Genomic DNA, 57,671 nt, shown 5'->3' with positions numbered 1-57,671 from the left:
TTAGAAATGCTTATTGGCTCGAACTTCCAATTTCTTCTTTCTGCATATTTTTGATACATACGAAATAACATTGCTGCAAATAATGCTGCTTCTTCTCCTCCTGTACCTGCTCTGATTTCCAATATTGCATTTCTTAAGTCATCTTCATCTTTAGGCAATAATGCTAACTTTAGTTTTGCTTTTACTTTTGGTAATAATACCTTGTGCTTTTCGAAAAATTCTTCTTTTGCTAACTCTTTTATATCACCTTCGCTGTTTTTATCTTTCATTATTTCCTCTAAGTCTGAAATTTCCTCTTTCAGCGTGTTATATTCATCAATTATCTTGATTATTGGCCTGAGCTCAGAGTATTCCTTTGAAAGGGTAATGAATTCTTTTTGACTTAAATTGGTAGGATTTTCTAAGTTCCTTTCTATATCACTAAATTTTTTCTTTAAGTCTTGTAAATTATTCTCTATATTCATATAGCACAGATCTAGTATTTTAACTAAGTAATATATACTGAAATAAAAAATTTCTTATATCAAGCAATAACACTATAATATATCTACTACCTCTACTTGAATATAATGGCAAGACAGATAACATCAAGCTGCAATTTCATATTTGGAGCTTCGGACATGAAATCATTACCAGATGAGTCGGCTCCAGAGATTGCGTTTGCTGGTAGATCAAATGTAGGAAAATCCAGTCTGATCAACTTACTGATAAACAGCAAAAAAGCTGCCAGAGTTTCCTCTAAACCTGGATGTACTAGACAAATAAATTTTTACTCTATGTACAATGATAAATTCAGACTTGTTGACCTACCAGGGTATGGTTATTCTCATGCAGGTAAGGAGGAAATTATACAATATTTAAACTTAATTGAGTATTATCTAATTCAAAGAAAAAATCTAAGAAGAGTGTTTGTGTTGATAGATAGCAAGGTAGGATTAAAAGAAATAGACAAAGACTTCATTTATTGGTTAATATATAATAATATTAACTTTAACGTTGTGCTAACAAAAATAGATAAAGTGAGTCAAAAAAGCCTAGATGCCGTTCTAGAAGATACTCAAAAATGGATTAATAATGAGAATGTGTCAATTCATCAAATAAGCATCCGTGTTAAGCATAAAATAATCAAGGTAAGAGATGAGTTTTTCAAGTTTACAAGATAAAAAAATGAAAAGTAGTGAATTTTTAAAGGGTGAAGTATCATTTGAACAAAAAGCAGAAATATTACTTGAAGTGCTGTCTAGCATACCTAGCTTTGTGGGTGAAACTTTTGTCATTAAATGTGGCAGCGTAACGATCTCAGATGAAACACTATTCTATACTTTTGTGCATAATGTTGTCTTATTAAAGCAGCTTGGTATAAATCCGGTGATAGTTCATGACGGAGAATATGAAATTAACTCAGTGTTAAAAATGCTGGGTATGGACAGTAAGTTTGTGAATGGTATCAGACTTACAGACAAAGACACTATGAAAATCATTGAAATGGCACTGTGTGGTTCAGTTAATAAAAAAATTGTTCAGCATATAAATTCTGCTGGTGGTTCAGCTATTGGATTATGTGGAAAAGACGGCAACTTAATAAAAGCTGAAAAGATAAGCGCTACGCTTAAGGAAGACAGATCAAATAACATCGAAAAAATACTAGACATGGGATTCATCGGTAGGCCCACTGAAATCAATCCTGATATATTATTTTTTATTGAAGAATCAGATTTTATACCAGTTATTGCACCTATCGGTCATGGAAAAAATGGGGAAACATATCATATTGATGCCGATAGCACTGCAAGCACAATTGCAATTGCAGTTTCTGCATCTAAAATGATAACCTTTAGCGATACAGGTGAAGAAATAGATAAAATTGGTGGCAGGAGGATATCTGTTAAAAATTTAAATGCATCGATTGATTGTGGCAAAATTCAAGGAGAAAAATTTATTGGAAGGCTTATGGCATATACTAAAATGGTAGAGGAATGTGCTGGAGTTGTTCACATAGTTGATGGTAGAATACCTAACATTATGCTTGATTTATTTACTGAGTATAATTCAAGCATATCAATTGTGAGTGATTTATAACTAGGCTGCTCACAACTACACGAATAGACTTCTTGCATAACCATATGACGAACTTTTCTTGGGAATAGAAACGAAAAAACTTACTTTACAAACTCCGCCAGCCCCCTTATCATAACACTGAAGCTATTTATTTATCTTCGCAATCTCTGCAGTAGATTAATGACAAAAAAACTTAATGTATTTGGCGTAAATCATGCTTAATTTTTTGCACTATGTGCACCTCATGTCTTTATAAAACTTTAGGTTTCTGCCTATACAAGCCGAAACGCGCTTATAAAGCGTTTAAGACAGTAAAAGACGTCAAATAGACAAGGGAGAATTTGAATACTAGCTACCCTGGGGTTTCTTTGCCTTTTTTTTTATTTGATAAATTTCTTAAATATTTATGGCTAAAGTAATTTAGGCCTACCGACAACCGTCATCCCGCTGCTTGTTAGCGGGATCTAGAGATCAACTATGTTTTTTTTAAAATTTTTTATTTGTGTAATTTTGCAACTTCATACGGGCAATACGAGAAATGCTTTTCTCTAATTTTATGTTTTTTGCAACATTGTTGGCGGAGTAATAAGAAAAGCTCTGCAGAACTTTTGGCCCGATATCAATTCGGCTATTGATTTTGTTTTTCAGCACTCGGGAAAACCTTACTTGGGTTAGCTATAGACCCCAAGTGTCAGCTACTTGAACAACATCACTTTGCTTAAAAATTGCAACGTTTGTACACGGTATGACGTTAGCTATTGTGCTACACCTTTCCCCTTTCCCCTGAAACTAAAATCTATATACTTAACTTTAGAAACTTCAAAATACGATGCGATCTAATATTAGAGAGTTATTTTGCTATATAAAGCCTAATCTATCTTATTTCATCATAGCTTTTATTGCAGTTTTATTTTCAGCCTTAACGATCCTCCTCTTTGGCAGAGGCTTAAGCAACATAATTGATTCTGGCACAGAGCACGATTTTACTACCAAACTATTAGTTGCAATACTTATAGTTTTAGCCATTTCTCTCACTGCATTTACTCGGTTATATTTCATTGGCATTGGCAGCGAGAAAGTTATCGCAAGAATCAGATATGACTTATATAGCAGTATCACTGACTTGCAACCAAGTTTCTTTGAGAACACAGGCGTACAAGATGTTATCTCAGCACTCATTACTGATACCTCTGCGCTGCAATCAATAATAAATAGCAGCCTACTCACCATATTGCGAAATTTTGTAATATTAATTGGCAGTGTTGCCATGTTATTATATACAAATCTGCACCTAACTGCGTATGCAGCCGCAATAGTACCTATACTACTCATTATTATGACCTCATTTGGAAAAAAAGTGCGTAGCTATGCACGCTTTGCCCAGGATAAATTAAGTGAGCTTGCATCACTTAGTGAGGAAAATTTTCGATCTATAGTGACTATCAAATCCTTTGTACTCGAAGAAAATGAAAAAACCCGTTTTAAGGAGTATTTAAACTCAGTATCAAAATCATACGTAAAATTAGTACTCTTGCGTGCTATTTTAGTAACTCTAGTTATCACGTGTGTGATAGGTTCACTAGTTGTTTTGCTCTTTTTTGGTATTAAAGAAGTCTTAAGCAATAATATAACTATTGGAGAACTCTCCTCATTTGTGTTTTATTCAGCGCTTGTGGCAGGAGCTATAAATAATTTGAGCGATAATATCAGTGATTTACAACGAGGTCTTGGAATAGTAGAGCGTTTATTTGAATTTAAAAATATGAAAAGCTCTATAGCAGATGCCAATGATCCTATAAAAATTTGTAGTGTTCAAAAAGGAATTTCGTTTAATGGCGTGACATTTTTTTATGAATCTCAGTCTGATAAGCCAGCGTTAAATAACGTATCATTTTCTATAAAGGCAGGTCAAGTAGTATCAATTGTTGGACCATCTGGCAGTGGTAAAAGCACCATTTTAAAACTTCTGCTCCGTTTTCATGATCCAAGCAGAGGCAGCATTACTATCGATGGGCACAATATTAAGTCAATTGCGTTAAATGACCTCAGATTGTTGTTTGGCTTAGTGCCACAAGATAACATAATATTCTCTTGCTCAATAATGGAAAATATACTATATGGCAAACCTGGTGCTGAATATGAAGAAGTGAAGCAAGCAGCTATCAGCGCTTATGCGATGGAATTTATTGATAAGCTGCCTGATAAATTTGATACATTTGTAGGAAAAAGAGGATTAAAACTTTCTGAAGGACAAAAACAACGTATTATAATAGCAAGAGCCATACTCAAAAACCCTCAGGTTTTAATACTGGATGAAGCAACCTCTGCCCTTGATTATAAAAGTGAGAACCTCGTGCAAAAAGCATTAAGCAAGTTAATGCAAAACAGAACAACGATCGTAATTACACACAGACTATCAACTGCACTTAAAACTGACAAGATTATAGTAATTAATCACGGAAAAGTAGAAGAAGTAGGGACTCATGACTCCCTAATAAGTAAAGACGGGTTGTATGCAAAACTGGCGAAGATACAGTGGAATTGAAAGAAAATTTAAATCATATCGTTAGTTGATATGCTAGATTTATAATCAAAGTTATTAAATTTTTAATCATTTTAATTTATAATAATCTCATAGTATTTTTTTAAGGATCATTATGACTTATCATTACAGTAATTTAGCAAAACTACCATGAACAGCTTCTAACTTGCAAGTACCAACTTTAACAGTGTATACGCCTTATACGCCTGCACAGGGACCTTATGCTATTAATCCATGAACAGCTTCTAACTTGCAAATACCAACTTTACCAGTGTGTACGCCTTATACGCCTGCGCAGGGAACTTATACTATTAATCCATGTCATAACCATTTTGATACGTATCATAATTACTATGATACATGCCACAATCCTTGTGATGGATTTGGTTTTTTTTTGTTAGAGGATCGTTTTTTAAACAACTCATAAACGCGTGTCTAGCTATACGCGCTTCCAAGAGCACATGGGAACCCATGTGTTTCACATTTTGCTTGAGAGGATAAGCAAGTTGTTATTCGCAGTGGCTATAGCAGTTCTACCAAAATTTATTTCAGCAACACGACTATACTTACAGTTCCTTTTTGAAATCTTTGCTCGTAGTAAAATTTCTGAACTCTAATATCTACTACTTGTATAATGGCTGGTTTGCCTCTAACTATTGTATAATAAATCTCCACCTTACTTAAGCGTATATATTGAACTGTATCACTATTAAAACCGTATTCTAAAATATATTGCAAATTAAGGATCCCAAATATGCTAATTTTAACCTCAAAATTATAAAATCATTAACTTTTTTATCCTATAATAATTCAATAGTTACTTTTTAAAGGATTTTTATGACTTACAATTTTTCTCCGTATCCACGTATGGATCCATGTATTTCTGCACGTACAGCTTGCATAACTGACCCACGTTACCACCATAACTTTGATCTACGGTACCATCATAGCTTTGACCCATGTTACCATAATCGCTTTGATCCGCGACATGATCGCTTTGACCCGCGGCATGGTGGACTCGACTTAAATATACAGCTTCCTGACTTCGATTTAAGTATACCACCTTGTCCTGCTTGTCCCCCTTGTCCTTCTTATCCACAACCTAAGCCTGAACCTAAACCTAAAGAACCCGTTGATCTTTCAAAGCTTTCAACAAGAATCGATATATTAACTGATGATATTGTTAATGCTCGTACCGAACTACCAACAGGCCTGAAGTCTAAAGAGTGTGCAGCAATTATTCAGGGCAGTGAGAATGACCTTGAGATTAAAGGTGGTAAACTCGTGGGTAATTGTTATAACAATCCTGAATGTGACGCATGTGTAAAAGCAATAAACCTCTCTATACTAGAGAAGCAATATGCTGAACCCTTTATGTCAACGCTAGAAAGCACTGTTTATGTTATATAAAAGTAATGAAATGTGTACATTGTTAGTACACATTTTCACTTTATAGTTAATTTTTTAATAACTCCATTTACTAATGGAATTATTTTATGTTAAAAAGCACCTGTTCTTATCCAAATCAAAAAAATACAAATCGTGCATGTTCATTACCACCTGATACATGTTCTGTCAGTGACATGGTGAGAGTTAATTTGTTCACAAAGCTGGATGATTGTAAAGTCAATAAGAGTAAGTTAATTCATAATAAATGTGGTAAAGATCTTAAGTGTAAGATTGACGATAAGACTATGAATGAACTGAAGAAAGGTCTTAAATGTGAGATTGATGATAAGACTAAGAATGAACTGAAGAAAGGTCTTAAGTTTGAGATTGATGATAAGACTAAGAATGAACTGAAAGAAAATATTAAGAATGAACTGAAGAAAGAGCCTGATACTAAGAATGAACTAGAGAAAGAACCTGATACTGAGAATGAGCTAAAGAAAGAACCTGAGCCTGAACCTACGACTGATAATAATGATCTTAGTTACAGCGAAGGTATGGCTTTCTCTTACCATGGTTACGGCAACGACTTAATATAAACTATAACTTTCCTAATCCAGGAAAGTAAAATAGTTAAGATAACTCTTCAACTAGCCCCACTTATTCGCTATACTGCTACAAGTCTTATAGCTTTTTGGTTAATGAACATTTTCAAACAGGTTTCCTCTCTAATTTCCAGCAAATTAAATGAGTTGAAGCAAAGGGGTTTCATAAATACAAGTGCGGCAAATTTTATTGTAGAGCCTCCAAGCAATAGAGCACATGGTGATATCTATACAAATGTTGCTATGGTGCTTGCAAAGCATGAAAAGAAGAATTCAGTCGAGATTGCAGGGATGTTAGCAAGAGAATTTAAACCTTTTGATGAAGTTGCAAAAGTGGAAATAGCAGGCCCTGGTTTCATCAACATGCACTTAAAAATAGAAGTATGGCATGGAATTTTAAAACAAATAAATGAGCTGAAAACAGAGTTTGGCACCCTAGATATAGGGAACAATCAGGCCATCAATGTTGAGTTTGTATCTGCAAATCCAACTGGTCCACTGCATATTGGTCATGCAAGAGGAGCAGTATTTGGTGACGTTCTGGCAAATTTATTGAAAAAAGTTGGTTATAAAGTTACTAAGGAATACTATATTAATGATGCTGGAGCACAGATAGATACACTAATAAAGTCAGTATATTTGCGGTATAAGGAAGCTCTGGGAGAAAAAATCAGCATCGAAAAAGGTTTATACCCAGGTGAATATTTAAAACCGATAGGGAATGGGCTGGCCAAAAAATATGGCAAGGAGCTTCTAGAAAAGCAAGATAATCAGGTGATTAGGGAATATACTTTAAGTTCTATCTTAGAATTCATAAAGGAAGACATGAACTTACTTGGGGTAAGTCATGATGTTTTTACTTCAGAGTATGAGCTACAAAAAAGTGGCAAAATTGAAGAGAGTATAAAGATATTGTCTGACAAGGGTTTGGTGTATGAAGGGTACCTGGAGAAACCAAAAGGCAAAGAAAGTGAAAATTGGACTCCCAGAAAAGAGATGTTATTTCGCTCTACAAAATTTGGTGATGACGTTGACCGTGCATTGAAGAAAGAGGACGGCAGTTGGACTTATTTTGCCTCAGATATCGCTTACCATTTTGATAAGATATCACGTGGTTTTAACAATATGATTGTAGAGCTTGGTAGTGACCACGGCGGTTATGTCGAAAGGCTCAAAGCAGTCGTCTCTGCGCTGAGTGATAATCAAGCAAAAATAGAGGTAAAACTGCATAATATTGTGAATTTTTTCGAGAATGGCAAACCTGTTAAGATGTCCAAAAGATCAGGAAACTTCCTCACAGCAAGAGATGTAGTGGAAGAAGTTGGCAGGGACATAACTCGTTTTATAATGTTAACACGCAAGAATGATATGGTCTTGGACTTTGATTTTGCTAAAGTTAAAGAACAGTCAAAAGACAACCCTATTTTTTACGTGCAATATGCTCATGCTCGTGCTCATTCGTTAATGCGTAATGCTCCAAAAGAGCTCCCAACAGCAGACCCTTCACTTTTAAAGACAGATGGGGAGCTCTTCCTCATAAAAACCTTAGCAAAGTGGCCAAATGTGATAGAAACAGCGGCAAGGCTTTGTGAGCCACACAGAATTACTTTCTACTTACTTGAAGTTGCAGAAGCGTTTCACGTTTTATGGGGGTATGGCAAGAGTGATTTAAACATGCGGTTCATACTGGAAGACAACTTAAACCTCACCGCTGCAAGAATGTTTCTCGTACAAGCCTTAGCGCACGTCATCGCTTCTGGACTTTCCATCTTTAATATAGAACCTTTGGAAGAGATGAGTTGATTTTTTTGCCATAATACATGATAATTAAAATATTATTGAAGTAGGGTTAAAATTATGACAATGAACTATGAGCAGTTGAAAAGAATGTTAAGCGCGGTTGATAAGGAGGAAGGCTTAAGTAAAGACAACGTAATTGACAAAATAAAAGAGAAATTAAAGAAATACCCAGAAGAATATAAGAAATGGGAAGAAGCTGGTTTTGATGTAGATTACCTATTTGAAATTAAAGATGATACACTAATAGCATATGATCGATTTACGTTATTGCATTTAGCTGTTTTATGTGGCTATGAAAAAATAGTAAACCTTCTAATAGAAAATGATGCAAGTGTTGATGTAGAATACAAAGGGATGACTCCTTTACATTTTGCTGTTGGAGGAGGTCATACAGAGATAGTAGAAATTCTAGTAAAAACGGGGCGAAGGTTGATGCAAAGGCTAATGTAGAAGAATTTAAAGGATATACTCCTCTACATTGTGCTGGTGAAGGAGGTCATACAAAGATAGCAAGAATTCTTATAGCAAATAGGGCAAATGTTAATGCAAAGGCTGATCATCTAGAAAAAACAAAAGGTATTACTCCTTTACATCGCGCTGCTGTAAAGGGCCATACAGAAGCAGTAAAAATTCTTATAGCAAATGGTGCAGATCCTTTATTAAAGAATAAAGATGGTAAAACTCCGAGAGATTTAGCTGAACGTGACTTTATAAAGAAGCTTCTGAAAGAAGCAGAAGAAAAACAACTGGTGCACCAAGCATTTACATAAAAGTATTTCTGCCGGTGGTGCAACCGCATTATTAGGCACTGCTGTAGCAGTGGCACTTTTTGCAACTGGAACGGTTGCAGTTGCAACAGCAGCACTAGCAGTTGGTGGTATCACATATATGATGTTAAAACCTAGTACTGAAATGGATGAAGTAGAAGAAGAACAAGGCATAACTGGGGATGAGCGGAAAGCTTGATCTGCTGGATTCCAGTGTCAGCTACTTTCATGACATCATCCTTTTTTCTGGATCCCAGTATCGGCTACTTGGATGACAGCTAGCCTGACAACCGTCATCCCGCTACGTGTTAGCGGCCGCGGCGGTATAGCTATACTTAAAAATATGGTTGAATAGTTGTTAATAATAGTGTATAATTATTAATCTTTTCTCAGTATTTTTACTATGGCTCTTTCTAAATTTCTCGATCCAAAGTTAGATTTAACATTTAAGAAAATCTTTGGCACTGAAAAAAATAAGAATATTCTTATTCACTTTTTGAACGATATTTTAGGATGTACTGAAGTCAATACTATACAAGAAGTAGAATTCTTAAGCACCATTATAGACCCTGAAATTGCTTCTGATAAACAAAGCATTGTTGATGTTCTTTGCAGGGATTCTAGTGGGAACAGGTATATAATTGAGATGCAGCTCACTTGTGATAAAGGCTTTGAAAAACGTGCACAACTTTATGCTGCTAAGGCTTACTCAAGACAAGCTGATAAATCTGGTAAATACGTTGATTTAAAGAAGATTTTCTTTATCGCGATTTCAAATTGCACCTTATTCCCTGATAAGCTTGACTATATATCTAGCCATACCATAAGAGATGAGAAAACCAATGAGCATGACTTAAAAGATTTTCAATTTATCTTCATAGAGCTGCCAAAATTTCCTAAGAGTAGAGAAGAACAACTAGAAAATGTAGTAGACCGTTGGCTATTTTTTTTCAAATATGCAGATGAAACAACGGACGAAGATATCAGAAAAATCGCGGAAAAATCACCAATAATAAAGCTAGCATATGATGAATTAGATAAGTTTCACTGGAATGAAAAAGATCTAGTGGCTTATGAAGAAAGAATAATGGATCTGCGCAAAGAAGAAGCCATTCTTGAATACAGACTTGATCTTGCTAAAGAGGAAGGTAGAAAAGAAAGGGAAATTGAAGTTGCAAAAGCAATGCTGGCTAATAATGTTGATATCAACACTATTGTCAAGTTTACTGGCCTTTCTATTAGTGAGATTGAAGAATTAAGTGGAAATCTGTGAACGGTCACGAAAAATATAAGTTTTTGCGATAAACGACATAGTGATGTATTTGTTGTTCAGCATGTCAGTGGAATATTTTCTGAAAAATTTCCATATAACTCTTTCAGATTTCATAATATCTCTTGCCACTCATCTGAACAGATACCCATTTTGGAGGGGTACCAATAATAGGTGTGAGCGGGTGACCACTAGTCCACAAGCATAACACGCTCACGAAACTTTAATGCGATAGCTTGATTTCTACTGAAAGACAGCATTATGCCAAGTGCGATGCTCGAAGAAAAAAGAGAAGAACCACCATAGCTAAGTAGTGGCAGGGTTATGCCGGTGGTGGGAAAAACACTCAATGTTACCCCTGTGTTTATTATGAATTGTGTGATGAATTGAATTGAGATACCAAGAATCACCAATAGATTGAATAATTCATTTTCTCTATATGCAACGTAAAGCAAGCGGGCGGAAATGATGCCAAATAACATCAATGTGGCTAAGCACGTAATCAAACCAAATTCTTCTGCTAAAACAGAAAACACAAAATCTGTATGACAATCAGGAAGAGAGGTTTTTACGCTACCTTCACCAGGTCCAACTCCAGTTAATTGACCTCTTTTGAATGCTTCTAATGATTTTGTGACTTGAAAGTTATCGCGTTGCGTAAAAAAGACAAAACTGTAAATCCTTTGCTTTATATGTGGGAGGCATAAGTAAGCTATTGTAGTTCCAGTTGTGGCCATTCCTATTATGCATAGAAAGTATAAAAGTGGTGTACATGCAATAAACATTTGACCAATAAAAGAATATGTTAAAAGCATGGACATACTGAAATCAGGTTGCAAAAGTAACAACACAAAAACTAACAGAAATATTATGATTGATATGTGCATTTTAAACTTCATTCCGCTGGCTAAGATACTAGCTATAACAACAGAAAAAAATGGCCTTACGAACTCAGATGGTTGAACTGAAATTTTGACAATATGTAACCATCGTTTCGCACCTTTTACCTCTATACCAAGTATTATCGCAGCTGCCACTAAAATAGTAAATAAAATGAAACCTGCGAATGAGAGGTTAAGTATAGTTCTTGTGTTGAGAAAAGAAAATGTCACCAGGGTAATTAGTGACAGGACTATATAAATTGTATGGCGCCGTATAAAATAATCTTGTGGTAAAGAAAGACGCTGCGCAATTACAGGGCTTGCTGAATAAACAAGAATGAAGCTTATAGTGAGCAAAAAAAACACTGGAAGGATGAGATAATAATCCAGCGTTCTATACCAGAATTTAATATTCATTTTGTTCCAATGTGTAATGCCACTATTCCATAGCTCATATTATGAAACTCAACATTCTTAAAGCCTACCTCTTCAATTTCCATTTTAAAATCAGCCTGAGTTGGAAACTCTCTAATGCTCTTCACTAAATATTCATAAGAACTCCTGTCTTTAGCAACTATGCTGCCAATTTTAGGAATTACTTTAAATGAATATAAGTCATAAAGTTTGGTAAATATCTCATTTTGATAGTGCATAGGGGCAAATTCTAAGCAGATAAATTTTCCATGTGGTTTTAATACCCTGTGCGCCTCACTTAAAGCCTTCTTGCGTTCAGAAACGTTTCGAATGCCAAAAGCTATTGTGCAATAGTCAAATTCGTAGTCTTCAAATGGTAAACTTTCTGCATTCGCACATACCCAATCAAAATTAATTTGGTTTGAATTTATAGCTTTATCACGTCCTCTGCTTAGCATATTTTGATTTATGTCACATACTGTAACCTTAGCACTTGGCTCTTTTCTTACTATTCTTATTGCTATATCTCCAGTTCCTCCAGCAACATCTAAAATCTTAGAGTTTTTTGTAAAATGCACACTATTTACCATCTTATCTTTCCATAATCTGTGCATTCCGAGGCTCATTATATCATTCATGGTGTCGTAGCGACTTGCCACGGAATCGAATACCTCTTTAACTAATTGTGATTTCTTCTCGATTTTTATAGTAGACATTACGTAAAGTCGCTCAACTCCTTTATAATTAGTAAAAATTAATTTGAATTAACACAAATGTCAACGACAGGCCTTGAGCCTGTTGAAATCTTCTTCAGCGTGGTATGATGACCGAGTTAGTGGGCTTGATGCAACCACTAAGAAACCTTTGGAGTAAGCAACGTATTTATAATGCTCAAATTCCTCTGGGGTAACATACCTATCAAGTTTTGCATGTTTTGGAGTTGGTTGTAGATATTGACCAATTGTAATAAAATCAACCTCAGCACTGCGCAAATCGTCCATAACCTGAAGTATTTCCTCTTTTGTTTCTCCAAGACCAACCATAAGCCCTGACTTTGTGAAAACTTTAGGATTAATCTGCTTTACCATCTTCAACAAATATAGTGAATGAAAATAGCGAGCTCGTGGTCTTATTTTTGCATACAATCTCGGCACTGTTTCAATATTGTGGTTATAGACATCAGGTGATGCAACAGCAATTGCTTCAAATGCTCCTTTCTTATTTAAAAAATCAGGAGTTAAAATCTCTATTGCTGTTTCTGAAGTTATCTTTCTAATTTCTTCTATGCACTGTATAAACTGATTTGCGCCACCATCTGGTAAATCATCACGATCAACAGAGGTAATGACAACATGTTTTAAGTTTAACTTTTTTATCGCTTTTGCTAAATTTTCTGGCTCATGAGGGTCTAGTTTATCAGGAATGCCAGTTGCAACGTTGCAAAAAGCACAAGCACGAGTACAAACAGAACCAAGAATCATCACAGTAGCATGACGTTTATTCCAACATTCACCAATATTTGGACATGCAGCTTCTTCACATACCGTATGTAAGTTATGCAGTTTAACGATGTTTAAAGTTTCATTGAATACTTGACCGGTCGGAGCTTTTGCTCTGAGCCATTGAGGTTTGCTATGCATCTGAAACGGCTAACTCTACCTCTTGCTTTACTAAAACTTTTTTCAACCTTCTTTTTATCTTCTGCGCTTTTTCACTTAGTTTAATCGTTCTTGTGTTGAGCAAAAAAGCATCTAAATCACCTTTGTAATCTATAGTTCTCAAAGTTCTTGTTGCCACACGAAATCTAAACTTTTTATTCAATATATCACTTGTCAACGTAACCTTATGTAAATTTAAAAGAAAGGTACGCTTTGTTTTACGATTCGAATGTGATACCTTATTACCAAAAGATTTTTTTCTATTTGTTAATTCACAAACTCTACTCACTTCAATATACCAAATTATTCTATGTACTTAGATTATCTTATATAGTCAAATAGTCAATACTCTCTTGCTTAATTTTTATACCATATACTGCTTTATAGCCAAAAAATATCGTAATTTTTTCTATTATAAGAGAAATCATATGCTGAATTTCTAATGCTTTACTGCCATTTGTTACTACTAGATGCAATACACCAGAATTTACATTCTGTGCATATGAGATCTTTTTCAGTTTTGTACACTCTGCTATTTCTTTCCCTACTATATTTCGCCAGTTTAAAATCAGACGTATTTCATTTTTGCTAATCTTATTTTTCATGCATTTTAATGCGTAATTTTCAATTATAGACTTTAATTTTTTTGGACCGCTACGTTTGAGCATTTTTCTGTTTTGTTTCTAGTATAACTAAATAAGTAAGGTTTACTACTACATTGGATTTCCTCAGTGCCAAATCCAAGTAGCTAACACTGGGATGACAACCTTCTAACTACTTTACAAACCTCTAGCCTCACACCATAAAAGCAGTATTTTTATGTAACAATCTACCTTAACGTAGCACTTGTTAAGTAAGTCGTTCCATTCAAAAATTTTTGTTTTGCCTCATAATTAACCTTCTAGCTGTTTTAATTGTAATTAGTTAAATTATTATTAACCTGAGTGAATTTTAAATTAGATTTAAAAAGTACAGTATTGTCTAAAATGAATGATATACGGTGTCCGAATTTTAGACTCCTTCTTTTTTGTTGTCATCCCAGTACTTGATACTGGGATCCATTTTTCTTTTTTTTCTGGATTCCAGCGTCACGCGCTAACTTTTAATAGCGATAGTTATTTCTTATTTGTTAAGATCTTTCCTCAATCCAAGCTGCTTGAATGGCTTCGAGTATTTTCTCGTTACAGCGTTTTTCATCATCATCAAATTCCTCTAAACTCAAGACCTTTTTTTTAAGCTCAGTGAATCTGATATTAATTATATTCTCATCTGGAAATTTTTCCTCTAGAGCTTCTACAATATCTTCTATATCAAGCCATTTCATACTTTTTTGTATTTATCTGCTAAGTTAAATTGGTGCCCATGGGGAGACTTGAACTCCCAAGGTCGCAAAACCCACGGATTTTAAGTCCGCTGCGTCTACCGATTCCGCCACACGGGCTTTTTTTTATCTATCTAGAGTAAAACTCTACTACTAAATTGACTTCCATGTCTGCTGAATAAGGAACCTCAGAATATTGAGGTGACCTCAAATACTTCACTGAATGCTCTTTACTATCTGTCTCTAAATAATCCGGAGCCTTGCGCTCTTGTTTTTGTTCAGCCTCTACTACTACAGGGATTTTTGCTGCCCTTTCTCTTATTTTTATTATATCACCTGGTTTCACTCGATAACTCGATATGTCGACCACCTTATCATTAACTGTAACGTGCTTATGAGATATGAGCTGCTTCGCTGCATAAATTGTTGGCACAAGACTAGAGTGGTATAAAACAGAACTGAGCCTTGATTCTAAAATACCGATAAAATTACCAGCCGTATAACCCCTTCTGTTATAAGCATCTAAAAATGTACGTCTGAGCTGCTTACTTGAAATCGCATAGTAAAACTTAAATTTCTTATGCGCAGCAAACTGCTTACCAAAGTCGGATAACTTCTTGAATCCAAGAATACCATGTTGACCTGGAGGGTATTTCCTTTTGTTTACTGGGTCTTTAGCTCTACCCCATAAATTTACACCAAGTCTACGGCTAATCCTATACTTTCTAGTGATAACAGTTGTCATATAAAAACTCTCACGATTTAACTTTAGATTATTAAGGATTTTAGCACTCAGTGTCAACTTGTTTTTGCTGATATAATCTTTTATACTTCATTTTTAAGTTTTTCTATTAACACATGAATCATTCACATTTGGAATCTATGGCAAACGCCATCCGTTTTTTATCAATTGATGCAGTACAAAAAGCAAACTCTGGACACCCAGGTATGCCACTTGGCATGGCAGATGTTGCAACTGTTTTGTTTGCTAAATATCTGAATCATAATCCTGATGATTCTAAATGGTTCAATAGAGATCGCTTTGTTTTATCAAACGGTCATGGGTCAATTTTACTATACTCAATATTATATTTGACAGGTTATACTAGCATAGATGAGCTAAAAAACTTTAGGCAAATGGGATCCAAGACCCCAGGTCATCCAGAGTTTGGCTTGACTTCCGGGGTAGAGGCAACAACAGGCCCGCTCGGTCAGGGGTTTGCCGCTGCTGTTGGCATGGCACTTGCTGAATCAATCCTTAAAAAGCAATTCAGAATCAATCACTACACTTACGTAATGCTAGGGGATGGCTGTCTTATGGAAGGAATAAGCCATGAAGCAGCATCACTTGCTGGGCATCTTAAATTGAATAAATTAATAGCCCTTTTTGATGATAATGATATCTCTATAGATGGCACTACTTGCCTTTCCTGCTCTGATGATGTAGAGAAACGCTTCTTAGCGTATGGATGGAATGTTGACAAAATTGATGGCCATGATTTTGATGCCATATCCCTTGCAATAGAGCAAGCAAAAAAGTCTGATAAACCTACAATGATCTGCTGTAAAACTATTATCGGAAAATTTTCAAGCCGTGCTGGCACATCCTCTGCTCACAGTGGTGCTTTTTCGGAGGAAGACATCAAACAGATGAGAGAGAAATTAAATTGGAATTACGAGCCATTTCATGTGCCAGAAGATGTGAAAAATGCCTGGAAGAAAACTGTTGAGAGAGCAAAACAAAATTACAATTCATTGTCATTCCAGCATGTGACCAGTGAAGAAGAAAAAGAATGGATCCCAGTGTCAAGCACTGGGATGACAGAAGAGAATGCTGGGATGACAGGATATCATGCAGAACTTCAAAGGCGACTAGATGAGCGTCTGCCAGATAACAGCAATTCGGTGTCATTCCAGTGCTTGACACTGGGATCCAGTGAAAATAAAGAACTTCAAAGACGGTTAGATAAACGTCTACCAGACAATATCGATAATGTTTTAGCTGACCTGAAGAAACAAATATGTGAGCTAATGCCAAACGAAGCTACACGTTCTTCTTTCGGCATGGTAATGGAACTTTTAACACAACATATGCCGGAATTAATCGGCGGTTCTGCTGATCTTACTGGGTCAAATTGCACTAAATATAAGCACATACAGGTAATAGATAGTAATAATTATAGTGGTTCTTATGTCCACTATGGAGTGAGAGAACACGCTATGGCAGCATGTATGAATGGTATGGCACTTCACGGCGCGATTCTTCCTTATGGTGGCACTTTTTTGGTATTTTCCGACTACTGTCGTCCTGCTATACGTCTTTCAGCGTTGATGAAGCAGCAGGTTATATATGTAATGACTCATGATTCAATTGGAGTAGGAGAAGATGGCCCAACTCACCAACCAATAGAGCATTTAGCTTCTTTGCGTGCTATACCAAATCTATATGTTTTTAGGCCAGCCGATGCAGTTGAAACTCTAGAGTGTGTTAGCATTACACTCGAAAAAAAAGAATCACCTGCACTGTTTGCGCTCTCAAGGCAAAACGTAAGTTACATGCGCAAATTCTATTCTGATATCGATCAATCTGCTAATCTATCGAAGTTTGGTGCATATATTTTGTGTGAATGTTCAAAAGAATTAAAAGTAACAATATTTGCTACGGGGTCCGAGGTTGAAATTGCAGTTGAAGCAAGGGAGAAATTGCAGGAAAAGGGTATAGGTACAAGGGTTGTTTCTATGCCATGCTGGAGGCTTTTTGATGAGCAAAGTGATGAATATAAAGCAGCGATATTAAATAATGACAGCATCAAAGTTGCAATTGAAGCTGGAAGTGAAATGGGTTGGCATAAATATATAGGTTCAAACGGTATATTTATTGGCATGAAAAGCTTTGGAGAATCAGCACCTTATAAAACACTTTATGAGCATTTTAATATCAGCGCAGATCATGTAGTAAAATGTGTGTGTGAGAAACTGATTTATATTCAGTGACCTCTTGCATTACTCTACACATCCGTGTCCGTTGCACTATAACGATCACCACTATTATCTCCTTCGTCTAATGAATCGGATCTAAGTAGAGAAACATTAGCATCGGTTTGTGATGTAGATTCATCAATTTTTTCTTTGTTAGACCCAAACAACCATGAAAAAAAAACACCAAAAAATGATGCAATTAATGAAAAAGGCTTCATAAGTATACTAAACAAACTACCAAAAAAAGAACTCGGCTGTTCTTCTGTTTGTGAAGTTGATGATCCACCCACTGAACCATCATCAGGGTTTTGTGCGTTTGTTAATAGAGCTTTTATTTCCTCGTTAATACTAAAATCGAAAGGAGTCCTGCCATCTTCATCTTTTATATTAACATTTGCCTTTGCTTTTATTAGGGCGTCTACTATTTCTTTGTTGTTATTTTCAGCAGCCCAATGTAAAGGAGTTTTCCCTTTTTCATCTGTTGCATTAACCTGTACTTTTCCTTCTTCATCCAACAGATTTTTTACATCATCAATATTACCGCTTTTAGCAGCCTGAATTAAATCATTACCTATATCTTCATTTACATTACTCATCCCACACCTCTCTTTAAAACTATATTGTTATAATAAAACCGTTAATAATCTATGACCTTTATGTTCCTGGATCACGCAAATAATGCCCGTGTTTTTCAGTACATTTGAGCAGGCTGTACATAAGAATTGCAATTGTAGAGCATATTATTGTTAATAGTAAATTTGGTAAAATGCCATAGCGAAAAAATTTTCCTACTATATATATTCCAATAGCCCCAAACATCATATTGCAGAATGAGAGGACTGCACTACCAAGCCCTATACCTTTGATCGTTTCTAAAGCAGAAGTTACGTTATTGCTGATTACTAATGCAAGCCCAATATTGGCTGGAATCCAGGCAACTTGAAGAATTAATATATTTAACTTGTCCGCGAAATAAAAATATACCAATAAACTATCGGATATTATCGGTAACACCAAACCTATTATTAGCATTTTGCTAACCCCTACTTTTGGTACATACCTTCTATTAATTAAAGTTCCAATTATGTAAAATATGACTATGATCGATATGAGGTAGCCAAAATACTGTACTTCAATGCCCATTGATTCAAATATGAACGGGTAGTTAGCAACATATGCCCAAAGCCACATGAAAGTTAATCCATGAATGGCTGAAAACCCAAGGAAACGATAATTTCTAAATATTGATATATATTGCTTGAAGATATTAGTAGTTATACTGGTTTCATTTTTATTCACAGTGAGTGTTTCTTGTAACTTAAAGTAAATAAAAATAAGCATAGCAATTGCCGCAAGTGATATAATAAAAAACAAAAATTTCCAACTATACCCATGTGAAATTATATAACCGCCCACCACTGGAGCTATTCCAGGTGAGAGTGCCACTACCAAATTTAACTTTGAAATTACTCTCGAGTATTCACTACCCGAGTACATATCCCTTATTGCTGCATACCCAACAACACCTGCAACACCAGCCCCTGCTCCTTGTATGAAGCGAATTAGTATCAAGAGCATAATACTGTCGGCTATATAACACATGACACTTGCCAAAGTAAAAATTGCCATACCAATCAGCATCATTGGACGCCTACCATAATGGTCCGATAATGGACCATAAATTAATCCAGATACTGCAAATCCAACTAGATTCAAGCTAATTGTAAGCTGCACTACACTGCCTTCTACTTTAAAATAATTGGCAATGCTTGGTAGTGCAACTGAGTATAGGTCAGTTGCCATATCGACAATTGCTACAGACAATATCATAATAAGAGAGATGATATTTTGCGAAAGAGCTGTTTTCACTTAATGATTTACTGGATTAAATATACTTGATTATAATATATTTTTTTCATTAGTATAAGTACAATGTTACATAGTAAACGATGTCATTCGAGTAGCGGACACTGGAATCTTAAGCTAAAATCATAAAAAGCGTGAATTTCAATATCTTATCTTCAATTATTCAGGTTTAAGTTTAAATACTGAGCATCAATTGTTCAGGACCTTTGCTTCCGTGTTATCCAACGAATCACCATAAGTCACTGCTTTGAGGTAAAATTTTCTCCCTGATTGCACTTCAAAAGAAATTATTGAATCATCAAGTAAGGTAAATTTCTCACCTCCTGTATGCTCATACTCTTTAGTACCTTTTTGCCCTCTAATTAGGTTGCTAAGCTTATATTTATTTTTATCTATGAGTTTAATACTCTGGAATTTCACTATCTCTTTTCCGATTAATGCTGAATTTGAAACGATAATTCCTAGCAGCTTACCAAAACGTAATACTATTACAAGCCCCTCATCGGTAGATTCCATTACATATCCGTAAGTAGACTGTTTATTTATGCTTGTGATAGGCTTATAATCCTTATCGTTGTACGAAATAAAGAGTGTTGCTCCTTTCCAATTCTTTTCCTCATTAATTAAAGTAAAGCTTGCGCTATTACCTTTAACATACGGTAAATCTGTCATTTCTATGATGGTTTTGCTGATGTGAGAAGGAGGGTATTCCTTCAGCATAAGTGACCTTGTTAAAGGAAAAGAAAGCTTATATATAGAGTGATCATAACCAACGCCAATTACTTGAATGGACATGCTTTCAAATTTTGTTTTTATAATTCTCACCGTATGCTTTTTCTCACCGTCTAAAATCGTCATTACATCACTTGGCACAAGCCACGCATATTTTATCGGCAGCTTGAAATTGTATATATTTCTCTCTTGCCACGAAGAATAAAGTAAAACCTCAGCTATATTTTGTGCCTCTCCCTCCTCCATAATGAGCGGTATTTCAACTGTTGCAGCAGTGCCTTGCTTTGGCAACTCAGCATATTTAACATCAATTGGATAGCCAAAATTGCGATTAAAATAAACGACGTTAACTTTATTGTTTAAATCCAGTTGACTAATATTAACAAGTTGCATTTGCTTTGAATTGTTACTGAAAACCGTTTCACCAATTGGCATTACAATTGTAACTCCTCTGCCCTTTTGGACAAATTTCAGTTTAGAGCCCTGTTCAACCACATCAAAAAATAGCAACTTTGCAGCATTTTAATAATTGAACGTACGGGTTGCTGGTCGTTTATCACATATCCAGACAATAACCCTTTGACGTTGCTTGTATCGAACTGATTGCTTTTTAAACCTGTTTTTTGTAACAAATCCAATAAAACATCGGAAATATTAAGCTGTAAAAGCTTTCCCTGAATCCAATGTCCTGACTGCCAGTTATGGCAGTCAGCCCACACATCACATAAATTGGGAAAGTAAGGAAATGGCCTTGCATCCCATGCCCAGAGAAACATTTTTTCTACCATTTCTGAGCCTTGCCACTTCTTTAGCGTTCCTTCAATTGCAATTTTTTGTGAAAGAAAGCTCACCTCTCCGTTTGAATATCGTGGATATTTACTCTCTATGCTGCCTTTGTCAACAAACACATTTGGCTCATTAGTGCAGCCGTTCATACTGGGAAATCCATATTCAGTAAACCATATTTTTTCATTTTTGGTTGCCATTTTGTTTTACCACCACCGGGGTTTATGTGAGTTTCACTCCACCATTTCTCTATATTTTTCCACGCATACCTGCTGTCGTTATACTTTACTTTTTCAGGCTCACTTTTTGAGTAATCATAGAAATAATCATACCCCACTCCACTGCTCCAACCACTCATTACATCTTCCGCATAATAGCCAAAAGGAGGCTCTAGACCATCAGTCAGTGGAAAATAAGCATCTATGCCAACAACGTCGATGAACTGTGAAGACCACAGTTCATCCATATTATACCAACCATCATATGAGTGGTATTCGCTCCAATCCGCAGCGTAAGTTACTGTTACTTCTTTTCCAAGATCAAGTTTTATCTGCTTTGCAAGCTTAACTAGCTCTGCCACTGCAGGGTAATTACCTTTTTCATCTCTGATTTTGGTAAGTTCAACAAATTCAGAACCAATGATAAACCTTTCCACTTTAGTTTGTTTGGCAATGCTTGCATAATGCTCTATAAATTTGTTGTACTGATTCTTAAAAAAATCACTTATATCTTGAGGAGCCCCACTCAATCTTCCTCGCCACTCTTTGTTCTTTGTATCAAGTAAGGGCATCGGATAGAGCATCACCTTGTAGCCTCTGCTGTGTAGCTCTTCTATATATCTTATTAGCGCTGAATCACTAACTGTGCCACCATATCTTGGGTTTCCATTATCGTCTTTTGAAATTAGCTGAGCATCATCTCTGGTACTACTTCCTACTTGCCAATCATCAGGTAATATTGCGGAATCATCTTGAAATTCAACTGCAGGGTATATTTTGCAATCTTTAATGTTCAGATCATTCACAAACCAATTGACTACTACCGATACCCACTCAACATTTGGTAAATCTCCCTTTAATTGATCCAAAGAAAGCACTGCATCGCTCTTTCTAGTGTGGTTGTTATGATTTACCCTTTGTGCTAGCCCATATGGGATATATTGGTTGCTGCTTATTTTCTCTTGCGCGATTTTCTTCTGTATTTTTGTATCATATACAAACTCTCCTGAGCCTGGTATTATATTGATATTCTGAATATTTTCTACTACTGAAAATCCGCTAGGCTTTAATATAGTCTGCACTTCAAATGTGAATACCGGAACGCGGTTATTATAGTCTGCTAAAGGAAAATTCTTGATGACTATGTAAGATATTCCCCTATAAGCCGGCACACCTTCGATTGACGACATAAATGGATCAGGATTTTGGTCTTCTGTACCACGGTAAAAAGTATAATCTATTTCATCAAAGCTAAGTGATGTTGTATCTGCCCAGATTCTGTTTAATTTTTCTACTTTCCCCTTGCAGATCGCAATTGCAAGCGTTGCATAGTAATTATACTCAACATTCATACCTCTTCCAATTTTGCTTTTGGTGGTTATCGCCTCTTCTTTTATTGGCTGTGACCAAATAATGTTCCCTGCAATGCGAGCAGTGCCATAGGTTGAGGTTTGAACTTGCAGATTTTTTAGTCTCGCACCATGCGTTACTTTCTGCTCAGCATCAAGGCTAAACATCGCACCATCAAGCTGCGCACCAAGAAGAGCACCGAGTTCTGAGCCGATAATCTGGCCAATTGGACCAAAAATGCTGCCTGCTTGACCAAAAATTGATGATAAAATTATTGTGGACATGATAATCCTCCTTTTGATAGATTTTTTTGAAATTGTTGAGAAAGATCCAAGTGTCACGCTACTTGGATGACACCTATAACCTTGTCATTCCAGTGCTTCCTCCTTTGTCATCCCAGTGTCTGAGCACTGGGATGACAGATACTATGATAAGAAATTCAACAGCTTACAATGAATAGTTGAAGTTTTTAATCAAGAAAAGCACATGAGTAAATCATGTAGCTATAATCATTGTAAGCAACAATGAAAAAGTGCGGAAGTAGAAATTTGGGTTGATTGTATATTAATTCTTAGTATAATTTAGCATTATTATAAAAACTGGTGGCGCTAATGAAATTTGAAATGTTGGAAGAGAATAGTAAAAGAGTCTTGTCTGGTACAAAATGGATTACTAATGTTGGTCAAAACTATCTTGCATCACTGAATAATAGCACTAAACCAACTAGTTCTGGAAAAAAATTAATCAACGCTTTTTTACTTGTTCCAATCATCGTGCCTACTGCTATAACAGCATTATCTCTTAGCTTAACTATGCTTTTTTTGAATGCTGTTAGTGCTCAAAAAGATGATTCTAAATTATCTAAAGTAATAAAGTTTATAGTTAAATCTCTAATCTGTATAGCTGCTGCTGTGGTTTTAATTCTGTGCATTGTATTAAATCTAATAATTTCACTGATACCGTTTCTTATTTTTCGAGCCATCAATAAAGACATGTTTGGTCAAAAAAACATAGAAAACGATGGAGGTCAAACAGTAAATAAAGTTGAGGCAAATAATGGCGAAGAATATAATAAGCGTGTTGAAGAAGAAGCTAATAAGTTAGGGCAACAGGATGATACGGAGCAGGATCAATTAAATACTGATTTACGTCAATCATTAACAAGAAGTGGTCAGCTACATAATCAAGCAAATATAGAGGGAATATCTCGAGTAGTAGAAGGTGTAGATGAGACTGTTATAGCAAAGCATATAAATAATGAAGGTATACAAGATGGTAAAGCAGTGATACAAGCACTTGGAAATGATCGTAGTGTAAGCATGAAAGGAATCATGATTGGAGATCTTCGTAGTCAACAAAAAGGTTTTGCTACTGGTTTCAGCTTTCAATGTAATATTCTTCCAGAAAATGGTGTAGATTTTCAATTTGGCATGAGCATGCGTACAGGAGATACTAAACAAGAAGCAAAACAAGCGCTAATGCAAAGTGAATTAGCGTGAACTTTGCTATTTGGTGATAGTGGGATATTGTCTATAGAGCAGCTTAGTAGCTCACAACAAAAGTAGTAATCACTTCACCAGCGGCAAAGTGATACCATGCTGATTCATATATTTTCCTTTCATATCATCATATGATTTTTCACACTCACTTTCGCCGCTTAAAAATACGAATTGGCATGCGCCTTCATTAGCGTAAATTTTTGCAGGAAGTGGGGTGGTGTTTGAGAATTCGAGTGTGACATGACCTTCCCATCCAGGTTCTAAGGGAGTAACGTTTACTATAATTCCACACCTTGCGTAAGTTGATTTACCAACACAAATGACCAGTACATTTCTTGGTATACGAAAATATTCCACTGTACTTGCAAGCACAAAGCTATTTGGTGGAATTATGCATACGTCTGTTTCTTTATCTATAAAACTATTCTCAGAGAAATTTTTAGGGTCTACGATGGCTGAATTAACGTTAGTAAAAATTTTAAATTTATTATCCACTCTTGCATCATACCCATAAGACGATAGTCCGAAAGATATAACACCTTTGCTGCTTTTGTGATCCACAAAAGGCTCTATCATCCCAAAATTTTCAGCTTTTTCTCTTATCCATTTATCTGGCATAACTGCCATAATTGCCCCTTAAAGTTGTGTAATACTTACAATAATATAAAATAAAATTTAAATGTAAACTGTAGCTTTTGTCATGCAATTAAAGCTTTTCAGTTTGATTTTTTATTACAATAATTAGATTTATGTTCTTAACTAAAAATAATGCTTAGAAACTTTTTCCTGATTTTTGTATTCGTATTATTCACACCGCTGTCAAATACTGATGCCAGGAAATACATCAGAATTGTTGGATCTTCAACCGTTTTTCCTTTTATCTCATTTGTAGCCGAGGAGTTCAATCGTGTATTCTCTTTTAAGACTCCAGTTGTAGAATCAATAGGAAGTGGATCAGGGTTCAAAATGTTTTGCTCAGGAATAGGGGAAGACACGCCAGACATCACCACTTCATCTCGTCCTATGAAGGAAGTAGAAAGAGAACTATGTAAAAGAAATAAAATTAATGAAGTGATAGAGATCATCATTGGCTATGATGGAATTGTCATTGCAAATTCAAATCAAAGCCATAGATTTGATTTCACAAAGAAGGACTTATTTGAAACTTTATCTGCATATTCTCAAGAAAATGATAAATTAGTAAAAAATAATAAGAAGTTTTGGTCTGATGTAAATCAAGCCTTACCAAAAACAGAAATTGAAATTTATGGTCCACATCAAAATACAGGCACATACGAAACTTTGGTTAATTCTATTATGTTCAATCAATATTCATGCATGAACTCGAGAATTTTCAAAGAGAATTATAAAGATCAGGAAGAAAGAAAGAAAGCATGTGGTAATATAAGGGATGACGGAAGGTATATAGAAGTTGGAATTAATGAAAACATAATAATACAAAAATTGAAAAGTAACAAGAACGCTTTAGGGATATTTAGTTTTAGCTTTTTAATGAGGAATCAAGATAAAATACAAGGGAGCACAATTGCAGGAATTGAGCCAACTTACGAAAATATATCATTGGGAAAATATATATTAGCAAGACCTCTATACCTTTATATAAAGAAAGAACACCTGGATACTGTTGATGGATTAAGAGAATTCATAAAAGAAATTATAGATTCGATCGGCATTGAAGATGGGTACCTATCTAGGCTTAGTCTAATCCCACTTTCAAGTGAAGATATAAAGAAAGCTTCAGCAAAGGTCTTTGAGATAATGTGATATCCAGCAAGCCACCTATGGTGGCCGCTGGGATGATATTATGCTGCTTTTTCTTTTTGTGTAAACGGTTTTTCTACACTTGGATTTTCCACTTTCTCACGAACCTTAGCAATACCAGCACCTATTAATATAACGGCTGCCAAAGCTGTTAAAGCTAATGCAACTGCAGGATACGTCAGCACATAGGCTGCAACAGCACCAGCTGCGCATAGTCTAACAACGCTTAGAGCAATCTTCCCTTTGTTTCACTCCAGAAGGTTGTATCGTTCTTTTCTGTGGTTTTGTTGTCTGCAGTAGGTTCAGTAGTGTTAGTTGCTATAGGAGCAGTAAGCAAACTTTCTTGCTTTGCTAGCTCAAGCGTTTGTTTATCTTCTTCCTCAAGAATAGGGTCATTGAGTTGTATGTCTCTTTGCCGTCTATAATCCTTAACTTCTTGAATAAAGTCTTCAAGCCATCCCTCACCAGCCATATCAGCATGCATTTTTTATCGCTCTTCAAGAAAATCTATTATATAGTTACGTCCTGTATTTTGACCTTCTCTATTAACCATGTAGTCTTCAAGCCATCCCTCACCAGCTATATTACCATACATTTCTTGTCGCTCTTCAAGAGAATCTATTATATAGTTACGTCCTGTATTTTGACCTTCTCTGTAGTCTTCAAGCCAGGAGTTACGAACATCAGGGGAAGCTTTATCCCAAAGAAGTTTAGTGATCTCTTTATATCTTTTTTAATTCTTCTTTGTCAAGATTTCTTTCATAGTCAACTATCAGAGGATAAACTAAAAGGGGATCTACGTCTCCATCATTCCAATCTACCTCTCGCTCTAAAACACTTTTTACATCTTCACCATAATTCTCTAATGCTGCTTTAACTTGATTAACATTAAGACTTTTTATTACATGTCTTAGTTCAATATTAAGACCCATTACTCTCCTGTGCTCTTCCATTTCTTGAATAACTGTTTTAAGAGCAGTTATGTCACTAAGGCCAGTTTCTCTTTGAAAGTTTTGAAAACTCTCTATTGCATTATCACACACAGAATCACGAGTTTTTTGATTAGCTTCCTCCCAAATTAGTTTAATGATCTCTACTTGAGCTTCAACTGCAATGTTAAGACGAACAATAGCAAGATCTAAATGGTATCTTTGCCACTAATCGGAGTTTCCTTGTGTCTCAAAGCTGCTTGTATATCATCATATTCATTATCGTTAAATATGTCCTGGACCGTTTTAAGGTTGTTATTGATGATTGCTCTTATTAATAAAGTTTAATTATTACACATTTACAAGTAAGTCAAGTATATTGTTAATAAAGGCCAACAAAATGCTTGACGTTAGAGTAGCTTTTATGGCTTTGTATAGCGAGGAAATAACTCTATGAAAAATCATCAACGTTTACAAATTTTACGTTCAATTGTATTTATTGTGGGAATATTCCTATTGTTATTTAGCTTAGCAATGCTTATTCCTGCTATTACTAATAAATATCTCAGCTACGAATGGAAAAATTTTCTCGCTGGATTCATAATTACCTGCACATCTGGCGTAATTTTTATTTTACTCGGTAAATTAAATGGCATGCCGGCAATTTTTGCGATTACTAGTTGCACCTGGATTGCCTTGTCTTTGTTTGCAGCTATTCCTTTCTATTTTGATAATCTGAGCTATGTTGATGCATTATTTGAAACGATATCTGGCATCACAACCACAGGGGCAACTATATTTAATGATATTGAAAAACAATCTCCAGGAATACTGCTATGGAGAGCAATGCTACACGGCATAGGGGGTTTTGGCGTAATCACTTTAGGAATTGCAGTTTTTCCTATGTTTAAGATTCTCAGCCTAAATAATTTACTTTATTCTGAATATTCAGATGCTACAAAAAGGAAGTTGCCGAACACGCGAAGCGTAGTAATTCATATTACAGCAATATATTATGGCCTAATTTTGTTATGTATATTTTCCTATTATCTGTCTGGTATGCCACTATTTGACGCAATATGTCACGGAATGTCCGCTGTATCAACTGGTGGATTTGCTAACTATAATGATTCTATAGGGCACTACAATAACCCTATGTTAGAAGTCATAACGATCATTTTTATGATTTTGGGTTCTCTGCCTTTTCTTAGCTATTTAAAAATCATAAGACGGTTAGACATTTGCTATGATGAACAGGTCTCTTACTTTGTTAAGATAGCTATTGTTTCATCTTTATTTGCTTGTTTTTGGTTGTATCAAAATGTTAATTTAGGAGTGTCATTATCATTTAGATACAGCACGTTTACCATCACCTCTTTAATTACGTCAACTGGTTATGCAATCTGTAATCATATAGATTGGAGCTTCATTTCAGTCTTAGCTTTTTTTCTAACCTTTGTTGGTGGATGTAGTGGTTCTTCAAGTGGTGGCATCAAAATCTTTCGTTTGATCATTTTTCTAAAGTCTATAGGAAATCACTTTCGCCTTTTATTAAACCCAGGTGCAGGTAATAGGGTAAAATTCAACGGAAAAACCCTGGAGAATGATGAAGTTCACTCTGTCTTTATATTTTTTGCAATTTTCATGTTAACGTTTACCATTTCATCAATAGTGATGTCTTACTTAAGCAATGCAGACTTTATAACTAGCATCAGCTCAGTCTCTGCAACGCTTACAAATTCTGGCCAGGGATTTAGTAATTTAATAGGCCCTTCAGGTAACTATTCTTCTTTCAGTAATGAAGTAAAATTATTTTTGTCGTTTTTGATGCTGCTTGGTAGACTTGAAATATTGCCAATCTATCTTTGTATAGGTAATTTATTCTTATTTAATAGAAAGAAATAGTTGGTAAAGTTGTGAAACTTGATATTGTCAACTGTTTAATAAAAAGATCGTAGCTAAACCAAGAAATATAAGAGCTGAGAGAATATCAGTTGTTGCCGATGTTAGGATTGAAGAAGAAACTGCAGGGTCAGACTTTAAACGGTGAAGCATTATAGGAATGAAAGTTCCGATGAACGTTGCAATAATTGACATCATAATCATGGAGACCACAAAAATCATCTCCACTTTGAAATTGTGAAATCTTATTGCTAATACTACGAGTGAAATGGTAGATAAAATTACCCCGTTTATAAGACCTATTAAAAATTCTTTCATCAGTACTCTTTTTGCATTTTGCTCAGTTAGATATTTTGTTGCGATTGCCCGGATGGTTAGCGTTACTGTTTGGGATCCTGCATTTCCGCTCATTGATGCAATTATCGGCATGATTATTGGCAGTACTATAAAACTTTTTATTACATCATCGAAAAAGCCAACTACTATGGAACACATTGTTGCAGCTAAGAGGTTAAACAGTAACCAAGGTAGCCTTTTAATTATAGTTTTATGTATAGGGGCATTTATATCGGCTTTAGAAGATACACCGCTTATTTTGAGTACATCCTCTTCTGTTTCTTGTTGAACAACTTTTATCACATCTTCAATTAAGATCACACCAATAATTTTACCATTCTTATTTACTACCGGAGCCGATAATAGAGAGTAATCTTTAAATATTCTTGCTACTTCCTCTTGGTCTACTCCAGTTTTAATGATTTTTATGTCATGATCTATTATCTCTTTTATTATTGTGTCTCCTGAGTGAGATATTACCTTATTTAAATTAACACTGCCTATAGGCTCTAATTTTGAGTTGATAATGAATATCTGGTGAAATCTTTCTGGTATTTTTTTATAGTTGCGCAAGAATTCCATTAGCTGATTTATCGTCCAATAATATGGAGCTATAACCATATTTTTATGTATCAACCTTCCTGCACTTTCTTCTGGGTATGATAACAATTCCTCTACTAATTTTTGAGTTGCATTGGGTAAGTAGTTAAGTATGTTTTCTATAGACTTTCTATCCAAATCTTTCACTATGGTTACTATATCTTCTACATCAAGGAGCATTAGTAACTTTGCTGTATTTTCTATTCCCAATGTTTCTATGATCTCTCTTTGTAAATCTGGCACTACATGCACTAAGGCATCACTTAACAAATGTTGATCGAGGATATTAACTAATTTTTCCCTGTGATCACTGATTGAAGTAGATAAAAAATAAGCTAACTGAACGCTATCTATCGTTTTTACAATATTACGAACATTTTCTAGCTCCTCGTTATCAAGTGACTCTATTAAGTCATCAATAGCCTTTTTGTCTAAACCATAATGAGAACTTATTTTAATATTCATTACTTTACCTTGTTTTTTAATAAATATACACACTTGATTTCCTTAAACATTAAAGTATAATGAAATTATTTTGAATTAACTATCATATGGTTAAATTTCTATTTTGTTTGCTGTTATTGTTAGTAATAGTAAGTATATTAAAATCTAAAGTATAATGAAAACTTATTCAGAAATCTTCGAATACTTTCAAGGCTTAAATAAAAGTATTTCTCTTATCAGGAGGTGTCTTTGACATAGAAAAATTAAAGTTGCGTCTTGAAGAGCTGGATTCCCAAGCGTCGAATGATAATCTGTGGCAAGACAATCAAAAGGCACAAGAAATTTTAAAAGAACGTTCTAAAATTAATAATGACGTAGAGTTGTTTTTAAAGCTGGAAAGCGATTACAACGATGCCATTAGCTTAATGAAGTCTGCTATTGATGAGAATGATGAAGAATTTTTCTCTGAAGTTGAAAGTGAATTAGCTAAGCTAGAGAAATTAATCAAACTTAAAGAGACAGAATCCTTATTTACTGGTGAAGCAGATAACAATAACTGCTTTTTAGAAATCCACTCAGGAGCTGGTGGAACAGAGAGCAATGATTGGGCTGAAATGCTGATGCGCATGTATGTAAGATGGGCAGAAATTTATCACAGCTTTAAAGTTGAAGTTGTAGAAAAATTAGAAGGAGAATCGGTTGGTATAAAGTCTGCAATGATAAAAATCGTTGGAGAAAAAGCTTATGGGTGGGCAAAAAGTGAAAGTGGAATTCACAGGCTGGTTAGAATATCGCCGTTTGATGCAAATGGTAAACGTCATACCAGTTTTGCAAGTGTAGGAGTAACTCCAGTGATAGAAGATTCAATTGATATTGCTGTGGATGAAAAGGATCTAAAGATCGACACCTACCGTGCTTCCGGAGCAGGCGGTCAGCACGTGAACAAGACTGAAAGTGCGGTACGCATTACGCATATTCCAACTGGTGTTGTAGTTCAATGCCAAAATGGTCGTTCTCAACACAGAAATAAAGATGAGGCGTTAAAATTACTTAAAGGACGTTTGTACCAAATTGAACTGGAAAAAAAAGAACAGAAAATGGCTGAAGAATATGGTAAAAAATGCGATATAGGCTGGGGCAATCAGATCAGATCGTATGTTTTGCATCCATATCAAATGGTGAAGGATTTAAGAACTGGACATGAAGTGGGTAATATAAATTCTGTTTTTGATGGTAATATAGATTGTTTCATAGTTAGTGTGCTTACTAAGCAAAATTAGGTAGGGTTGACTTTCTTGTCATAATATATGATAATTAAAATATTGTTAAAGTAGGAGTAAAGTTATGGCGATGAAATATGATCAGTGGAAAAGAATATTAAGTACAGTTAATGAAGAAGGGAATTTAAGTAAGGACAATGTAATTGAGAAAATTAGAGAGAAATTGTCACGATATTCAGATGAATATAAAGAGTGGGATGAGGCTAGTTTTAATGTAAATCACCTGTTTCACGCTCCCGATAATCCATTTCTTCGGGAGAAGGATAAGTGTACATTATTACATTTAGCTGCTCGTAATAACCTAGAAAATATAACGGAAGCTCTACTGGGAGTAGAGGGAGTTGATATTAATGCAATAGATGAACCATCTGCATGGATTCCTTTGCACTGGGCTGCTCGGTTTAACAGCGAAAAAGTAATAGATATTCTACTGAAGGCAGAAAAAATAAATGTCAGTGCAGAAAATTGCAGAAAATCTACTCCTTTGCATATAGCTGCTCACTATGGCAGTGAGAAAGCAATAGATGCTCTGTTAAAAGCAAAAGACATTGATGTTAATGTAAAAAATCAAGATGATGAGACCCCTTTACATTATGCTGCTCAATTTTGCAATGAAGGGGCAATAAGTGCTCTATTGAGAGCAAAAGACATTGACATTAATGCAATAGATAAAGATAACAAAACTCCTTTACATGTAGTTGCCTCAGATTGGGGGGGTGAAGAAGCTCTAAATATTCTAATAAAAGGAGGAGCTAATGTTAAAGCGGTAGATAAGGATGGGAATACTCCTCTACATTTGGTCGCTTCACATTATAGTGATTAAGGAATTGTAAAAGCTCTAATAGAAGAAGGGGCTGATGTTAATGCGTTAGATGAAAATGGATGTACTCCTTTACATTTGGCTGCTACTTGGAACAAATGGGTAGTAGAGATTCTCATAATAAATGGAGCAGATCCTTTATTGAAAAATAAGGATGGTAAAACTCCAATGGATCTTGACAAAAGCGGATATATAAAACAGTTTTTGGAAAAGAAGGCAATTAAAAATGGTATTATTGCCGGCTGTGCAGCTGCGGCACTCAGTACTGCAATAGCAGTGACACTTTTTGCAACCGGGACAGTTGCAGTTGAATTGATGTCCGTAATGATAGCAGTAGCTATCATTACAGCAGCGGCACTAGCAGTTGGTGGTATTACATATAGCATATTAAAACCTAGTACTAAAATGGATGAAACGAAAGAAGCGCAAAACGTAAATAGGAATGTGCTAGGAGGTGGCAAGGCGGCAGCTTGACACAGTTTGTAGTATCAAGTTAAGCTTAAAATATGATTGAATAGTTGTTAATAATAGTATATAATTATTAATCTTTTCTAAGCATTTTTACTATGGCTATTTCTAAGTTTCTCGATCCTAAGAACGACTTTGCCTTTCGGCGTATTTTTGGCTCTGTAAATAATAAGGACATTCTTATTCACTTTCTTAATGATATGCTAGGCCTTACTGGTGTTGATCAGATAGAAGATGTTTCTTTCTTAAGTCCCATTCAGGACCCTGATATTGCTTCTCAAAAGCAGAGCATTGTTGATGTTCTCTGTACTGATTCTGCTGGAACCCAGCTAATTATTGAAATGCAAGTTGTTAAAACTACAGGCTTTGAGAAACGCGCTCAATACTATGCTGCTAAAGCTTATTCAAGTCAAGCTCACAAAGGTGATCAATATCAAGATCTTAAAGGAGTTATTTTTATTGCTATCGCCGATTTTATCTTATTTCCTAACAAGCTGGCTTACAAATCTGATCACGTTACTTTTAATAATTACCTATGAACATGATCTCAAAGATTTTAGTTTCACTTTCATCGAGCTACCAAAGTTTAATAAGACAAAAGAAGATCAGCTTTCAAATATTGTTGAAAAATGGATTTATTTTTTTAAGTACGCCGATGAAACTAGCGAAGAAGATCTACAGAAAATAATAGGTAGTGATGTTATTATTGGTAGAGCTTATGATGTGTTAAATCAATATAACTGGAGTAAAGAAGAACGTTTTGCTTATGATCAAACTAAGAAACATATTGATGATTATCTGTCTTCTATTTAACAAGGAAAAATCGAAGGAAAAATTGAAGGCATCAAAATTGGTGAAGAGAAAGGTAGGAAAGAAGGTAGAGAAGAAGGAAAAATTGAAGTTGCAAAAACAATGCTAGCCAATAATATTGATGTTAACACTATTGTCAAGTGTACTGGCCTGTCCATTAGTGAGATTGAAGAATTGCAGAATTAAGTGTGAAGGTTATGGTTTCTCGTCTCCACCATGCTGTATAGAAAAAAGTCTGGATTCCAATTTGCATGACAATGTGGAGTATCTGCTTCTGTCATCCCAGTGGGATCTCTTATTCCATTTTATCAACAGTTTGTTTTGCAGTATCAAACAATTTTAATCCTATAATCCCGAATGTAACTAAAATAAAGCATATTACTTCGAATAAATTAACTGGTTCATTAAATAGGTAAACTCCAAGTACCGAAGCTCCTATAGCACCTACTCCAGTCCAAATTGCATAGCATACTCCGATAGGTATAGAACGTATAGCGAGCGAAAGTAAATACGTACTAAGAGCCATGGAGAATATGCTAATTATTGATGGTACGAGATGAGTAAATCCATAACTATACTTAAGTGTTATGACCCAGAACACTTCAATTAGTGACGATAAGAGTAAATATATCCAATTCATGCATAAATTTTTAGGTTTAAATAGAGAGCTTTAGCCCTATGGTTCCTATTACAATTAAAATGATACATAAAACTTGAGATAAATTAATATTCTCTGTGAAAGTGGTTGCACCAATTATAGTTATTCCAATTGTGCATATTCCAGAGGAAACTGCATAGCATACTCTAATAGGTAGAAAGCATGCTGCAAGAGATAAAAAGTAAATGCTAATGATCATAATTACCAATGTTGCAATCGAAGGCACAACTTTAGTAAAACTGTTACTAAACTTTAACGTTACAGCCCACAGTATCTCTAGAATACTAGACAGCAACAAATATAACCAGCACATTTTCGTAACATTTCAATCTTGTATTGTAACAGAAATTGTTAGTTAAAACTACACTAAAGTGCAATAGATCTCTCTTTCGAAATTGCTTTGAAAGCCAATATATTAAACTTAAAATAACATTCTAAAAAACTTTTCTACGAAATTCAATTCCTGTACGTCATTTGCTGCATAAAGAGGTGTAGTTTGTTGCTCAATATCTGGTATTTCTACAAAAACTTTGCCCACTTCTTGACCTTTTTTAATGGGTGCAGGTATCATATCTTTATATTCAATACGCACCTTAATTTGGTCATGCAATTTGCGGTTGTAAGTTATGGTAACATCGTTTGCAACTGTAATAGGCACTTTTTTATCTTTTCCATAGAGAACATTTACTTCCTCAACTACACTGTCTTTAGCAAATATTTTCTTAGTATTAAAATGTTTCAAGGAGTATTGTATCAGTCTTTTTGCTTCTTCTATTCGCTCTTTCTCAGTGTTTAAACCATTTACGACAGCAAAAATTCTCCTATCATTTCGTTTTGCAGATGCTACAATGCCATAACCACCAGCATTTGTATAACCGGTTTTTAAACCGTCAACCCCAATGTCGTGAAAAAGTAGAAGATTTTTATTCTTTTGTGCAATTTCGTTATATGTCAAATATTGTTCAGAAAATAAATCGTAATATTCAGGAAAATCAGTGAAAATCCTTTTTGCCAGCATTACCAAGTCTTTTGCGCTCATAAAATGATCTCCATCTGGCCACCCGCTTGAGTTGACAAAATGACTGTCATTCAGGTTCAAATTTTGTGCAACCTCATTCATTTCAGCCACAAAATTCTCTTCTGATCCTGCAATACCCTCGGCTAGTGTTATGCAGGCATCATTACCTGAGACTATTGTAATTCCTTCGAGTAATTCCCTCACCGTAACGGATTGACCTTCTTTCAAAAACATAGAAGAGCCTTTTCTTTCCCACGCTTTTCTGCTTACTCGAAATTTATCCTCCATATTTATTATTCCAGCTTTTAGATAATCGAAGGCTATATATAAAGTCATTAACTTGCTCATTGAAGATGGGGCCATTTTTTCATCGGAATTATGGTCAAAAATGAACGAGTCTGAAGCTAAATCTAAGACTATTGCTTGCTTTGCTTTGGTTCTAAACTGGTATGAGTATGAAGAAAAAGGAAGTATAAAAACTAATAGCAAAATTACCAATCTGCTTAACATATCTATAATTTTAAATTTACAGTGCACTAATTAATAGTATAATTTTACAGGGGCATTTCAATAGATCTCTTGCATAAAAATTCCTTGACAAACTCCGCCAGTCCCCTTATCATGAAACTGAAGCTATTGTATTTGCTTTCGCCAATCTGCAGATTAAGAGGTAAGGATTACTTAATGTATCGGCGTCTTATGTTCAATTTTTTGCAGTATATAGATACTGTATGTCTTTACAAAACTTCATCTACATCTAGATTTTTATCTAAATAAGCTGAGCGCGCTTACAAAGCGTTACAAGACATCAAAAAATGCCAATACTCGACAAAGATAGTAAAGGACTAGCTAACTCGGGGTTTCTTTGCCTTTTTTTCTGCTTGGTAAATTTCTTAATATTTATAGCAACATGAACTGGGCAGGAAGGTGTCATCCCAGTGCCCAGACACTGGGATCTAGCTAAGTTAGTGAGTGTAAAAGTAGCCAACCTTACGTTAAAACACAACGTTCTTGATGAGATTGCATAAAAACTGGATTCCTTACATCATAGAGGCACTGCCATTATAGAGTGAACCAGTGTCTGGGCACTGGGATGACATTATAGAGGCACTGGGATGACAAAAAAAGGAGCTACTCGGATGATATTATAGGAGCACTGGGATGACATTATAGGAGCACTGGAATGATACTATTATAGAGTGAAATGAGATCCCAGTGTCAGCTACTCGGATGACATTATAGGAGCACTGGGATGACATTATAGAGGCACTGGGATGACACCCTGACAACCGTCATCCCGCTACTTGTTAGCGGGATCTAGAGATACCGAGGCGGTATGACGTAGAGCTCGCGTCAACTACTTTGATGACACCATTTACTGTCTTCAAAAATGAATGTTCTTACAATTATGCGCCATGTGCTTTATTAAATATTTTACTTAAAAATTCAATTTCTTATTATAAGAGATAAGCAATTCATTAATGATGAAAAATTACAAAAAGGGGCATAGAAAGCGCCTAAGAGAGAAAATTATTTTAGATAATGGACAATCATTACTTGATTATGAAGTTTTAGAGCACATTTTATATTCAGCATACAGTAGAATTGATGTAAAGCCGATAGCAAAGAGTTTGATAGAAAATTTTGGCAGTTTGAATAAAGTTTTTAATGCTGACCTGGAAGCACTGCAAAATGTTGATGGTGTCAGCAATGCAGCAATATCTGCCATCTTTTGTTTGAAACAAGCCTTTGTTCGTTCTGCAAGAGAAGAAATAAAAGACCTGCCTATAACCGATAACTGGGAAAAATTGCTTGATTATTTAAGAATAAGCATAGGAAGCCTCAATAAGGAAAATTTTCGCGTCATCTATATGAATAAAAAGTATCGTCTAATAGCGGAAGACCTGCAAAACGTTGGTACAGTAGATCAAACTCCTCTTTATGTCAGAGAGATCATCAAGCGCGCACTTTTGATTGGTTCAACATCCATTGTAATATCTCACAATCATCCAAGCGGAGATACACAACCTTCAAATAGCGATATATCTCTCACTAGGCAACTAGCAGAAGCTTGCCAAAGTATAGGAATAGAATTAATAGACCACATTATTATTACATTCAGTAGCTATTTTAGTTTCAAGGAAAATAGGTTGTTGTGAAAGCTTGTAGATTTTGAAATCCTTTTTATTGCACTCTTGTAATCAAGTTTCGTTAAAGGTCAGATTGAATGGTTAAATCTTCCACCCAAATAACCACACACTCTACTTGCTTGTTTGGATATATTTCTTGTACTAAGGTTTTATAGATCAGCATTTGCTTTTTTATTTCATTTAATAAGGAAACAGAAACGTTACGGTGTGATTTGTAGTCAATTATGATCGCTTTATCTTGCGTTATGCATAGCCTATCTAGTCGTACTAATACTGGTTCGCCATCGATTATTCCACTCAGTGTAATCTCTGATTTGCCCTCTAAGTCAAACAAATAGCCATATTTTTCATTAAAGGCTAATATTTTACTGTAAATTTCATCCTTATCTTCACTGGTGTTTATATTGTCAAGATATTTTCTGACCCAGTTTTTTCTCCTTTCTTTTTCTATCTTGGGCATATATTGTAATATGCTGTGGATTATTAAGCCTCTTGTATAACTGTCTTTCGTTTCAGCGCTACTTTCTTTCATTCCAGTACCCCTATTTGTCATCCCAGTGCGTGACACTGGGATCCAGGCTTCTTTTTTTCTGGATTCCAGCATCAAGTGCTGGAATGACACCGGAGAGTGAGTAGCTGATGCTGGTTCTCCTTCTTTTTTACTGGATTCCAGTGTCAAGCACTGGAATGACATTGATAGGTTTGGCGGGAGCGAAATCACTGGAATGTCAAAATAATCACGTTTTTTATAAATGTAAGGGTAGTTTGCGTTCACACATAGCACTTCAACTTTTTCTTTAAATATTGGCTGTAAATATGCTTGTTTCTTTTCATATGGTTCTCCATACTGAGTGATTAGATCATACCAAGAGCCCTTTTGCACTGGCTCTTTACTTAAGATGTATAACTCATCTTCAGCACGTGTGAGTGCTACGTATAATAAACGCAAATATTCGTTATAATCCTCTAGTTTTTTCTCTCTTTTTACTTGATAACAATAAGCGTTATTGTTTTTTCCACACCAAAATGGCACTTCCGTTCCATCAAAGATAATGCTTTCACTGTTTCTTGGCACTGTGTTTGTATCAACCAAAAATACTATGGGAGCTTGCAGACCTTTTGATTTGTGAATTGTCATTATTCGCACAGCATTGTGTTCTGATTGCATATCATTCTTAATCTCCTGGTTATTTTCCTTGATCCACTGAACAAACGCTTGAAGAGATGGGTTTTCAAATTGCAACACAAGGTTCATAAATTCGTCTAGAACCTCGAAGCACTCAAGACCTAGCCTTGCAGCAAATTTCTTCTTACCTGTACGCAATATATGTGTAAATAGTGCAAGAGGAGACTCTATGCGAGATAAGTTAATGAGATAGTTTAATTCACTATAGATAACCACAGAATAATCCTGAATTCTTTCCCATAGTGAATGCTCTTTACGGTCATATGCAATGTTAAATAAATCATCCTCGGTAAAATTGAATAACGGTGATTTTAAAGCATTTGCAAGAGCTAGATCATTTGCCTGGAGGAGTAAAAATTCGGCCAAAGCTATTAAGTCCTGCACGGCTATATAGTCCATAATTCTAAAATAATCTCGGCCTACAACTGGCACGTTTGCTTTTTTAAGTTCGCTTATTATGTAATCAACTAACACGTTTCGTTGCCGTACCAGAATCACAATGTCCCTTGGCTCTATATGGCGATCTTTAGCGACTAAAATCCGCCCTTCGTTTAACCAATTGTGAATTCTGTTGGCTATTGTTTGAGCAAGTAATCGGTCTGTTATTATATAATTTTCCCTGCATGTCAGAGGAATTTGTAAAGCTCGCTGTTCTTTCTCTTTACACTTTGGTAACGCTGGCCAAATTTCAATATATCCTTGATCATTTTCTCTATGTGGAACATGTTTTATTTCATTATCAACAAAAGATATTTCTGCGCGGAAGTTGTTAAATATTCTATCTACAAGCATTAAAACTTCTGGAGTTGAACGAAATGACTTTTCAAGTTGGCATGATATCCAATCTCTGCCACCAGTTTTCGTATGAAAGTATTGTTGCATGTAGTTGAATAGATGGGGATTTGCTCCTTGAAATCTGTATATGGATTGTTTTACGTCACCAACTACAAATAAGGTTCGCTTTTCATCATTACCGGCAAAAAATTCATCGCAGAGATTTGTTATAATTTTCCACTGGCTGATGCTATTGTCTTGTGCCTCGTCAACAAGGATGTGATCTATTTTTTGATCCAAGTTAAACAATATCCAATCTTTGTAGTTTGGATTGCTGAGAAGATTTGTTGCTAAGCCAATTATATCATTGTAGTCAAGCAGTGCGTTTTTTGATTTTTCGCTACTGTATAGATCAACATATACTTTAAATATATTAAGTAAGCTACTGGTTCTCTTGAATATTTGATAAGAGTTCATGTCTTTTATATGAGTAAATACTACATTCTGAACGCTCTCTATTATTTGCTCTGCATCTTTAAATTTTTCCAAAGTACTTTTTGTTGCAATGGATGATATGCTCTTTTTTTCGTGCGATTCTGATTTGAGAAATACCTTGGCTAAATCTTCTATTCTGGTGTCTTTCCGCTCCATTCCGGTGTCATCCCAGTGCGTGACACTGGGATCCATATTTCTTTTTTTCTGGATTCCAGCGTCACGCGCTGGAATGACAGAGAGTGGTGGAATGATAGGAGATTTTACAAGGAATCTATTACACCAATCATAAAGTATTTCACTATAACTCTGATCTCTTTTACTGCCTTCACTTAATATCTCGGCTAATCTTTTTATGTGCTCAGTCGTTTCACTCTGTAAGTCATGAATTTCATCTGGAGCACTGAGTTTATCTTTGATATATTCTGAATCATTTTCTGATATCGATCTTTTTATACATAAAGTATAAAGCAAATCGCGTAGTTTATTTTCATCAATTTCAGTTGCAATAAGGTTGATATCATCCTGCACAGTTTCGTTATGAAGCACTTTATTGAATATGATGGAATGTAATTCTTTACATTCACTCAGCGTACAATTTGGGGTGATGCCAGCTTCTATGGGAAAGTTGGAAATTAATTTGTAACAGAAAGCGTGTATGGTTTGTATAGTTAGACCAAGATTTTCCAATTCAGAGAAAAGCCTTCTTGCTCTTGTTAAATAATCTTTATTTTCTCTGGTCGAGCACTGGGATGACAAATAGGGGTACATCGGAAAGAAATCTAATTGTTCTAAATCTGCTATCAACACACTCTCTGAGCATATTGCCCACTTACTGAGTATGCTGTGAACACGATTCTCCATCTCGTTTGCTGCAGCATTGGTGAACGTTAAGCAGAGAATATTTCTTTTGTTTTCTAATAAAAGTCTCAATACTCTGTCTATTAAGATTTTTGTTTTGCCTGTACCAGCGGACGCATTTACCCATACAGAGAAATTAGGATTTATGGCATTTTTTCTCATCAGAAGTGCGAAAACCTTATAAAAGTTGACTAAAATAGCATTATACATATAATGTAAAAATAATCTTAGTGAAGATATATAATGAAAAGTTTTTGTGTAAAGGCGCCTGCAAAAATCAATCTTTTTTTGCATGTTGTAAATAAGAAGGAAACAGGATATCACTTGATTGAAGGTTTATTTGTCTTTGCTAATCTTTCTAATTTTTTGGAAATAAAAGTAGGTGAGAAGTATTCTAGATACGATAACTCTACAGTTGAATTTGTAAATTCCGAACTTAGAATTAATAACAGGTACAACACCGTAATGAGAGCAGTTAATCTATTGCTTAGATATGCTCCTGCGCGAACTAAAGTCATTGTAAAGGTTGTGAAAAATATACCAATTGCTGCGGGTTTGGGCAGTGGCTCCTCAGATGCTGGAGCTGTGGTACGTACGCTAGGGAAGCTGTGGAAGATTGATAGGACGATTTTAAATGAAATAGCTTTAAGCGTTGGTGCTGATGTTCCTGCGAGTATAGATAGCAAGCCAGTTTTTGTTAGAGGTATTGGTGAAGAGTTGTGTCCCATAAAAAAATTCTCTCTACCCACAAATATAGTACTGGTGAAGCCGAAAAAAAAGTTTTTGAGCACACTAGAGGTATTTTCCAAACATGAAGGAGAATTTTCTGAGCCAATTAAATGGAGCGATGACGCTGAAAAGGATTTGTTGAAGCTTCTTAAAGAGACGAGAAACGATCTTCAAGAGATAGCAGTAAGTCTTGTACCTGAAATTCAGGATGTGATATCAACACTTGAGTCACAAGAAGGCTCTATACTTTCTCGCATGTCAGGCAGTGGTGTATCATGCTTTGGAATATTCGATAGTGAGGAAAATGCAAAAGCTGCTGCAGTTAATATCAGAGAAAAGCAACCAGAATGGTGGGTATGTGACACTCAATTAATAGTTTGACTTTATGGATATAACTCCCTTAATTTCCGAGAATAAAAATCTTATAAATGGTTACAGGGAAGGAAAATTTTTAGTGAATAATAGAGAATATTGCGGCTCAATTATAGTTTTTCCTGAAAAGGTGATTAAATTGAAAGAAAGTGATATAAATAGCAAGGAACATTTTAAATCTTTTTTAACAGAGGAAATAGAAATTTTGATAATAGGTACTGGTAAAACACGCAATATACCAAGTTCTTCAGTGAAGTCCTATCTTATGGAACAAAAAGGTTTAAATTTTGAATTTATGACAACCGGTGCAGCATGCAGAACCCATAACGTTTTAATATCCGAAGATAGATTTGTTGTCAGTTATCTAATAGCCATATAGCATGCTTGAAATGTTTACCCAGGACTTTTTCATCAATAGTCTAGTTGCAGTAGTCGTAATTAGCCTAGTAACAGGCGCTTTAGGATCGTTTATGATATGGCAAAGGTTATCTTATCTTGGTGATAGTTTGTCCCATTCTTCGTTGCTTGGTGTTGCACTTGCTTTAATCTTTAAGATTAGCCCATCGCTTAGCATAATGCTCATTGCAATTACATTTGCTATACTACTTTCTCTTAATTTTAACAGATTATATTCTGCTGATACGATATTGAACATTGTTACCAATGTAGTTTTATCATCGAGTTTAATACTTATGTCTTTTCTTCCATCGGGCAATAATAGTATTATTAGCTCACTGTTTGGTGATATATTAACGCTCGATCAAAGTGATATAATATTGATTTTTTTAATCTCTGTAATAGTTACTTTGATATTAATATTTAGATGGCGTTATTGGTTAATGATTTCAATTAATCAAGATTTAGCAGTAGTTGAGAAGATTAATGTTAATTTTGTTAGACTAGAATTTTTAATCACTCTTGCTATATTTATAGCAATTGCTGCCCAATTAATAGGAATATTACTCATTGCTGCATTTTTGCTAATACCAGCAGCATCTGCAAGGCTCATTTCGAAAACTCCAATGCAGATGATTATTGTTGCAACAGTTTTTTCTGTGATTTCTGGGATATCAGGTCTGATGTTATCTGCAAGTTTTGATTTGTTAACTGGACCTGCAATTATACTTGTTGCAGCCGTATATTTAATTATCGCTTATTTTATAAGGTTAGTATTAAGCAGGTTGGCTTGATTTTAGTCTCGAATGTTAATAATTTTGTAATATACTCATTATAAAACATCACTATCTTAGCACAAAATAGTCTTTGCTATATTATTGTTTATGTGCTAATGATAAGCTGTTAATTTTATGGAGTAAGCAATATGAGCGAAGAAAGATTTTTTTCCAAATATATATCTCAACCTGTGAAAAAATTTTATAATTATATTACAGGAAAAACAGAAGAGTCGGATAATGTGCAGAGTACGGCAGATGATGTGCACAATATTGCGCAAGAAAACTCAGAGTCTTTGGATACTCATGTACAATCAAATGAGAATGATATCATATAGATGGCATGAGGGTCATACCATCCAAAGTTAAAAAATTCCTAGAGAAACCTGATGCTTTAAGTGGTGTGTTAATTCATGGAAGTGATAACAGTAGGGTTGGTTTTTATGTACAAGAAATAATTGCCAATTTGGATGAGTATTCAGTTCAGGTGATGGATTTTGCAATAGTGAATAAGTCACCCGGTTTACTGTTTTCTGAATTGGCAAACATTTCGATGTTTACCAGCAAAAAATTAATTAAGCTGATAAATGTGAGTGGGGGTATATCCAAAGAGTTAAAAAACGTATTGGATTATAACGCAAGTGGTCACTATGTAATGATGGTAGCAAGTGATCTTCCATATAATTCTGCGACTAAAAGTTATATGGAGAGTTCAAAAATTTTTGGTGTGATTGCTTGCTATAAGGACAGCAACAGCAATCTTTATGACATTATATCAAGTTACTTAAAACAAAATGATATAAAATGCACAAATGAGATAATCTACCATTTGCAATCTTACTTTAATCATAGCAAGCTGCCTATATGTTCAGAACTTGAGAAGTTAGTTTTGTACTTAGGGGAGAGAAAAGACCTAAAACTTACTGATATAGAATTATGCTTTTCAACTTCCGGCAACGACTATGCTACACTTGATGATCTATGCTCTACCATAGCAAGTAAAGATATGTCGCGCTTCATTAGAATTTCTAATGCATTGATATCGCAAGAAAATTTTTCACCGATAGCGCTAATTCGAATTATATCAAATTATTTCCTACGCCTTGAAAACGTTTTGCTGTCAGTGCAAGGTGAAATGAGTGAGCAGGCTGCGATTGATCAGCTAAGCCCTCCATTGTTTTTTAAACAATTACAGAGCTTTAAATCTCATTTGAAAAGTTTGCAACTTTCAGAACTTAAAAAGATTTTGGAAGAATTGATAAGCTTAGAAGTTACCTGTAAAAAAACTGATTTAGATCATAAAATGATTTTTCAGCAGGTGATTTGTCATATTACAAATACAATTACTTGCTATAGCTAACAAAGATAAGGTGTAACCAGACTGCATTCTGTGATTTTTAGCAAAACACGATCTTTCATTTGAGCTTTCTTCAATTTAAAATAAATACAGAAAATTGCTGCCTATAGCTAAACTGACTTAGATTTACCGACAATTTGAAAAACCGTCATTCCGCTACTTGTTAGCGGGATCTATGCTAAGAGATACCGCGGCAGCATAGCTATAGCTATCTTCAAAAATATGGTTGAATAATTGTTAATAACAGTGTATAATTATTAATATTTTCAAGCATTTTTGCCATGGCTCTTTCAAAATTTCTCGATCCTCGCAATGATTTGTGTTTCAAAAAAATCTTTGGAACGGAAAAAATAAGAATATCCTGATCCACTTTTTGAACGATATTTTAGGGTTTACTGAGATAAATGCAATACAAGAAGTTGAGTTTCTTAGCACTATTATGGATCCCGAAGTTGCCTCTGATAAACAAAGTATTGTTGATGTTCTCTGCAAGGATTCTCACGGAAATAGATATATAGCAGAAATGCAGCTCGCTAGAGACAAGGGCTTCGAAAAACGCGCTCAATTATATGCCGCTAAAGCCTACTCAAGACAATTAGATAAATCTGGCAACTACATTGATTTAAAGAAAGTCTTCTTTATTGCTATATCAAATTGTAACTTACTTCCTGAAGAAGTTGATTATATTTCTACTCACAATATACTTGATATAAAAACTAACGGCCATTACTTAAAAGATTTTCAATTTATCTTTATAGAATTGCCCAAATTTTCAAAAAGTAAAGTAGAGCAGTTAGAAAGTATAGTAGAAAGGTGGTGTTTCTTTTTTAAATACGCAGAAGAAACAACAGAAGAGGACTTAAAAGAGATAGCAGAAAAAGCGCCAATAATAAAGCTAGCATATGATGAATTAGACAAGTTTCGTTGGAATGAAAAAGATTTAGTAGCTTACGAAGAAAGAATAATGGATCTACGGAAAGAAGAAGCCATTCTTGAATACAGACTTGATCTTGCTGAAGAGAAAGGTATACAAAAAGGTATAGAGAAAGGAAAAATTGAAGGGAAAATTGAAGTCGCAAAAGCAATGCTGGCTAATAATGTTGATGTCAACACTATTGTCAAGTTTACTGGCCTTTCTATTAGTGAGATTGAAGAATTAAGTGGAAATCTGTGAACGGTTACACTTGGAAAACCTTTGTGGCATAATTTAAGTGGGCAGCGTAGTCTACGATTACCGCATAATTTACTATATAGATATTCCAGAACATATAGACTTCAATTGAACACAGAAAAGATTCTTATCAAAGTTAATTACCCTTATTGTCAATAACTATTAGCTACAGACCAGTTCTTGTTAAGTTACAGTAAAGAAATGAGTCATATATAGCTAAACTGACTTAGATTTACCGACAATTTGAAAAACCGTCATTCCGCTACTAGTTAGCGCCGCGGCGGTATGACGTGTTGCTTGGGTCAGCTATAGCTAAAGTAACTTAGGTTCACCGACAATCGTCATTCCGCTACTAGTTAGCGGAATCTATCCGCAACGGCATGACGTGTTGCTTGGGTCAGCTATAGAATATAGATCAGAAGTGACAGAGCTTAAAAAAAGGCCTAATATAACACAAAAAGCTTTATGAAAATCAGAGTTGGAGTAATAGGCTGCTTAGGCAGAATGGGCAAGAAAATACTCAATGAATTAATTACAAATGCCGAAGTGGAAATAGCAGGTGCTGTTGCCCGTTCAGGCAGTAAGTACATGGACTTAGATATTGGACCAATTATAGGCTGCGGTTCCAATCTAGGAATTAAAATTACAAGTTCTATTAATGGCATATTTGAGTCATCTGACGTTGTAATAGATTTTACAACTAAAGAATGTATGTTAGACTGCCTTAAAGCATCTGTAAAATTTAAAACACCGCTGGTTAGTGGCACAACTGGAATAGAAGGTGTCGATTTAAAAGAGTATGCTGCTGAAGTTCCAATATTATGGTCAGCAAATATGAGTGTTGGGGTTAATGTGTTGCTGAAATTGGTAAAAAAAGCTGCTGAGCTTTTAGGTAATGAATATGACGTTGAGATTTGGGAAATGCATCATAACTTAAAAAAGGATTCACCATCTGGAACAGCTATAGAACTTGGCAAAACAATTGCTAACGCTTCAAAAGTGGATTTTCAGTCCAATCAATATTCACATAGTGGTTCAAACATAAGAAAAAAGGGGGAAATAGGTTTTGCAGTATCTCGTGGAGGTGGAGTAATAGGAGATCACAGCGTGATGTTTGTTAATTCTGATGAACGGATAGAACTAAACCACAAAGCAATTGATCGCACAACATTTGCTAGAGGAGCTGTTCAAGCAGCAGTATGGCTATATGAAAATAAAAGAGAAATTCCTGGGCTCTATTCAATGCAGGATGTGATATGAGCAATACACGTGCCTCTGTTAAAGATTTAAATCTCTGGTATGGCTCTAAGCAAGTTTTATTCGATATAAATTTGAATATTTATAAAAGAAAAGTTACTACTTTTATCGGACCATCCGGGTGCGGTAAATCAACATTTTTGCGTTGTTTTAATCGTATGAATGACTATGTACCTGGATGCAAAACTGTTGGTGAATTAGATATCGATGGGTTGGGTGATATATATTCACGTGATATGGATGTTGTGCTACTCAGAGCAAAAGTTGGCATGGTATTTCAAAAGCCAAATCCTTTTCCAAAATCAATATATGACAATGTTGCTTATGGGCCAAAACTGCATGTTATGGTAAAGGATAAGCAAAAATTGAATGAGATGGTGGAAAATAGTTTAACTAAAGTTGGCTTATGGGAAGAATTAAAAGACAGATTGCAAGATAGTGCACTCGATTTATCCGGTGGCCAACAACAGAGGCTATGCATCGCTCGCGCAATTGCAGTGAAGCCAACTATTTTATTAATGGATGAACCGTGCTCCGCTCTTGATCCAATGGCAACCAATGCAATCGAAAATCTTATACAAGAGCTGAAATTAAGGTTTACTATAATTATGGTAACTCATTCAATGAAGCAAGCTAAAAAGTTATCTGATAGTGTAATTTTCTTTCATAATGGCAGAATTGTTGAGTCTGGAAGCACTCAAGAAATATTCGAAAATGCTCAATCTCCCTTAACAAAGGAGTATATCCTGGATCATTAAATTTCTGTCATCAAAGTAGCCTGGCTACTTTAAAAAATGTATCCGTATGCCGTATCTGTCGTTCAGCATGGTATAGCTAAACTGACTTAGATTTACCGACAACCGTCATCCAGCTGCTTGTTAGCGGGATCTATAGCTAAAGTGGCTTAGGTTTACCTACAATTTGAAAAACAACAAATTCGTCATTCCGCTACTAGTTAGCGCCGCGGCGGTATGACGTAGGGAAAACTTTCTTGGGTTAGCTATAGAGATACCGCCGTGGTATGACGTACTGACTTGCACTAGCTATAGATCTAAAGTGAAACTTGAGTGAGAAATATTTAAGTAATAATTTTCCGCCACAAACAATACTTTCTTTGTTTGCTAGTGCAATAGAAGTCTAATCTACTTTCAATTCCCCAGTATGTAAACTGCGCGGTAAGGACTCTAATTCCTTTGCAGCACTTAAACTTTTATTTTTTGCATGTATACCAAGCTTATTGAATTCTCGGGCAGCAGGAAACACCCTTGCTTCAAGCGAACCAGCAGTTTTATTATAATGATCGACAGCGCTTTTTAAGCTCCTGCGCAAATTATCAAAGTTTTCGCCCATTGTGCAAATGCGCTCATATAAAATATGACCTAGTTCACTGATTTTCTTTGCATTTTCAGCTATCATCTCTTGCTTCCATCCATATGCTATTGCTCTCAGCAACGCAATTAGAGTGATCGGTGTTGCAATGATCACTTTTTTTTCCACTCCAATCTCTATCAAAGCAGGCTCATATTCCAGTGCTGCGCTAAAAACCCCTTCCCCTGTTAAGAAAAGCACCACAAGTTCTGGCGTATTTTCAAATTGATTCCAATACTCTTTTTTACCCAAGTCATTTATGTGTTTTTTTATTGCCAGGGAATGATTCTTTAATTTCTCCTTTTGTATTTGCAAATCATTTTGTGATATAGCATCCATGTAAGAATCAAGCGGCACTTTAGCATCTATTATTATTTGTTTTCCAGATGGCATTTTGATTATTAAATCAGGACGCAATAAATTATCCTCGTTTTTATCAACCACTGACGGCTGAGTAAAAAAATCGCAATATTCAATCATTCCTGCTATTTCTACCACTCTTTTGAGTTGCATTTCACCCCACTTTCCTCTAATGTGGGGGCTTTCTCAAGGCATTAGCAAGGCTAGAAGTTTGGTTCATCAGCGCTCCAATTTGCTCCTTTAAACCTTCATAGGCCCCTACCCTCTCCTTTTCTAGCTCACGTATTTCGTTATCGAATTTTTCTAATTTTTCTTTTATTGGCGTTACAACTTCGTTAATCGTTGCTTGTCTTTTTTTAAAATCGCTTTCCGTTTCCTTTAATTTACTATCGATTACTTCCTTCGCTAAGTTCAGAAAATTATTGTTATTTGTCTGCAAAGCATCAAGAGAGAGCGCTTTAAAAGTGTTTGTTAATCTCTCCTCTGCTTTTGTTAGTAATTCTATTTCCTTTTTCTTTTCCTCACGTTCTTTTTGCAGAGTTACTTCAAGTTCTGCTCTTTTGACCCTTAAATCAACTATTTCTTCATTCTTCATAAGCAAACTTTGCTTTTGTTTCTTGAAGTTCTTGCTCTAATTTACATAAATTATCCTCAAGGTTTGCTTTCTTTTCGCTCAGTTTTTTTTACGATAATGTAGAAAAATAGTAATAGAGAGACAACCAGAGCTATAGAATTGAAAAGCATCAGAATAAAAGAACTGCGTTTACAATTCTATATGATTTTTTGAGTGTATAAGAAAGAAAAAAAGAGCACCTCTTTAGGTGCTCTTTATTATAAAGGGTTGCTATGCATTAACTGATAGATCATCACCAACAGTGTGTTGTTCTGCTTCTGAATTAGTAGTTTCTGAATTTGGTGTGTTACTATTTGCAACAACTTTGGGAACCGTAATCGGATTTTTAGATATCTGAGTTACGGCAACGATTGCTTGCTTCTCATTCAGACCTAACATCTGCTCCATTGTTGCCAGTTCGTCAGACGAAGTTTTACCATCATGAGATGCTACTGACTCTATACTCAAGAATGCACCCTCACTGTTATTAGCGTCAATAAGTTTGTTGCAAGTAATTTGGAATATCCCTCCTTTTTCACATTTGATATATACACGGTATTTTAATTTATCCATACTCTCGGTATAATTAAGATCAATGTTACCACTAAGACCTACACCATCACCAAAAATTTTAGATGTATGATTTGTCGTTACAAATAGTTCCAGTACTCCATTTGTGTTTTCACAAATACTGCCAATAACAGGTAATTCATCATGTGGCTGTTCAGGCTTAGCTTCATTATCCAAAGTTTTTGGTAATGTCTCGTTTGAAAACTTTCCTTGCTGTAATGTATTTTGTTTGGTAACCCTTGTTTCACTTTTTTTACCACCAAACAACCACTTCCAGCCTGATGAAATTTTTCTTGCAATCCACGAAATTCCCGTGCGATCAGCAATCCACTTAAAAAACTTTTTTATACTTTTCCACATATTTTACCCCTTAAATTAATAATAAATTAATTTAATTATTTCATAAATAGTATAACATGTCAACTATTTTTTACTTTAAAGAGGAAATAGACTTCTCACATTATAAAAAACCATTAGCCCACTCTTTGATGTCATTCCAGCGCGTGACGCTGGAATCCAAATTTTTTATACTGGATCTTATGGTCAAGCCCACAGATGTATGAACATTGTCTACCAGGAGGGTGTCATCCCAGTGCTTGACACTGGGATCCAGGAATTTTATTAAGTTGGTAAGCATAAAAGTAGCCGTTTTATGTTAAAATACAACGTTTTGATGATTATGAAAAGGCTGGATTCCAGTGTCAAGCACTGGAATGACAAGAAGAGGGCATGGGATGACAGGAGCGGAGCTATACAAAAAGAAGTAAAACGGCTCTAAAGATGATGCTATAGAAGTTTTTAGTACTTGCTCGCAACTTTCAACAATTTAATAGCACTGGTGTTTACAACCTCTCCGCCGACACGCTTAGTGACAAAAAACCTCACATAAGGTTTATTCGTATAAGGGTCTCGTAATATTCTCATTCCTCTGTTATCTACAATCTTATAAGCTTGTTTGAAATCTGCCATCGCAATTACCGGTAGCTGATTGTTTGGCACCGGTGGCATATCGGCAGATTGATATACTGGTATTCCCATTAAGGTATCTGGAGCTTCAAGCGACAAACTTGGTTGCCAGAGATATTGGCCCTCTTGAGATTTTAGCAGCCTAATGTTCTTCAACGTACTCCTGTTCATCAAAAATGACGCATTTTTGGAATAATATTCGTCCAGAGAGTAATACAACATCATTATTGAATCACTATCTAATTTTTCAGTTTTAACTTGCTCTATTTTATTATAACTGTTTCCATTTTCATAAGTTAAAATTCCTTTGGGTTGAAAAGTACCCTCACCTTTAATGAAGGCTTCGCTTTCTTCCTTACTAAAAGTCTCGGCAATCTTTTCTACCAGCCAACTCTCAACATCGACAAACGCATCATCGAGTAACTTTTGTGATATCTGTGGTTGAGCATATAACTCGTAAGTCGTGATAGAAATCTTTTGGATTTTAGGCGTGTCCGTATCTTTTGCAAAATCATACTTAGATTTATTGCCACCGTCCTCATCATCTACTGTTTCACTGCTCCAACCTGCACCGGCACGGTCAAAATCTTCTATAATGTAATCTACCGTCTTAAACATCAAGATAAAAATTATTGTTTTTTATCATAGCATTTAAACAAATGATGATTTTTCTCATTACAGCAACTAAAGCGACTTTGCCAGAGTCAACTAAACGCTGGTAAAATACTTTCATTTTTTTATTATGACGCATTGCAACCACAGCAGACATGTATAATGCTTTTCGAGCATAAAATCTGCCACCTATGACTTGGGCCTTGCTCACTTTCCTTCCGCTTTCACTAGTTTTTGGTGCAACTCCAACTAGACAAGCTATTTCCTTATTATCTAACCTACCAAGTTCAGGTACCTCTATGAGTAGGATACTTGCGGTTTTCCGTCCAACACCTTTATAGCTAGTTAGCAGTTTGCTTTTTTCCTTCAAATCAGGATCAGAGTTTATTATATCTTCTATGTCTTGCCTAATTTGCTCTAATTGTTTTTTTGCAAATTCTATCTGTTTTTCTATATATTCCCTGGCTTTTCCTGTAACCTTATGCAAACGACACTTATTTGCATGAACTTCATCGTTTAGATTGCGCTCAACTGCTCTTAGCTCTTTTAGTTCTTCTTGCTTTTGTGAAACTATGTATTCTATTACTTCGTCATTTTTTGTGATAAATTCAGCATATTTTTCTAGTAATTTTGCATCTAATTTATCTGTTTTTGCAAAGTGGTTGCAGGCTTTTGCAAATGCATACCCGATTTGGGTGAGCTCTGTGAACAGCTATGTTATGTTCTTGTAACAATTTTATTACAAGTTTCTCATAACCTCCTGTGGATTCTACTACACATAACTTAACAAATACGTTAGCCATTTTCGACTTTATAAACTCAGATATAGCTCTCTCTGCATTTTCTATACGCTGATGTTTATTGTTGATTGAGATATCAAGTGTTTCTTTTGAAACATCAATACCCACAAAAACTGTTCTAGCCATTTTTGTACCTATAAATATAATCAAATAATAATGTAAATGCTGTACAGGATTGTGATTCGATCTTTTAGATCCTCCTACCGTTCGTACTCCATTTTTTAAAGCTAGGAGTGTACTGAGATGCCTACGATTTCTATCAATCAATCCAATTGATAGTATCACTCCTTGCTCATTATAGTCTTGCGACTTTGATTTAATATACAATCCAATGTTTCAGTAGAGATTCTTTGACTGGAGCATATTTGTCGCATTTGGGACGAATCAGTTACGCGCTTGTTTATGCGTTTTACAATATGCGGAGTAACTAGATACCCTCCGGTATCATTATCATCTCCACTGAGGGTTTTGTGTGATAAACCGCTTTCCATTCCCTTGCGGATATAATCAGAAAAATATTTATCACTTGTGCTAAAATCTGTATTTACTTCTGGAAGTTGAGCTGCAGTTTCAATCAAGTCTAAACGCTCTTTGCAACTATCAATGGCATTATTTACCTTGCATAGCTGCTCAATCGTTGCAGAATCAGCACGCCCTTTGCTCTCAATTTCTTTTAATTTGCAATCATTTATTAATTTAAATTGCTCCCATGATGAAGCAAGTTCATTAATACGGTGAGCGATATCGGTAAGTGACATAATAGCCTCCTTTGAAAATGAAATAAAATGAAAATGGAAAATTAGTTAGCATTAGACTTCTTTTGAATTCTGCAGGCAACTGTGTTGTAATTTGAAGACAGCAAATGGTAAAACTATACGAACATTTGTTTTTGTTAAGGTGCCACACAACAGATGATGTCATTCCAGTCTGGAATCCAGGAATTTTAATTATAAGAAAGCACACTAATTAATAAGTATAAAAGTAGCTGGAAAATAAACATTTTTGATATGGAAAGCTGGATTCCAGACTGGAATGACACCGAAGGGGCTACTCGGATGACACCTTCTTGGATGGAAAACCGGGTTCCAACGCCACACGCTGGAATGGCATCATTTTTTATCTGTTGAAAATATAAACCGGAAAACAGCTTGTCACTTTGTACCACGCTTAGCACTGTAAGCTTAATTCAGTAATTAAATTAAGCGAGATAAAATAAAAGATAATAACACTATATAACGTTCGTTTTTTTATGTCAAGCACTTTTTTTTATCTGCTTCAATTAGTAAGGGATTTCAATATTAATTCTGCACTACTTGCAGTTTTTGTAATGGGTCTGCCAATGACAATATAATCAGCTCCTAAATTTATTGCTTCTCTTGGTGTTGCTGTTCTTTTTTGGTCGTCATGACCTGGATCTATACGAATTCCTGGAGTAATAATTTTCAAGTCTTCACCGCATTCTCGGCGCACTTCTTGAGCTTCTAGTGCAGAACAGACTATTCCATGGAGTCCAATCTTTTTTGCAAGCTTTGCAAGCAAAATTACCTGTGATTTTACCTCTCTTGCTACTCCAAGCTCGTTTAAATCCTCATTGCTCATACTAGTTAGCACTGTCACTCCAATCAGCTTTATTTTTGTGCCTTGCACCACACTTAGCGCTTCTTCAAGCATTTTTGTTCCACCGCTAATGTGCAGAGTTAACATTTCAATGCTCGGAACTTTTATTACTTCAACTGTTTTAGCTACAGTGTTTGGAATGTCATGCAATTTCAGATCTAAAAAAATTGGTACATTGCATTTTGCAACTTCTTGCACTCCAGAGAGACCATGAGCAGCAAAAAATTCTAATCCCAGCTTTAACATGCCAACTTTACCACGCAGAGTATTAGCTAGAGAAATAGCCTTATTTAAGTCTTGTGTATCCAGTGCGCATATTATTGGGTTCATTATCTTGCATAATTTTTTTTATAATAAAGCTAATTATTATGTTTTGCAAATACCTTCACTCTGATTACGTTCATAAGATTCTGTCAATAGTGAATTTGGCAATTTGATCGGGGTGGATGAGCGACTGTTATATCCAGAATCTTCCTCGGATCCATATCCAGGATCTCATGCATGTAAAGGAACAGATGTTTCGTCTGGCGATGATGCATATACAAGATCTTCCAGCGAAGAAGAAGGCGTTTTGTCTGGCAAAAGCCGTGCAATTTCTTCTTGTAACGCAAACTTTAATATTTGAATCGTATTTAATATTGCTTTTCCATCATTATTTCTTATAGGTTCTTCTATATTGTCTGTTACGCATCTTATCAACAGTTGCACAAAATTCACTTGTTTTTCTTTCTCTTTCAAAAAATCTTCTATTTGACTGTCTCGCTCTAAAAGTGAATTTCTTAAATTTTTTACTTCATTATTACAATCTTTTCTTATCTCGTCTAACTCAAAAGATTGATTTTTAATTAAATCATCTGCTTTATATAGCTCTTCAAATTTCCTTTTTAATTCTTGAGATAAGTTTTTATTTTTCTGATTAATTTCTTTAAATTTACATTGTAATTCATCTAATTCTACACAAAGTTCTTCTTGTCTTTTATGTAATTCTTCTTTTTTTTCACATAATATATGTTTTTCCTTACACAATTTTTCTATTTCCTTATATAATTCTTCATTTTTTAATTCTGCATGTTTATTATTGTCTATTTTCCTTTTCAATTCCGTCATGCGTTTTTCTTTTTCAGCTAGATTACCTTCTTTTTCTTGTAACTGTTCACATAAATGCGTGATTTCATAAAGTAATTCTTCTTCTTGCTTACCAAGCTCATCTTTTTCCTTCGTTATCTCTTTCAATTCGTCTGTTATTTCAAATATGTGATTCGCTTTGGCTTCTAACCTTTTCTCTAAAGATTTTTTTTCTTCAAGAAGAGATTCTCTCTCAACTTCTGACTCATTTACTTTCTGATCCAATTTTTTTGCTCTCTTGTTTAAATTTTGCTTTTCTCGAGTTAATTCACGTGATTGATTCTTTAATTTTTCCACTTCTTTGTTTGCAGCTTCTTCAGCTTCCTTTCCTAGAGTTATTTTATTTTCTAACTCTTGCTCTTTCTGAGCGAATTTATTTCTCTCAACTTCCAGTTTCTTATTATTACTAATTATTTTATACGAAAGTGCAAGCACCAAAACAGATAATGTAGCTAAAGCAAGAATTAGAGGAAGAGGCACATTAGAAGTTACAGTAAGCGCTAAAGATGTAAGTAACGTAAGAGTAGCTAAGGAACTAGCTACAAAATAAAATGTGTTAGCTTTGTTAAACAAATTGCTCATTACTCCCCTCCCCTCATGAACAAAACTTCAGCAGTCTTGTATATATTCTTTCCAAATCAGAATTACGTCTTCTTAATTTACTGCATTCGTCATCCAAATCTTTTTCGCTACTTTTCAACTTACTGTTATTATCGCGCAACTTTTCATTTCCTTTTCTTTCTTGATCCAAAAGTTTATTTAACTCTCTGATCTTATTAAGATCTTTAGTTTTTTCCTCTTCTAATTCCTTGCATAGTTTTTCTTTTTGTTCTAAATCTGCAGCTAGTTGGTGCATTTTTTTTGTTAGTTCACTTAACTTTTTTGTCGATAGTATTTCTTCTTCCTTTTCCTTTGCACTCTTTAATTCAGTTTGTAGAGAAGAAGTTTCGCCTTTTTCTTTTCTTAACTGCACTACTAATTCTCCTACTTTTTTCCTTCTCTTTTCTAAACATGTTTCCAATTCTGTTATTCTTTCTTCTAATAAAAGAACTAAAGTTCCTTCATATTTTAATTCATGTAACTGCCTTTCTAAGGAATCTACTTCTTTTTGAGGCTGAGATAATTCCTCCATTAAAGAACCTACTCTTTCATTCAATCTTGCATTTTCATCACGTAACTCTTCAGTATAATGAAGAGAATTTTTCTTTTCACATTCTAACTGACTTACTTTCTTATTTAATTCTTTTACTCTCTCGTCTAAACCCTGCTTTTCTCGAGTTAATCTATTTAGTTGATTATTCAATTCCTCCACTTCTTTGCTTGCAGCTTCTTTAGCTTCTTTTTCTAGAGTTATTTTATTTTCTAACTCTTGTACCTTACTCTCAAATTGTTGTTTTACGCTTTCTAACTCTTGCTCTTTTTCAGCAAATTTATTTTTCTCAACCTCTATTTTCTTATTATTACTAATCATCTTGCATGAAAGTGCGAGTATCAAAGTAGATAGTATAGACAAACTCAAGGCAACAGGAAGAGCTACATTAAAGACTGCAACTGAAGACAAGACTCAACATAAGGGGCAACAGCAAGTGTCCCAGAGCAAGCAATACCAAAGTAGCAAAAGCACCAGCTATAAGATATGGTGCATTGGCTTTATTATATAAATCCCCCATTATTATTCCCTCACAACTAAAGTATTATAATAGCATAAATGTCAAGGGAAGTAAAGCTATAAAAATCAGTATAAGTCTATATTCACTATGTATTTCCCGTCTTCAGTTTCAAGCTCAGACTGCATCCACTCTATCATTTCCGCATTGCAAACTGCTTGTAGGTCATTCTGCGCGGATTGATTCAATTTGTCCTCTCGTAGATCTGCTTTTATCACTAATTTCTTTATCAAATGCTTAACTGATACATTATTATCTGCTTTTATCTTTCTGATAATGTTTAATATCTGCACGCAATTGTCTCCCATTTCCTCTGAATATTTATCGTAGATAAGCTCTTCTAATTTTGGCCAATTACTTTGATTGTGCACAGAATTATAACTATACAACTGGTGGTATATCTCTTCTGTAATGTAAGGCAAAAAAGGTGCAAATAACCGCAAAATAACATTTAACACATACGCCAAGCTTTGTTTTGCACTTAAGTTTGCCTCGCTGTCTACTTTATCTCCATATGCGCGCTTTTTTGCTAATTCCAAGTAGTTATCACAAAAGTCTTTCCAAAAAAATTCCTCTATTACGCCCAAAGCTTCGCAGTATTCAAACTGTAATAGGTTATTCGTTGCTCTTTCTATAACTTTGTATAACTTAGGACAATATCCACTTATCTATTGTCTCGTGAGCAGAATTTATGCTCATTACTTGATGCTTTTCCATGAACATGGAAACAAACTTGCTAGCGTTCCAAAGTTTTGTAACTAAGCGCTTGCCAATTTTAAATATATTTTCAGAGTAGACTGTATCAACTCCAAGCCTTGAGTTCGCTGCCCAATAGCGTACTACATCAGCTCCATAAGTTTCAAGTATTACATGAGGAGTGATGATGTTACCTTTTGATTTACTCATCTTTTTCTTATCATCGGCTAAACACCAACCGCTGATCATAATGTTTTTCCAAGGTAAAGAATCTGCATGATAATGTGCTTTCAAAATCGTATAAAAAGCCCAAGTTCTTATTATCTCATGGCTCTGGCTGCGCAGATCTGCAGGAAATATTGTATTATAGCGATGATTTGGTAAGCTAAACTCACTGTTTACTGCCAGTGCACTTAGTTGAGGAGTAATTGAACTTGTGGCCCAGGTATCCATTACATCTTGATCTGGGATAACCTCTTCTTTGCTATACCCTTTTGGCAAATCTTTGAGTGGATCTATAAGTAGGTCCTTTATCTCAGCTAGAATAATTTTACCTTCTTCTCCCTTACGTTTG

General features: G+C 35.1%; 54 protein-coding genes, 1 tRNA gene and 7 pseudogenes (2 of these 62 only partly in view). 30 read left to right on the top strand and 32 right to left on the bottom strand.

Annotation, left to right across the window (positions count from 1 at the left end; all coding sequences use genetic code 11):
- Positions 1-464 carry the 5' end (the start) of a peptide chain release factor 1 gene (prfA, locus tag OM966_RS04635; protein ID WP_264328995.1) on the bottom strand. 616 nt of this gene lie to the left of the window's left edge, so the window shows 464 of its 1,080 coding nt (coding positions 1-464); the start codon lies at positions 462-464; its stop codon lies beyond the left edge, outside the window.
- A gap of 102 nt (positions 465-566) precedes the next feature.
- Here prfA and yihA point away from each other — a divergent pair, with 102 nt between their 5' ends.
- The 10 genes from yihA (at position 567) to OM966_RS04590 (ending at position 10,434) form a co-directional block, all read left to right on the top strand.
- A complete protein-coding gene (yihA, locus tag OM966_RS04630) occupies positions 567-1,163 on the top strand; it encodes a ribosome biogenesis GTP-binding protein YihA/YsxC (protein WP_405197146.1) in 597 nt (198 codons plus the stop codon).
- A gap of 4 nt (positions 1,164-1,167) precedes the next feature.
- Entirely contained in the window at positions 1,168-2,079 is a 912-nt protein-coding gene (gene argB, locus OM966_RS04625) for an acetylglutamate kinase (protein ID WP_319604718.1), read from the top strand.
- An 808-nt stretch (positions 2,080-2,887) separates the two neighbouring features.
- A complete protein-coding gene (locus OM966_RS04620) occupies positions 2,888-4,603 on the top strand; it encodes an ABC transporter ATP-binding protein (RefSeq protein WP_264328992.1) in 1,716 nt (571 codons plus the stop codon).
- 834 nt (positions 4,604-5,437) lie between these two features.
- A complete protein-coding gene (locus OM966_RS04615; protein ID WP_264328991.1) occupies positions 5,438-6,010 on the top strand; it encodes a hypothetical protein in 573 nt (190 codons plus the stop codon).
- Between the two features lie 86 nt (positions 6,011-6,096).
- The gene (locus tag OM966_RS04610; RefSeq protein ID WP_264328990.1) at positions 6,097-6,588 is read left to right on the top strand and encodes a hypothetical protein; all 492 of its coding nucleotides are present in this window, start codon (positions 6,097-6,099) and stop codon (positions 6,586-6,588) included.
- A gap of 102 nt (positions 6,589-6,690) precedes the next feature.
- Positions 6,691-8,397, top strand: coding sequence for an arginine--tRNA ligase (gene argS, locus OM966_RS04605; RefSeq protein WP_264328989.1), 1,707 nt, complete (start codon positions 6,691-6,693; stop codon positions 8,395-8,397).
- Between the two features lie 54 nt (positions 8,398-8,451).
- Entirely contained in the window at positions 8,452-8,844 is a 393-nt protein-coding gene (locus OM966_RS04600) for an ankyrin repeat domain-containing protein (RefSeq protein ID WP_264328988.1), read from the top strand.
- Positions 8,739-9,164, top strand: coding sequence for an ankyrin repeat domain-containing protein (locus OM966_RS07370; protein WP_405197145.1), 426 nt, complete (start codon positions 8,739-8,741; stop codon positions 9,162-9,164). Before OM966_RS04600 ends, OM966_RS07370 begins: the two co-directional genes overlap by 106 nt.
- Before the next feature lie 49 nt (positions 9,165-9,213).
- Positions 9,214-9,360 carry a hypothetical protein gene (locus tag OM966_RS04595; protein ID WP_264328987.1) on the top strand — a complete coding sequence of 49 codons (147 nt, stop codon included), beginning with the start codon at positions 9,214-9,216 and terminating at the stop codon, positions 9,358-9,360.
- 204 nt (positions 9,361-9,564) lie between these two features.
- The gene (locus OM966_RS04590) at positions 9,565-10,434 is read left to right on the top strand and encodes an Rpn family recombination-promoting nuclease/putative transposase (RefSeq protein ID WP_264328986.1); all 870 of its coding nucleotides are present in this window, start codon (positions 9,565-9,567) and stop codon (positions 10,432-10,434) included.
- Positions 10,435-10,622: 188 nt separating this feature from the next.
- Here OM966_RS04590 and OM966_RS04585 read toward each other — a convergent pair whose 3' ends face one another.
- The 8 genes from OM966_RS04585 to rpsD form a co-directional block, all read right to left on the bottom strand.
- On the bottom strand, positions 10,623-11,729 hold the full coding sequence (locus OM966_RS04585) for an FtsW/RodA/SpoVE family cell cycle protein (protein WP_264328985.1): 1,107 nt from the start codon (positions 11,727-11,729) through the stop codon (positions 10,623-10,625).
- Positions 11,726-12,442, bottom strand: a complete 717-nt coding sequence (gene ubiE, locus OM966_RS04580; protein WP_264328984.1) for a bifunctional demethylmenaquinone methyltransferase/2-methoxy-6-polyprenyl-1,4-benzoquinol methylase UbiE — start codon at positions 12,440-12,442, stop codon at positions 11,726-11,728. Before ubiE ends, OM966_RS04585 begins: the two co-directional genes overlap by 4 nt.
- Positions 12,443-12,502: 60 nt before the next feature.
- The gene (gene lipA / locus OM966_RS04575; RefSeq protein ID WP_264328983.1) at positions 12,503-13,366 is read right to left on the bottom strand and encodes a lipoyl synthase; all 864 of its coding nucleotides are present in this window, start codon (positions 13,364-13,366) and stop codon (positions 12,503-12,505) included.
- Positions 13,359-13,673 carry a 50S ribosomal protein L28 gene (gene rpmB, locus OM966_RS04570; protein WP_006279619.1) on the bottom strand — a complete coding sequence of 105 codons (315 nt, stop codon included), beginning with the start codon at positions 13,671-13,673 and terminating at the stop codon, positions 13,359-13,361. Before rpmB ends, lipA begins: the two co-directional genes overlap by 8 nt.
- Before the next feature lie 37 nt (positions 13,674-13,710).
- Positions 13,711-14,052, bottom strand: coding sequence for a DUF721 domain-containing protein (locus OM966_RS04565; RefSeq protein WP_264328982.1), 342 nt, complete (start codon positions 14,050-14,052; stop codon positions 13,711-13,713).
- A 461-nt stretch (positions 14,053-14,513) separates the two neighbouring features.
- Positions 14,514-14,708: a Fe-S cluster assembly protein IscX gene (gene iscX / locus OM966_RS04560; RefSeq protein WP_253308941.1), complete on the bottom strand. Its 195-nt coding sequence runs from the start codon at positions 14,706-14,708 to the stop codon at positions 14,514-14,516.
- A 30-nt stretch (positions 14,709-14,738) separates the two neighbouring features.
- Positions 14,739-14,825, bottom strand: a tRNA-Leu gene (locus tag OM966_RS04555).
- A 10-nt stretch (positions 14,826-14,835) separates the two neighbouring features.
- Complete coding sequence (gene rpsD / locus OM966_RS04550) at positions 14,836-15,450, bottom strand: 30S ribosomal protein S4 (RefSeq protein WP_264328981.1); 615 nt, start codon at positions 15,448-15,450, stop codon at positions 14,836-14,838.
- Between the two features lie 113 nt (positions 15,451-15,563).
- Here rpsD and OM966_RS04545 point away from each other — a divergent pair, with 113 nt between their 5' ends.
- Positions 15,564-17,699 carry a transketolase family protein gene (locus OM966_RS04545; protein ID WP_264328980.1) on the top strand — a complete coding sequence of 712 codons (2,136 nt, stop codon included), beginning with the start codon at positions 15,564-15,566 and terminating at the stop codon, positions 17,697-17,699.
- 14 nt (positions 17,700-17,713) lie between these two features.
- Here OM966_RS04545 and OM966_RS04540 read toward each other — a convergent pair whose 3' ends face one another.
- The 4 genes and pseudogenes from OM966_RS04540 to OM966_RS07365 all read right to left on the bottom strand — a co-directional run bounded on the left by OM966_RS04540 (position 17,714) and on the right by OM966_RS07365 (position 22,476).
- Positions 17,714-18,280: an ankyrin repeat domain-containing protein gene (locus OM966_RS04540; protein ID WP_264328979.1), complete on the bottom strand. Its 567-nt coding sequence runs from the start codon at positions 18,278-18,280 to the stop codon at positions 17,714-17,716.
- Positions 18,281-18,338: 58 nt separating this feature from the next.
- Positions 18,339-19,514 (bottom strand): multidrug effflux MFS transporter, encoded by a 1,176-nt coding sequence (locus OM966_RS04535; RefSeq protein ID WP_264328978.1) that lies wholly within the window; start codon positions 19,512-19,514, stop codon positions 18,339-18,341.
- A 225-nt stretch (positions 19,515-19,739) separates the two neighbouring features.
- Positions 19,740-20,792 carry a phage tail protein gene (locus tag OM966_RS04530; RefSeq protein ID WP_264328977.1) on the bottom strand — a complete coding sequence of 351 codons (1,053 nt, stop codon included), beginning with the start codon at positions 20,790-20,792 and terminating at the stop codon, positions 19,740-19,742.
- Positions 20,753-22,476: pseudogene (locus tag OM966_RS07365) on the bottom strand (baseplate megatron protein TIM-barrel domain-containing protein). Before OM966_RS07365 ends, OM966_RS04530 begins: the two are co-directional and overlap by 40 nt.
- Positions 22,477-22,955: 479 nt before the next feature.
- On the opposite strand from OM966_RS07365, the gene OM966_RS04520 reads away from it, so the two are divergent.
- Positions 22,956-23,096 carry a hypothetical protein gene (locus OM966_RS04520; RefSeq protein ID WP_264328976.1) on the top strand — a complete coding sequence of 47 codons (141 nt, stop codon included), beginning with the start codon at positions 22,956-22,958 and terminating at the stop codon, positions 23,094-23,096.
- 163 nt (positions 23,097-23,259) lie between these two features.
- Complete coding sequence (locus OM966_RS04515) at positions 23,260-24,135, top strand: hypothetical protein (protein ID WP_264328975.1); 876 nt, start codon at positions 23,260-23,262, stop codon at positions 24,133-24,135.
- A 69-nt stretch (positions 24,136-24,204) separates the two neighbouring features.
- Here OM966_RS04515 and dcd read toward each other — a convergent pair whose 3' ends face one another.
- A complete protein-coding gene (dcd, locus tag OM966_RS04510) occupies positions 24,205-24,762 on the bottom strand; it encodes a dCTP deaminase (protein WP_064125494.1) in 558 nt (185 codons plus the stop codon).
- A gap of 141 nt (positions 24,763-24,903) precedes the next feature.
- On the opposite strand from dcd, the gene OM966_RS04505 reads away from it, so the two are divergent.
- Positions 24,904-25,920 carry a substrate-binding domain-containing protein gene (locus OM966_RS04505; RefSeq protein ID WP_264328974.1) on the top strand — a complete coding sequence of 339 codons (1,017 nt, stop codon included), beginning with the start codon at positions 24,904-24,906 and terminating at the stop codon, positions 25,918-25,920.
- 38 nt (positions 25,921-25,958) lie between these two features.
- On the opposite strand, the gene OM966_RS04500 is transcribed toward OM966_RS04505, so the two are convergent.
- The 3 genes from OM966_RS04500 to OM966_RS04490 all read right to left on the bottom strand — a co-directional run bounded on the left by OM966_RS04500 (position 25,959) and on the right by OM966_RS04490 (position 26,960).
- Entirely contained in the window at positions 25,959-26,102 is a 144-nt protein-coding gene (locus OM966_RS04500) for a hypothetical protein (RefSeq protein WP_264328973.1), read from the bottom strand.
- A 41-nt stretch (positions 26,103-26,143) separates the two neighbouring features.
- Positions 26,144-26,401: a hypothetical protein gene (locus tag OM966_RS04495; RefSeq protein ID WP_264328972.1), complete on the bottom strand. Its 258-nt coding sequence runs from the start codon at positions 26,399-26,401 to the stop codon at positions 26,144-26,146.
- A gap of 238 nt (positions 26,402-26,639) precedes the next feature.
- Positions 26,640-26,960 (bottom strand): hypothetical protein, encoded by a 321-nt coding sequence (locus OM966_RS04490; protein WP_264328971.1) that lies wholly within the window; start codon positions 26,958-26,960, stop codon positions 26,640-26,642.
- Positions 26,961-27,299: 339 nt separating this feature from the next.
- On the opposite strand from OM966_RS04490, the gene OM966_RS04485 reads away from it, so the two are divergent.
- Positions 27,300-28,751, top strand: coding sequence for a TrkH family potassium uptake protein (locus tag OM966_RS04485; RefSeq protein ID WP_264328970.1), 1,452 nt, complete (start codon positions 27,300-27,302; stop codon positions 28,749-28,751).
- A gap of 27 nt (positions 28,752-28,778) precedes the next feature.
- Here OM966_RS04485 and mgtE read toward each other — a convergent pair whose 3' ends face one another.
- The gene (gene mgtE / locus OM966_RS04480) at positions 28,779-30,149 is read right to left on the bottom strand and encodes a magnesium transporter (RefSeq protein WP_264328969.1); all 1,371 of its coding nucleotides are present in this window, start codon (positions 30,147-30,149) and stop codon (positions 28,779-28,781) included.
- A gap of 154 nt (positions 30,150-30,303) precedes the next feature.
- Here mgtE and prfB point away from each other — a divergent pair.
- The 5 genes and pseudogenes from prfB to OM966_RS07565 all read left to right on the top strand — a co-directional run.
- A protein-coding gene (gene prfB, locus OM966_RS04475; protein WP_264328968.1) for a peptide chain release factor 2 occupies positions 30,304-31,408 on the top strand; the annotation gives its coding sequence in 2 pieces (ribosomal slippage) (positions 30,304-30,378 and positions 30,380-31,408; 1,104 coding nt in all).
- A 64-nt stretch (positions 31,409-31,472) separates the two neighbouring features.
- On the top strand, positions 31,473-32,231 hold the full coding sequence (locus OM966_RS04470; protein WP_264328967.1) for an ankyrin repeat domain-containing protein: 759 nt from the start codon (positions 31,473-31,475) through the stop codon (positions 32,229-32,231).
- Positions 32,232-32,234: 3 nt separating this feature from the next.
- Entirely contained in the window at positions 32,235-32,702 is a 468-nt protein-coding gene (locus OM966_RS04465) for an ankyrin repeat domain-containing protein (RefSeq protein WP_264329050.1), read from the top strand.
- Positions 32,703-32,794: 92 nt separating this feature from the next.
- Positions 32,795-33,509 (top strand): annotated as a pseudogene (locus tag OM966_RS07360) (Rpn family recombination-promoting nuclease/putative transposase).
- A 60-nt stretch (positions 33,510-33,569) separates the two neighbouring features.
- A pseudogene (locus OM966_RS07565) lies at positions 33,570-33,692 on the top strand (Rpn family recombination-promoting nuclease/putative transposase); the annotation flags it as partial.
- A gap of 109 nt (positions 33,693-33,801) precedes the next feature.
- Here OM966_RS07565 and OM966_RS04450 read toward each other — a convergent pair.
- From OM966_RS04450 to OM966_RS04440, 3 genes are all read right to left on the bottom strand, one after another.
- Positions 33,802-34,146 (bottom strand): DMT family transporter, encoded by a 345-nt coding sequence (locus OM966_RS04450; protein ID WP_264328964.1) that lies wholly within the window; start codon positions 34,144-34,146, stop codon positions 33,802-33,804.
- A 16-nt stretch (positions 34,147-34,162) separates the two neighbouring features.
- The gene (locus OM966_RS04445; protein ID WP_264328963.1) at positions 34,163-34,477 is read right to left on the bottom strand and encodes a DMT family transporter; all 315 of its coding nucleotides are present in this window, start codon (positions 34,475-34,477) and stop codon (positions 34,163-34,165) included.
- Between the two features lie 108 nt (positions 34,478-34,585).
- Entirely contained in the window at positions 34,586-35,692 is a 1,107-nt protein-coding gene (locus OM966_RS04440; protein WP_264328962.1) for a D-alanyl-D-alanine carboxypeptidase family protein, read from the bottom strand.
- 974 nt (positions 35,693-36,666) lie between these two features.
- On the opposite strand from OM966_RS04440, the gene radC reads away from it, so the two are divergent.
- Positions 36,667-37,341 (top strand): RadC family protein, encoded by a 675-nt coding sequence (gene radC / locus OM966_RS04435; protein WP_264329049.1) that lies wholly within the window; start codon positions 36,667-36,669, stop codon positions 37,339-37,341.
- A gap of 52 nt (positions 37,342-37,393) precedes the next feature.
- Here the strand turns inward: radC and OM966_RS04430 are convergent, their stop codons facing one another.
- Complete coding sequence (locus OM966_RS04430; RefSeq protein WP_264328961.1) at positions 37,394-40,807, bottom strand: UvrD-helicase domain-containing protein; 3,414 nt, start codon at positions 40,805-40,807, stop codon at positions 37,394-37,396.
- An 81-nt stretch (positions 40,808-40,888) separates the two neighbouring features.
- Between OM966_RS04430 and OM966_RS04425 the strand changes: the two genes are divergently transcribed.
- The 8 genes and pseudogenes from OM966_RS04425 (at position 40,889) to pstB (ending at position 47,461) form a co-directional block, all read left to right on the top strand.
- Entirely contained in the window at positions 40,889-41,755 is an 867-nt protein-coding gene (locus OM966_RS04425) for a 4-(cytidine 5'-diphospho)-2-C-methyl-D-erythritol kinase (RefSeq protein ID WP_264328960.1), read from the top strand.
- A 4-nt stretch (positions 41,756-41,759) separates the two neighbouring features.
- The gene (locus OM966_RS04420) at positions 41,760-42,125 is read left to right on the top strand and encodes an Mth938-like domain-containing protein (protein WP_264328959.1); all 366 of its coding nucleotides are present in this window, start codon (positions 41,760-41,762) and stop codon (positions 42,123-42,125) included.
- A 1-nt stretch (position 42,126) separates the two neighbouring features.
- The gene (locus OM966_RS04415; RefSeq protein WP_253307337.1) at positions 42,127-42,936 is read left to right on the top strand and encodes a metal ABC transporter permease; all 810 of its coding nucleotides are present in this window, start codon (positions 42,127-42,129) and stop codon (positions 42,934-42,936) included.
- Positions 42,937-43,067: 131 nt separating this feature from the next.
- A complete protein-coding gene (locus OM966_RS04410; RefSeq protein WP_264328958.1) occupies positions 43,068-43,256 on the top strand; it encodes a hypothetical protein in 189 nt (62 codons plus the stop codon).
- A 5-nt stretch (positions 43,257-43,261) separates the two neighbouring features.
- The gene (holA, locus tag OM966_RS04405) at positions 43,262-44,278 is read left to right on the top strand and encodes a DNA polymerase III subunit delta (protein WP_264328957.1); all 1,017 of its coding nucleotides are present in this window, start codon (positions 43,262-43,264) and stop codon (positions 44,276-44,278) included.
- A 278-nt stretch (positions 44,279-44,556) separates the two neighbouring features.
- Positions 44,557-45,449, top strand: a pseudogene (locus OM966_RS04400) (Rpn family recombination-promoting nuclease/putative transposase).
- 462 nt (positions 45,450-45,911) lie between these two features.
- Positions 45,912-46,706: a 4-hydroxy-tetrahydrodipicolinate reductase gene (gene dapB, locus OM966_RS04395; protein ID WP_264328956.1), complete on the top strand. Its 795-nt coding sequence runs from the start codon at positions 45,912-45,914 to the stop codon at positions 46,704-46,706.
- The gene (gene pstB, locus OM966_RS04390) at positions 46,703-47,461 is read left to right on the top strand and encodes a phosphate ABC transporter ATP-binding protein PstB (protein WP_264328955.1); all 759 of its coding nucleotides are present in this window, start codon (positions 46,703-46,705) and stop codon (positions 47,459-47,461) included. Before dapB ends, pstB begins: the two co-directional genes overlap by 4 nt.
- Positions 47,462-47,840: 379 nt before the next feature.
- On the opposite strand, the pseudogene OM966_RS07355 reads toward pstB, so the two are convergent.
- Positions 47,841-49,175, bottom strand: a pseudogene (locus tag OM966_RS07355) (DNA recombination protein RmuC).
- Positions 49,176-49,275: 100 nt separating this feature from the next.
- The gene (locus OM966_RS04375; protein WP_264328952.1) at positions 49,276-49,974 is read right to left on the bottom strand and encodes a hypothetical protein; all 699 of its coding nucleotides are present in this window, start codon (positions 49,972-49,974) and stop codon (positions 49,276-49,278) included.
- Positions 49,975-50,266: 292 nt separating this feature from the next.
- Between OM966_RS04375 and OM966_RS04370 the strand changes: the two genes are divergently transcribed.
- Positions 50,267-50,392, top strand: a complete 126-nt coding sequence (locus OM966_RS04370) for a hypothetical protein (protein ID WP_264328951.1) — start codon at positions 50,267-50,269, stop codon at positions 50,390-50,392.
- Between the two features lie 20 nt (positions 50,393-50,412).
- Here the strand turns inward: OM966_RS04370 and OM966_RS04365 are convergent, their stop codons facing one another.
- The 8 genes and pseudogenes from OM966_RS04365 to OM966_RS04330 form a co-directional block, all read right to left on the bottom strand.
- Positions 50,413-51,198, bottom strand: coding sequence for a phage major capsid protein (locus OM966_RS04365; protein ID WP_264328950.1), 786 nt, complete (start codon positions 51,196-51,198; stop codon positions 50,413-50,415).
- A pseudogene (locus OM966_RS07560) lies at positions 51,191-52,118 on the bottom strand (IS110 family RNA-guided transposase). Before OM966_RS07560 ends, OM966_RS04365 begins: the two are co-directional and overlap by 8 nt.
- Positions 52,119-52,309: 191 nt before the next feature.
- Positions 52,310-52,750: pseudogene (locus OM966_RS04350) on the bottom strand (phage major capsid protein); the annotation flags it as partial.
- A 517-nt stretch (positions 52,751-53,267) separates the two neighbouring features.
- Complete coding sequence (gene pyrF / locus OM966_RS04345; protein WP_264328948.1) at positions 53,268-53,939, bottom strand: orotidine-5'-phosphate decarboxylase; 672 nt, start codon at positions 53,937-53,939, stop codon at positions 53,268-53,270.
- A gap of 165 nt (positions 53,940-54,104) precedes the next feature.
- Positions 54,105-55,316: a coiled-coil domain-containing protein gene (locus tag OM966_RS04340; RefSeq protein WP_264328947.1), complete on the bottom strand. Its 1,212-nt coding sequence runs from the start codon at positions 55,314-55,316 to the stop codon at positions 54,105-54,107.
- A 13-nt stretch (positions 55,317-55,329) separates the two neighbouring features.
- Entirely contained in the window at positions 55,330-56,295 is a 966-nt protein-coding gene (locus OM966_RS04335) for a coiled-coil domain-containing protein (protein ID WP_264328946.1), read from the bottom strand.
- 174 nt (positions 56,296-56,469) lie between these two features.
- The gene (locus OM966_RS07350) at positions 56,470-57,036 is read right to left on the bottom strand and encodes a class I tRNA ligase family protein (protein ID WP_405197144.1); all 567 of its coding nucleotides are present in this window, start codon (positions 57,034-57,036) and stop codon (positions 56,470-56,472) included.
- Between the two features lie 13 nt (positions 57,037-57,049).
- On the bottom strand, positions 57,050-57,671 hold the 3' end of the coding sequence (locus tag OM966_RS04330) for a valine--tRNA ligase (RefSeq protein WP_405197139.1). 1,388 nt of this gene lie beyond the right edge of the window; only the last 622 of its 2,010 coding nucleotides appear in the window; the start codon falls outside the window, past its right edge; its stop codon occupies positions 57,050-57,052.

The sequence above is a fragment of the Wolbachia endosymbiont (group A) of Andrena hattorfiana genome (assembly GCF_947179565.1).
Taxonomy (GTDB): domain Bacteria; phylum Pseudomonadota; class Alphaproteobacteria; order Rickettsiales; family Anaplasmataceae; genus Wolbachia.
Note: the sequence above shows the minus strand (reverse complement) of the source record. Positions and strands in the feature narration are given on the sequence as shown.

What these genes read in the sequence shown, in the direction of transcription:
- argB (WP_319604718.1), top strand. Translation starts at nt 1,168, where the DNA reads ATGAAAAGTAGTGAATTTTTAAAGGGTGAAGTATCATTTGAACAAAAA.
- OM966_RS04620 (WP_264328992.1), top strand. Translation starts at nt 2,888, where the DNA reads ATGCGATCTAATATTAGAGAGTTATTTTGCTATATAAAGCCTAATCTA.
- OM966_RS04615 (WP_264328991.1), top strand. Translation starts at nt 5,438, where the DNA reads ATGACTTACAATTTTTCTCCGTATCCACGTATGGATCCATGTATTTCT.
- OM966_RS04610 (WP_264328990.1), top strand. Translation starts at nt 6,097, where the DNA reads ATGTTAAAAAGCACCTGTTCTTATCCAAATCAAAAAAATACAAATCGT.
- argS (WP_264328989.1), top strand. Translation starts at nt 6,691, where the DNA reads ATGAACATTTTCAAACAGGTTTCCTCTCTAATTTCCAGCAAATTAAAT.
- OM966_RS04600 (WP_264328988.1), top strand. Translation starts at nt 8,452, where the DNA reads ATGACAATGAACTATGAGCAGTTGAAAAGAATGTTAAGCGCGGTTGAT.
- OM966_RS04590 (WP_264328986.1), top strand. Translation starts at nt 9,565, where the DNA reads ATGGCTCTTTCTAAATTTCTCGATCCAAAGTTAGATTTAACATTTAAG.
- OM966_RS04585 (WP_264328985.1), bottom strand. Translation starts at nt 11,729, where the DNA reads ATGAATATTAAATTCTGGTATAGAACGCTGGATTATTATCTCATCCTT.
- ubiE (WP_264328984.1), bottom strand. Translation starts at nt 12,442, where the DNA reads ATGTCTACTATAAAAATCGAGAAGAAATCACAATTAGTTAAAGAGGTA.
- lipA (WP_264328983.1), bottom strand. Translation starts at nt 13,366, where the DNA reads ATGCATAGCAAACCTCAATGGCTCAGAGCAAAAGCTCCGACCGGTCAA.
- OM966_RS04565 (WP_264328982.1), bottom strand. Translation starts at nt 14,052, where the DNA reads ATGCTCAAACGTAGCGGTCCAAAAAAATTAAAGTCTATAATTGAAAAT.
- iscX (WP_253308941.1), bottom strand. Translation starts at nt 14,708, where the DNA reads ATGAAATGGCTTGATATAGAAGATATTGTAGAAGCTCTAGAGGAAAAA.
- rpsD (WP_264328981.1), bottom strand. Translation starts at nt 15,450, where the DNA reads ATGACAACTGTTATCACTAGAAAGTATAGGATTAGCCGTAGACTTGGT.
- OM966_RS04545 (WP_264328980.1), top strand. Translation starts at nt 15,564, where the DNA reads ATGAATCATTCACATTTGGAATCTATGGCAAACGCCATCCGTTTTTTA.
- OM966_RS04540 (WP_264328979.1), bottom strand. Translation starts at nt 18,280, where the DNA reads ATGAGTAATGTAAATGAAGATATAGGTAATGATTTAATTCAGGCTGCT.
- OM966_RS04535 (WP_264328978.1), bottom strand. Translation starts at nt 19,514, where the DNA reads ATGATATTGTCTGTAGCAATTGTCGATATGGCAACTGACCTATACTCA.
- OM966_RS04515 (WP_264328975.1), top strand. Translation starts at nt 23,260, where the DNA reads ATGTTGGAAGAGAATAGTAAAAGAGTCTTGTCTGGTACAAAATGGATT.
- dcd (WP_064125494.1), bottom strand. Translation starts at nt 24,762, where the DNA reads ATGGCAGTTATGCCAGATAAATGGATAAGAGAAAAAGCTGAAAATTTT.
- OM966_RS04505 (WP_264328974.1), top strand. Translation starts at nt 24,904, where the DNA reads ATGCTTAGAAACTTTTTCCTGATTTTTGTATTCGTATTATTCACACCG.
- OM966_RS04495 (WP_264328972.1), bottom strand. Translation starts at nt 26,401, where the DNA reads ATGCATGCTGATATGGCTGGTGAGGGATGGCTTGAAGACTTTATTCAA.
- OM966_RS04485 (WP_264328970.1), top strand. Translation starts at nt 27,300, where the DNA reads ATGAAAAATCATCAACGTTTACAAATTTTACGTTCAATTGTATTTATT.
- mgtE (WP_264328969.1), bottom strand. Translation starts at nt 30,149, where the DNA reads ATGAATATTAAAATAAGTTCTCATTATGGTTTAGACAAAAAGGCTATT.
- OM966_RS04470 (WP_264328967.1), top strand. Translation starts at nt 31,473, where the DNA reads ATGGCGATGAAATATGATCAGTGGAAAAGAATATTAAGTACAGTTAAT.
- OM966_RS04450 (WP_264328964.1), bottom strand. Translation starts at nt 34,146, where the DNA reads ATGAATTGGATATATTTACTCTTATCGTCACTAATTGAAGTGTTCTGG.
- OM966_RS04445 (WP_264328963.1), bottom strand. Translation starts at nt 34,477, where the DNA reads ATGTGCTGGTTATATTTGTTGCTGTCTAGTATTCTAGAGATACTGTGG.
- OM966_RS04440 (WP_264328962.1), bottom strand. Translation starts at nt 35,692, where the DNA reads ATGTTAAGCAGATTGGTAATTTTGCTATTAGTTTTTATACTTCCTTTT.
- radC (WP_264329049.1), top strand. Translation starts at nt 36,667, where the DNA reads ATGAAAAATTACAAAAAGGGGCATAGAAAGCGCCTAAGAGAGAAAATT.
- OM966_RS04430 (WP_264328961.1), bottom strand. Translation starts at nt 40,807, where the DNA reads ATGAGAAAAAATGCCATAAATCCTAATTTCTCTGTATGGGTAAATGCG.
- OM966_RS04425 (WP_264328960.1), top strand. Translation starts at nt 40,889, where the DNA reads ATGAAAAGTTTTTGTGTAAAGGCGCCTGCAAAAATCAATCTTTTTTTG.
- OM966_RS04420 (WP_264328959.1), top strand. Translation starts at nt 41,760, where the DNA reads ATGGATATAACTCCCTTAATTTCCGAGAATAAAAATCTTATAAATGGT.
- OM966_RS04415 (WP_253307337.1), top strand. Translation starts at nt 42,127, where the DNA reads ATGCTTGAAATGTTTACCCAGGACTTTTTCATCAATAGTCTAGTTGCA.
- OM966_RS04410 (WP_264328958.1), top strand. Translation starts at nt 43,068, where the DNA reads ATGAGCGAAGAAAGATTTTTTTCCAAATATATATCTCAACCTGTGAAA.
- holA (WP_264328957.1), top strand. Translation starts at nt 43,262, where the DNA reads ATGAGGGTCATACCATCCAAAGTTAAAAAATTCCTAGAGAAACCTGAT.
- dapB (WP_264328956.1), top strand. Translation starts at nt 45,912, where the DNA reads ATGAAAATCAGAGTTGGAGTAATAGGCTGCTTAGGCAGAATGGGCAAG.
- pstB (WP_264328955.1), top strand. Translation starts at nt 46,703, where the DNA reads ATGAGCAATACACGTGCCTCTGTTAAAGATTTAAATCTCTGGTATGGC.
- OM966_RS04375 (WP_264328952.1), bottom strand. Translation starts at nt 49,974, where the DNA reads ATGTGGAAAAGTATAAAAAAGTTTTTTAAGTGGATTGCTGATCGCACG.
- OM966_RS04370 (WP_264328951.1), top strand. Translation starts at nt 50,267, where the DNA reads ATGTTAAAATACAACGTTTTGATGATTATGAAAAGGCTGGATTCCAGT.
- OM966_RS04365 (WP_264328950.1), bottom strand. Translation starts at nt 51,198, where the DNA reads ATGTTTAAGACGGTAGATTACATTATAGAAGATTTTGACCGTGCCGGT.
- pyrF (WP_264328948.1), bottom strand. Translation starts at nt 53,939, where the DNA reads ATGAACCCAATAATATGCGCACTGGATACACAAGACTTAAATAAGGCT.
- OM966_RS04340 (WP_264328947.1), bottom strand. Translation starts at nt 55,316, where the DNA reads ATGAGCAATTTGTTTAACAAAGCTAACACATTTTATTTTGTAGCTAGT.